General features: G+C 51.4%; 48 protein-coding genes (2 of these 48 only partly in view). 12 read left to right on the top strand and 36 right to left on the bottom strand.

Going from position 1 to position 57,671, the window contains the following annotated elements; genetic code table 11:
• The 5 genes from C8275_RS07635 to C8275_RS07655 all read left to right on the top strand — a co-directional run.
• A protein-coding gene (locus C8275_RS07635) for an NUDIX domain-containing protein (RefSeq protein WP_106625766.1) crosses the window boundary here: on the top strand, nucleotides 1-692 show its 3' portion. The gene continues 37 nt to the left of window position 1, outside the view; 692 of the gene's 729 nt are visible here — the last part of the coding sequence; the start codon falls outside the window, past its left edge; its stop codon occupies nucleotides 690-692.
• Between the two features lie 33 nt (nucleotides 693-725).
• Nucleotides 726-2,210: a xylulokinase gene (locus tag C8275_RS07640; RefSeq protein ID WP_106484694.1), complete on the top strand. Its 1,485-nt coding sequence runs from the start codon at nucleotides 726-728 to the stop codon at nucleotides 2,208-2,210.
• A gap of 52 nt (nucleotides 2,211-2,262) precedes the next feature.
• The gene (xylA, locus tag C8275_RS07645; RefSeq protein ID WP_022386029.1) at nucleotides 2,263-3,579 is read left to right on the top strand and encodes a xylose isomerase; all 1,317 of its coding nucleotides are present in this window, start codon (nucleotides 2,263-2,265) and stop codon (nucleotides 3,577-3,579) included.
• A gap of 239 nt (nucleotides 3,580-3,818) precedes the next feature.
• On the top strand, nucleotides 3,819-4,886 hold the full coding sequence (locus C8275_RS07650) for a mannose-1-phosphate guanylyltransferase (RefSeq protein WP_106484695.1): 1,068 nt from the start codon (nucleotides 3,819-3,821) through the stop codon (nucleotides 4,884-4,886).
• Nucleotides 4,876-7,746 carry a bifunctional fucokinase/fucose-1-phosphate guanylyltransferase gene (locus C8275_RS07655; RefSeq protein WP_255414002.1) on the top strand — a complete coding sequence of 957 codons (2,871 nt, stop codon included), beginning with the start codon at nucleotides 4,876-4,878 and terminating at the stop codon, nucleotides 7,744-7,746. The genes C8275_RS07650 and C8275_RS07655 overlap by 11 nt, the downstream gene beginning before the upstream one ends.
• 310 nt (nucleotides 7,747-8,056) lie before the next feature.
• Here C8275_RS07655 and C8275_RS07660 read toward each other — a convergent pair whose 3' ends face one another.
• The gene (locus C8275_RS07660; protein WP_106484697.1) at nucleotides 8,057-9,391 is read right to left on the bottom strand and encodes an alpha-L-fucosidase; all 1,335 of its coding nucleotides are present in this window, start codon (nucleotides 9,389-9,391) and stop codon (nucleotides 8,057-8,059) included.
• Between the two features lie 280 nt (nucleotides 9,392-9,671).
• Between C8275_RS07660 and C8275_RS07665 the strand changes: the two genes are divergently transcribed.
• The gene (locus C8275_RS07665) at nucleotides 9,672-10,457 is read left to right on the top strand and encodes an META domain-containing protein (protein WP_106484698.1); all 786 of its coding nucleotides are present in this window, start codon (nucleotides 9,672-9,674) and stop codon (nucleotides 10,455-10,457) included.
• An 84-nt stretch (nucleotides 10,458-10,541) separates the two neighbouring features.
• On the opposite strand, the gene bioD is transcribed toward C8275_RS07665, so the two are convergent.
• The 12 genes from bioD to C8275_RS07725 form a co-directional block, all read right to left on the bottom strand.
• On the bottom strand, nucleotides 10,542-11,183 hold the full coding sequence (bioD, locus tag C8275_RS07670) for a dethiobiotin synthase (protein WP_106484699.1): 642 nt from the start codon (nucleotides 11,181-11,183) through the stop codon (nucleotides 10,542-10,544).
• Between the two features lie 20 nt (nucleotides 11,184-11,203).
• Complete coding sequence (bioC, locus tag C8275_RS14825) at nucleotides 11,204-11,962, bottom strand: malonyl-ACP O-methyltransferase BioC (protein WP_234395726.1); 759 nt, start codon at nucleotides 11,960-11,962, stop codon at nucleotides 11,204-11,206.
• Nucleotides 11,947-12,618 (bottom strand): DUF452 family protein, encoded by a 672-nt coding sequence (locus C8275_RS14830; RefSeq protein ID WP_234395727.1) that lies wholly within the window; start codon nucleotides 12,616-12,618, stop codon nucleotides 11,947-11,949. The genes bioC and C8275_RS14830 overlap by 16 nt, the downstream gene beginning before the upstream one ends.
• Nucleotides 12,615-13,769 carry an 8-amino-7-oxononanoate synthase gene (locus C8275_RS07680; protein ID WP_369861128.1) on the bottom strand — a complete coding sequence of 385 codons (1,155 nt, stop codon included), beginning with the start codon at nucleotides 13,767-13,769 and terminating at the stop codon, nucleotides 12,615-12,617. Before C8275_RS07680 ends, C8275_RS14830 begins: the two co-directional genes overlap by 4 nt.
• Before the next feature lie 4 nt (nucleotides 13,770-13,773).
• Nucleotides 13,774-15,063 carry an adenosylmethionine--8-amino-7-oxononanoate transaminase gene (gene bioA, locus C8275_RS07685; protein ID WP_106484700.1) on the bottom strand — a complete coding sequence of 430 codons (1,290 nt, stop codon included), beginning with the start codon at nucleotides 15,061-15,063 and terminating at the stop codon, nucleotides 13,774-13,776.
• Nucleotides 15,053-16,009 (bottom strand): biotin synthase BioB, encoded by a 957-nt coding sequence (gene bioB / locus C8275_RS07690; RefSeq protein WP_106484701.1) that lies wholly within the window; start codon nucleotides 16,007-16,009, stop codon nucleotides 15,053-15,055. The genes bioA and bioB overlap by 11 nt, the downstream gene beginning before the upstream one ends.
• A 4-nt stretch (nucleotides 16,010-16,013) precedes the next feature.
• Entirely contained in the window at nucleotides 16,014-16,403 is a 390-nt protein-coding gene (locus C8275_RS07695) for a hypothetical protein (RefSeq protein ID WP_106484702.1), read from the bottom strand.
• Nucleotides 16,404-17,035: 632 nt separating this feature from the next.
• Nucleotides 17,036-18,283 (bottom strand): DUF1015 domain-containing protein, encoded by a 1,248-nt coding sequence (locus C8275_RS07705; RefSeq protein WP_106484704.1) that lies wholly within the window; start codon nucleotides 18,281-18,283, stop codon nucleotides 17,036-17,038.
• A 152-nt stretch (nucleotides 18,284-18,435) separates the two neighbouring features.
• Nucleotides 18,436-19,356, bottom strand: a complete 921-nt coding sequence (locus C8275_RS07710) for an NAD(P)-dependent oxidoreductase (RefSeq protein ID WP_106484705.1) — start codon at nucleotides 19,354-19,356, stop codon at nucleotides 18,436-18,438.
• 85 nt (nucleotides 19,357-19,441) lie between these two features.
• Entirely contained in the window at nucleotides 19,442-20,512 is a 1,071-nt protein-coding gene (gene serC, locus C8275_RS07715; RefSeq protein ID WP_106484706.1) for a 3-phosphoserine/phosphohydroxythreonine transaminase, read from the bottom strand.
• A 197-nt stretch (nucleotides 20,513-20,709) separates the two neighbouring features.
• Nucleotides 20,710-22,029, bottom strand: coding sequence for a DEAD/DEAH box helicase (locus C8275_RS07720; protein WP_106484707.1), 1,320 nt, complete (start codon nucleotides 22,027-22,029; stop codon nucleotides 20,710-20,712).
• 58 nt (nucleotides 22,030-22,087) lie between these two features.
• Entirely contained in the window at nucleotides 22,088-22,657 is a 570-nt protein-coding gene (locus tag C8275_RS07725; protein ID WP_369861133.1) for a nucleosidase, read from the bottom strand.
• A gap of 264 nt (nucleotides 22,658-22,921) precedes the next feature.
• On the opposite strand from C8275_RS07725, the gene tpx reads away from it, so the two are divergent.
• Nucleotides 22,922-23,425 (top strand): thiol peroxidase, encoded by a 504-nt coding sequence (gene tpx / locus C8275_RS07730; protein WP_022386047.1) that lies wholly within the window; start codon nucleotides 22,922-22,924, stop codon nucleotides 23,423-23,425.
• A gap of 170 nt (nucleotides 23,426-23,595) precedes the next feature.
• Here the strand turns inward: tpx and C8275_RS07735 are convergent, their stop codons facing one another.
• Genes C8275_RS07735 through C8275_RS07750 form a run of 4 tightly spaced genes read right to left on the bottom strand, consistent with a single transcriptional unit; the run spans nucleotide 23,596 to nucleotide 29,004 of the window.
• Nucleotides 23,596-24,021, bottom strand: a complete 426-nt coding sequence (locus C8275_RS07735; protein WP_106484708.1) for an HIT family protein — start codon at nucleotides 24,019-24,021, stop codon at nucleotides 23,596-23,598.
• 24 nt (nucleotides 24,022-24,045) lie between these two features.
• On the bottom strand, nucleotides 24,046-26,331 hold the full coding sequence (locus C8275_RS07740) for a cation:proton antiporter (RefSeq protein WP_106484709.1): 2,286 nt from the start codon (nucleotides 26,329-26,331) through the stop codon (nucleotides 24,046-24,048).
• A 5-nt stretch (nucleotides 26,332-26,336) separates the two neighbouring features.
• Nucleotides 26,337-27,560, bottom strand: a complete 1,224-nt coding sequence (gene pepT, locus C8275_RS07745; RefSeq protein ID WP_106484710.1) for a peptidase T — start codon at nucleotides 27,558-27,560, stop codon at nucleotides 26,337-26,339.
• Between the two features lie 37 nt (nucleotides 27,561-27,597).
• Nucleotides 27,598-29,004 (bottom strand): amidophosphoribosyltransferase, encoded by a 1,407-nt coding sequence (locus tag C8275_RS07750; RefSeq protein ID WP_022386051.1) that lies wholly within the window; start codon nucleotides 29,002-29,004, stop codon nucleotides 27,598-27,600.
• 260 nt (nucleotides 29,005-29,264) lie between these two features.
• Between C8275_RS07750 and araJ the strand changes: the two genes are divergently transcribed.
• From araJ to C8275_RS07765, 3 genes are read left to right on the top strand one after another with little or no spacing between them, the layout of a single operon-like run.
• Nucleotides 29,265-30,443, top strand: a complete 1,179-nt coding sequence (araJ, locus tag C8275_RS07755) for an MFS transporter AraJ (protein WP_106484711.1) — start codon at nucleotides 29,265-29,267, stop codon at nucleotides 30,441-30,443.
• Nucleotides 30,440-30,841 carry a CidA/LrgA family protein gene (locus C8275_RS07760; RefSeq protein WP_106484712.1) on the top strand — a complete coding sequence of 134 codons (402 nt, stop codon included), beginning with the start codon at nucleotides 30,440-30,442 and terminating at the stop codon, nucleotides 30,839-30,841. Before araJ ends, C8275_RS07760 begins: the two co-directional genes overlap by 4 nt.
• Nucleotides 30,825-31,520, top strand: coding sequence for an LrgB family protein (locus tag C8275_RS07765; RefSeq protein ID WP_106484713.1), 696 nt, complete (start codon nucleotides 30,825-30,827; stop codon nucleotides 31,518-31,520). The genes C8275_RS07760 and C8275_RS07765 overlap by 17 nt, the downstream gene beginning before the upstream one ends.
• 291 nt (nucleotides 31,521-31,811) lie before the next feature.
• On the opposite strand, the gene C8275_RS07770 is transcribed toward C8275_RS07765, so the two are convergent.
• From C8275_RS07770 to C8275_RS07785, 4 genes are all read right to left on the bottom strand, one after another.
• On the bottom strand, nucleotides 31,812-32,246 hold the full coding sequence (locus tag C8275_RS07770) for a hypothetical protein (RefSeq protein WP_022386055.1): 435 nt from the start codon (nucleotides 32,244-32,246) through the stop codon (nucleotides 31,812-31,814).
• Nucleotides 32,247-32,405: 159 nt separating this feature from the next.
• Complete coding sequence (locus C8275_RS07775; RefSeq protein ID WP_106484714.1) at nucleotides 32,406-35,657, bottom strand: S41 family peptidase; 3,252 nt, start codon at nucleotides 35,655-35,657, stop codon at nucleotides 32,406-32,408.
• A gap of 39 nt (nucleotides 35,658-35,696) precedes the next feature.
• Nucleotides 35,697-36,308: an L-threonylcarbamoyladenylate synthase gene (locus C8275_RS07780; RefSeq protein ID WP_106484715.1), complete on the bottom strand. Its 612-nt coding sequence runs from the start codon at nucleotides 36,306-36,308 to the stop codon at nucleotides 35,697-35,699.
• A 110-nt stretch (nucleotides 36,309-36,418) separates the two neighbouring features.
• Complete coding sequence (locus tag C8275_RS07785) at nucleotides 36,419-38,425, bottom strand: AAA family ATPase (RefSeq protein ID WP_106484716.1); 2,007 nt, start codon at nucleotides 38,423-38,425, stop codon at nucleotides 36,419-36,421.
• Nucleotides 38,426-38,521: 96 nt separating this feature from the next.
• On the opposite strand from C8275_RS07785, the gene C8275_RS07790 reads away from it, so the two are divergent.
• Both C8275_RS07790 and C8275_RS07795 read left to right on the top strand, forming a co-directional pair.
• The gene (locus tag C8275_RS07790; protein ID WP_106484717.1) at nucleotides 38,522-40,003 is read left to right on the top strand and encodes a DUF3843 family protein; all 1,482 of its coding nucleotides are present in this window, start codon (nucleotides 38,522-38,524) and stop codon (nucleotides 40,001-40,003) included.
• Between the two features lie 24 nt (nucleotides 40,004-40,027).
• Nucleotides 40,028-40,465 carry an outer membrane beta-barrel protein gene (locus C8275_RS07795; protein ID WP_022386060.1) on the top strand — a complete coding sequence of 146 codons (438 nt, stop codon included), beginning with the start codon at nucleotides 40,028-40,030 and terminating at the stop codon, nucleotides 40,463-40,465.
• A gap of 134 nt (nucleotides 40,466-40,599) precedes the next feature.
• Here the strand turns inward: C8275_RS07795 and C8275_RS07800 are convergent, their stop codons facing one another.
• The 15 genes from C8275_RS07800 to C8275_RS07870 form a co-directional block, all read right to left on the bottom strand.
• Nucleotides 40,600-42,300 (bottom strand): alpha-amylase family protein, encoded by a 1,701-nt coding sequence (locus C8275_RS07800; protein WP_106484718.1) that lies wholly within the window; start codon nucleotides 42,298-42,300, stop codon nucleotides 40,600-40,602.
• 108 nt (nucleotides 42,301-42,408) lie between these two features.
• Entirely contained in the window at nucleotides 42,409-43,299 is an 891-nt protein-coding gene (fabD, locus tag C8275_RS07805; RefSeq protein ID WP_106484719.1) for an ACP S-malonyltransferase, read from the bottom strand.
• Nucleotides 43,300-43,372: 73 nt separating this feature from the next.
• Nucleotides 43,373-44,197: a bifunctional hydroxymethylpyrimidine kinase/phosphomethylpyrimidine kinase gene (gene thiD / locus C8275_RS07810; protein ID WP_106484720.1), complete on the bottom strand. Its 825-nt coding sequence runs from the start codon at nucleotides 44,195-44,197 to the stop codon at nucleotides 43,373-43,375.
• 156 nt (nucleotides 44,198-44,353) lie between these two features.
• The gene (locus C8275_RS07815) at nucleotides 44,354-45,787 is read right to left on the bottom strand and encodes a glycoside hydrolase family 28 protein (protein ID WP_106484721.1); all 1,434 of its coding nucleotides are present in this window, start codon (nucleotides 45,785-45,787) and stop codon (nucleotides 44,354-44,356) included.
• Nucleotides 45,788-45,870: 83 nt separating this feature from the next.
• Nucleotides 45,871-46,167, bottom strand: a complete 297-nt coding sequence (locus C8275_RS07820; RefSeq protein WP_106484722.1) for a hypothetical protein — start codon at nucleotides 46,165-46,167, stop codon at nucleotides 45,871-45,873.
• Between the two features lie 44 nt (nucleotides 46,168-46,211).
• Nucleotides 46,212-46,484 (bottom strand): DUF1294 domain-containing protein, encoded by a 273-nt coding sequence (locus C8275_RS07825; protein WP_199881904.1) that lies wholly within the window; start codon nucleotides 46,482-46,484, stop codon nucleotides 46,212-46,214.
• Nucleotides 46,481-46,879, bottom strand: a complete 399-nt coding sequence (locus C8275_RS07830; protein WP_022386067.1) for an FKBP-type peptidyl-prolyl cis-trans isomerase — start codon at nucleotides 46,877-46,879, stop codon at nucleotides 46,481-46,483. Before C8275_RS07830 ends, C8275_RS07825 begins: the two co-directional genes overlap by 4 nt.
• A 239-nt stretch (nucleotides 46,880-47,118) precedes the next feature.
• The gene (locus C8275_RS07835) at nucleotides 47,119-48,483 is read right to left on the bottom strand and encodes a sigma-54 dependent transcriptional regulator (protein ID WP_106484723.1); all 1,365 of its coding nucleotides are present in this window, start codon (nucleotides 48,481-48,483) and stop codon (nucleotides 47,119-47,121) included.
• A gap of 37 nt (nucleotides 48,484-48,520) precedes the next feature.
• Complete coding sequence (locus C8275_RS07840; RefSeq protein WP_106484724.1) at nucleotides 48,521-51,043, bottom strand: ATP-binding protein; 2,523 nt, start codon at nucleotides 51,041-51,043, stop codon at nucleotides 48,521-48,523.
• Nucleotides 51,027-52,379: an MATE family efflux transporter gene (locus C8275_RS07845; RefSeq protein ID WP_106484725.1), complete on the bottom strand. Its 1,353-nt coding sequence runs from the start codon at nucleotides 52,377-52,379 to the stop codon at nucleotides 51,027-51,029. The genes C8275_RS07840 and C8275_RS07845 overlap by 17 nt, the downstream gene beginning before the upstream one ends.
• A complete protein-coding gene (locus tag C8275_RS07850; protein ID WP_106484726.1) occupies nucleotides 52,376-53,617 on the bottom strand; it encodes a pitrilysin family protein in 1,242 nt (413 codons plus the stop codon). The genes C8275_RS07845 and C8275_RS07850 overlap by 4 nt, the downstream gene beginning before the upstream one ends.
• Nucleotides 53,618-53,623: 6 nt before the next feature.
• On the bottom strand, nucleotides 53,624-54,454 hold the full coding sequence (locus C8275_RS07855; protein ID WP_106484727.1) for a peptidylprolyl isomerase: 831 nt from the start codon (nucleotides 54,452-54,454) through the stop codon (nucleotides 53,624-53,626).
• Between the two features lie 441 nt (nucleotides 54,455-54,895).
• Entirely contained in the window at nucleotides 54,896-56,020 is a 1,125-nt protein-coding gene (locus C8275_RS07860) for a TlpA disulfide reductase family protein (protein ID WP_106484728.1), read from the bottom strand.
• Nucleotides 56,021-56,186: 166 nt separating this feature from the next.
• A complete protein-coding gene (locus C8275_RS07865) occupies nucleotides 56,187-57,128 on the bottom strand; it encodes a ribose-phosphate pyrophosphokinase (RefSeq protein ID WP_199881906.1) in 942 nt (313 codons plus the stop codon).
• A 165-nt stretch (nucleotides 57,129-57,293) separates the two neighbouring features.
• On the bottom strand, nucleotides 57,294-57,671 hold the 3' portion of the coding sequence (locus C8275_RS07870; RefSeq protein WP_022386076.1) for a thiamine phosphate synthase. Its footprint extends 231 nt past the window's final position; the window shows 378 of its 609 coding nt (coding positions 232-609); its start codon lies beyond the right edge, outside the window — the gene reads right to left on this strand; the stop codon is at nucleotides 57,294-57,296.

The raw sequence follows: 57,671 nt of genomic DNA on the forward strand, positions 1-57,671 counted from the left end.
CGGTCGATTGTTCTTTGATCGGATTTGACGGAGAAGAGCTCCGCGTCCTGTTGGTAAGGCAGGTAGGTGCATCCGAATCGGAACAGGAAACGATGTATAAGCTCCCGGGAAGTTTGATTTATGTTGACGAAGATTTGGATGAAGCAGCCAAACGGGTGTTGTACGAATTGACAGGATTGAAGAGTGTCCCGATGGTTCAATTCCGTGCTTTTGGCTCGAAGAACCGTACTCGTAACCCGAAAGATGTTGGTTGGTTGGAGCGTTTCCACAGTTTGCCGAACCAGATTGATCGTATTGTGACGATTGCCTATCTGGCTCTGTTGAAAATCGACCGTAAATATACTCGTCTGTCTCATAAATATGAAGCTAGCTGGGTGCCTGTAAAAGATGTGGGTGAGTTGGCTTTTGACCATAACCAGATTTTGGAGGCCTCATTGGCTTATGTCCGTCAGTACGTAGAAAATTCTCCGGCTGCGTTGTTCGATTTGCTCCCCCGTAAATTCACCGCGGCACAGTTGCGACGGCTTTATGAGATTGTTTACGACCGTTCGTTCGACGTCCGTAATTTCCACAAACGAATTTCCATGATGAAATACGTGGTACCCCTGGAGGAAAAGGAGCAGGGAGTATCCCATCGTGCCGCCCGATATTATCGGTTTGACCGGGTTATTTACAACCAGATGCGTAACTAACAGTAACTAAAAATAGATTAAATAATAAGTAGTATGTATTTATTAGGGTATGATATAGGTAGCTCTTCGGTAAAGGCTAGCTTGGTGAATGCGGAAACAGGCGTATGTGTCGCTTCTGCATTCTATCCGAAAGTAGAGGCTGAAATTATTGCTGTCCAGCCGGGTTGGGCAGAGCAGAAGCCTGAGATGTGGTGGCAGAACCTGAAACTGGCAACTGCTGCTGTCATGGAACAGTCGGCTGTATCGGCAGAGCAGATTGCAGCCATCGGTATCTCGTATCAGATGCATGGTCTGGTTTGTGTTGACAAGGATTTGCAGGTGCTCCGTCCTGCCATTATCTGGTGTGATTCCCGTGCCGTGGGGTATGGACAGAAAGCATTGGAGACTCTTGGCGAATCGGTATGCCTGTCGCATCTGTTGAACTCTCCGGGCAACTTTACGGCCTCTAAACTGGCTTGGGTGAAAGAGAACGAACCGGATATCTATGCCCGCATCTACAAAATCATGTTGCCGGGTGACTATATAGCCATGCGGATGACTGGAGAAGTTTGCACGACTGTATCGGGTCTTTCCGAGGGAATGTTCTGGGACTTCAAGAACAACCGTGTCGCTGATTTCCTGATGGAGTATTACGGCTTTGATAAATCCTTGATCCCTGACATACGTCCGACTTTCTCCGAACAGGGACGCATGACGGCTGCCGTGGCTGAGGAACTGGGACTGCGTGCAGGTATCCCCGTGACTTATCGCGCCGGTGACCAACCCAATAATGCACTTTCCCTGAATGTGTTCAATCCCGGTGAAATAGCTTCGACGGCAGGAACATCCGGAGTCGTTTACGGTGTGAACGGGACTGTGAACTATGATCCCCAATCGCGGGTGAACACCTTTGCCCATGTCAACCATACTGACGAGCAAACCCGTTTGGGTGTATTGCTTTGCATTAACGGAACGGGTATCTTGAACTCTTGGATCAAGCGGACAATGGGTACGGACGTTTCTTATGCCGAAATGAATGATTTGGCGGCAGGAGTACCTATCGGCAGTCAGGGATTGAGTGTGATACCTTTTGGTAATGGTGCGGAGCGTGTCTTGGGCAACAAGGAGCCGGGATGTTCCTTGCAAGGGCTGAACTTCAACTCGCATACACGTGCACACATCATGCGTGCAGCACAGGAGGGTATTGTGTTCTCATTTAAATATGGTATGGAAGTGATGGAACAGATGGGCATGCACATCACGAATATCCATGCAGGTAATGCCAACATGTTCCTGAGCCCGATATTCCGCAACACACTTGCCGGAGTCACCGGAGCCACTATTGAGCTTTATGATACCGATGGTTCCGTGGGAGCTGCCAAGGGTGCCGGTATGGGAGCCGGAATCTATAAAGACAACACGGAAGCCTTCTCTACACTGAAGAAGCTGCAGGTCATCGAGCCGGACGTACAGGCGGCCGAACAATACCAGGCAGCATACGCTTTGTGGAAGGAGCGTCTGGCTAACGTAGTTCGCTAAACACGATTTATAAAACACAACATATTAATTGACCTTTAAAAACAAAAGACTTATGGCAACAAAAGAGTATTTTCCCGGAATAGGAAAAATCAAATTCGAAGGAAAAGATAGTAAGAACCCGATGGCTTACCACTATTATGATGCTGAAAAGGTAATCATGGGTAAGAAGATGAAAGACTGGTTGAAGTTTGCAATGGCATGGTGGCACACCTTGTGCGCTGAAGGTGGTGACCAGTTCGGTGGTGGTACGAAGAAGTTCCCCTGGAACGGTGACCCCGACAAGGTTCAGGCTGCCAAGAACAAGATGGATGCCGGTTTTGAATTCATGCAGAAGCTGGGTATCGAGTACTACTGCTTCCACGACATCGACTTGTGCGAAGAGGCCGATACCATCGAAGAATATGAGGCTAACTTGAAGGAAATCGTGGCTTATGCCAAGCAGAAACAAGCTGAAACCGGCATCAAGTTGCTGTGGGGTACAGCCAACGTATTCGGTCACGCACGCTACATGAACGGTGCTGCTACCAACCCGGAATTTGACGTTGTAGCTCGCGCTGGTGTTCAGATCAAGAATGCAATCGACGCTACCATTGAGTTGGGTGGTACCAACTATGTGTTCTGGGGTGGCCGTGAAGGTTACATGAGCATCCTTAACACAGACCAGAAACGTGAAAAAGAGCACCTCGCTCAGATGTTGACCATGGCTCGTGACTATGCCCGTGCCAAAGGCTTCACCGGTACGTTCCTGATCGAGCCGAAACCGATGGAACCGACCAAGCATCAATATGATGTGGACACTGAAACGGTTATCGGTTTCCTGAAGGCACACGGCTTGGAGAAAGACTTCAAGGTAAACATCGAGGTAAACCACGCAACCTTGGCAGGACACACCTTCGAACACGAGTTGGCTGTGGCTGTTGACAATGGCATGTTGGGTTCTATCGATGCCAACCGTGGTGACTATCAGAACGGTTGGGATACTGACCAGTTCCCCATTGACAACTATGAATTGGTACAGGCCATGATGCAGATCATCCGCAACGGTGGTTTGGGTAATGGCGGTTGCAACTTCGACGCCAAGACTCGTCGTAACTCTACCGATTTGGAGGACATTGCCATTGCACACATCTCCGGTATGGATGCCATGGCACGTGCATTGGAGTGCGCTGCCAAATTGCTCGAAGAGTCTCCTTACAAGAAGATGCTTGCTGACCGTTACGCTTCGTTCGACTCCGGTAAGGGTAAGGAATTCGAAGAAGGCAAGATGTCTTTGGAACAGTTGGTTGAATATGCCAAGACTGTAGGTGAGCCGAAGCAAGTAAGCGGCAAGCAGGAACTCTATGAAAGAATCGTAAGCTTGTATTGCTGATTTTCTCCCATAGTTTCTGTCTTCGGGCAGAAACATTGACAGGCAAGGGTGTGTCGGAACAGAACTGGCACACCCTTGTTTCGTTCGCCGTACGCTCTTTTTCACCTAAAAGGGCTTACACTCCTGGAATATTTCTTAATTTTGCTCCAATTAAAGCCGGGTTGGCTGGTACCCCGTTACCTTGTCAACGCGGCTTGAGTCTTTGGATGTGAAACCAATTAGAGCAAAATAACGAAATTATGGCAAAAAGTGACAACCATCTTGTGATTATGGCCGGAGGAGTCGGCAGCCGTTTCTGGCCGATGAGTACTCCTGAGAAACCCAAGCAGTTCATTGACGTCCTCGGATGTGGACGTACGTTGCTTCAGTTGACCGCCGACCGTTTTAAGGGAATTTGTGAACCTGCAAATATCTGGGTCGTAACTTCTGAGAAATATGCCGGGCTGGTCAAGGAGCAGTTACCTGACATCCCTGAAGACAATATCCTGAAAGAACCCTGCCGTCGCAACACGGCACCGTGCATCGCATACGTAAGCTGGAAAATCAAGGCTCGCAACCCGAAAGCCAATGTCGTTGTCACTCCAAGTGACCATGTCGTGATGAACGTTCCGGAGTTTCAGCGGGTGATTCATTCGGCTATGAACTTTACAAGAGACTCCGACGCCATCCTGACCCTGGGCATGAAACCGACACGCCCTGAGACCGGATATGGATACATCGAGACGGACCTGCGTGCTTCCTCGGCAACCAACAAGGAAGTGTTCCGGGTGGATTCCTTCAAGGAGAAGCCCGATGCAGAGACTGCCTTACGCTATATCGAACAGAACAACTACTTCTGGAATGCAGGCATCTTCGTGTGGAACATCTCTACCATCGTGAATGCCTTCCGAGTATATTGTCCGGCCATTGCCAAGATTTTTGAGAATGTACGTCCCTACTTTTATACGGAAAAGGAGCAGGAGGTCATCGACCGTGAGTTCCCCAATTGCGAAAACATATCGGTGGACTACGCCATTCTGGAAAAGGCGGAAGAGATTTTTGTCTTTCCCGCGGACTTCGGCTGGAGCGATCTGGGTACATGGGGTTCCCTGTATGAACAGATGTCCCAGGACTTGAACAAGAACGTATGCATCGGTGAAGATATCCGCCTCTATGACACCCGCAACTGTGTGATTCATACGACTCAGGAGAAGAAGGTCGTCGTTATGGGGCTGGATGGATACATCGTAGCCGAGAAAGACAACGCCTTGCTGATTTGTCGCTTGAGTGAAGAACAGAAAATCAAACTGCTTACAGATATCAAATAAGAGGAATACCCGAAGGATGATGAAGAAGTTACTTTCCCTGCCTCCCAATCTGGTGGAATGTTTTCATGAGTTGGAGGGGGTCGACCCCCAGGAGTGGTTCTGTACGTCCGATCCCATCGGGGAGAAACTGGGCTCCGGAGGAGGAACAACCTGGCTCCTGGAATCCTGCCGGGCACAATGGGCACCCGGGGAGACTTTCTCGCAATGGCTGGCGGAAGACAAGCGCATCCTGCTGCATGCCGGCGGGCAGAGCCGCAGGTTGCCCGGCTACGCACCGTCGGGTAAAATCCTGACCCCGATACCGGTGTTCCGTTGGGCGAAAGGGCAGCGGCTGAAGCAGAACCTGCTGTCATTGCAACTGCCTTTGTACCGTCGGATTATGGAGAAGGCTCCGGAGTCTCTGCATACGTTGATTGCCAGTGGGGATGTCTATATTCGCAGCGAGAAGCCTTTGCAGGAGATTCCCGATGCCGATGTGGTCTGCTACGGACTGTGGGTCGACCCGAATCTGGCAAAGAATCATGGTGTGTTCGTCTCTTCCCGTCAGACTCCCGACCGCCTGGACTTCATGTTGCAGAAGCCGTCGGTCGAGGAACTGGGACGGTTGATGCAGACCCATCTCTTCCTGATGGACATCGGCATCTGGCTCTTGAGCGACCGGGCAGTGGAGCTGCTGCGGAAGCGTTCCAGGCAGGGAAACAAGTGGAGGTATTACGATTTGTATTCCGACTTCGGGAGAGCCTTGGGCGAGCATCCCCAGCTGGATGATGAGGAGCTCCGTCAGTTGAGCGTGGCAATACTGCCGTTACCGGGAGGAGAGTTCTATCACTACGGGACCAGCCGTGAGTTGTTGTCCTCGACGGTTGCGGTGCAGAATCTGGTGGATGACCAGCGTGAAATCATGCACCTGAAGGTGAAACCTCATCCTGCCATGTTTGTTCAGAATGCGCAGGTATCCTTGACCTTGAAGGCTGAAAACTCGGAAGTCTGGATTGAGAACAGTTGCGTCGGTGCCGACTGGAAGCTGTCTCACCAACACATCATCACAGGCGTGCCTCGGAATGACTGGGCGCTGAATCTTCCGCCCGGCGTTTGTGTGGATGTAGTCCCGGTGGGAGAGACCGGTTACGTCGCACGTTGCTATGGTTTTACGGATGCCTTCAAGGGCGCATTGGACGACGAACGGACGCTGTTTATGGGAAAGCCCGTTTGTGAATGGCTGGCAGAGCGTGGCTTGCAGCCGCAGTCCATCGAGGGAGCCGGCGATTTGCAGTCTGCACGGATATTTCCTCTCTGCGCCGATACCGACGAACTCGACAAGGTGTTCCGTTGGATGATTGGCGAACCCTCTCTGGAGGAGGGCAGACGCATCTGGCTCGAAAAGCGTCGGTTGTCGGCTGACGAGATTTCAGCGGAAGCCAACTTGCGTCGGTTGGTCGCCCAGCGGCGCAGCTTCCGGGCAGAGGCATGGCCCCTGCTGGCAAAGAACTACGAGAAGAGCGTCTTTTACCAGCTGAATCTGAAGGATGCCGCCGAGGAGTTTGTGGATGCACGGTTGCCCTTGCCCGCGCCTTTGCCCGAACGGGCATCCCTGATGACCCGCATCCATGACCATATATTCCGTTCACACTACCTGAAGTTGCAGGGCAAAGACGGACGTGAGGAAGAGACGAAGGCCTTCTCCCTGCTGCGTGAGGGACTGACTTCCACCGTGCTTGCCGACAGACAAACGCCTCGTCTGGCTGTCTATGCCGACCAGATTGTGTGGGCGAGAAGTCCGGTGCGCATCGACCTGGCAGGTGGGTGGACAGACACGCCGCCCTATTGCCTGAATGATGGAGGCAATGTGGTCAACATGGCCATTGAGCTGAACGGACAGCCCCCGTTGCAGTCGTATGTGAAGCCATGCAAGGAGTTCAAGATTGTCCTGCGTTCCATCGACCTGGGTGCCATGGAGGAGGTGCATACCTACGAAGAGCTGCGCGACTTTGCCAAAGTGGGGTCTCCGTTTTCCATCCCCAAGGCTGCGCTGGTGCTGGCAGGTTTCCAACCGGGGTTTTCGAAAGAGACTTATGCCTCGTTGGAGGCACAGTTGCGGGCGTTCGGTTCCGGCATCGAGCTGACGTTGCTGTCGGCTGTACCGGCAGGCTCCGGGCTGGGAACCAGTTCCATCCTTGCTTCCACCGTCTTGGGTGCGGTTGCCGATTTCTGCGGACTGCCGTGGGACAAGAACGAGATTGGCCGGCGTACGTTGGTGCTGGAGCAGTTGCTGACTACGGGAGGAGGCTGGCAGGACCAATATGGAGGGGTGCTTCAGGGTGTCAAGCTGCTCCAGACACAGAGCGGCTTCGAGCAGTGTCCGGTCGTCCGTTGGCTGCCTGACTTCCTGTTCACCAGTCCGGAATATCAGAAGTGTCATTTGCTCTATTACACGGGCATTACCCGGACGGCGAAGAATATCCTGGCAGAGATTGTCCGGGGCATGTTCCTGAATTCGACGGAACATCTGGATATGCTCAACGAGATGAAGGCACACGCCCTCGATGTGTTTGAGGCCATCCAGTGTGGACAGTTTGAGGAGATGGGTCGGCTGATAGGCAAGACCTGGGCTCAGAACAAGCGGCTGGACCCCGGCACCAATCCGCCCTCGGTAGAGCAGATTATCAGCCTGGTGCAGGACTACTGCCTGGGATACAAGCTCCCGGGAGCCGGAGGCGGCGGCTACTTGTACATGGTGGCAAAGAGTCCCGAGGCAGCCGTACGCATTAAGACCATTCTGACGGAAACGCCGCCGAACGCCTGCGCGCGCTTTGTGGAGATGTCTTTGTCGGATAAAGGACTGAAGGTGAGCCGTAGCTGACCATACCGGCTGTTCACCTGGCTATTGTTAACCCCAATCGGTCATTAGGCTTTGAGCGGTCTAATGACTGATTGGGGTTTAATCTTGCCAAGGTAGGGGATAGATGCGGACTAAGCCGGGCTTATACAGACCAAAGTATTATACTTAGGTAGGCTAAGTATAATACTTAGGGGGTCTAAGTATGATACTTTGGTCCATTGAAGTCCGGCTTGGTTTGTGTTTATCCCGGGCTTGGATAAAGGAAAAGCCGGCATGAGTCTCATTCATCCCTCTGGGGAGAAGCGTCTCATGCCGGCTGTGTTTCGGGACTTCACTCTTTCAGCGTCAGCTCTACGACGAAGTCGATGTCATTCGGAGCCTGTTCGAACTCCATTAAAATACCGTTTTTATCCTGACGGAACTTTATCGGGGTCTTGTCCTTGAAGGAGATGGCACGGGTTACCTTCTGCGTCAGGGGCAGATAAAGTCCGTTGTCCGGCAGGTTGAGGATGTGCACGAAGAGCCGGTTGCCCTTTTGCGTGGTCACTCCCCAGTCACGTGGACCGACCAGTCCGGCACGTGTCCCGTAGAGGGTTTCCCCGTATGTCTGCATCCACTGACCGATTTCCTTCAGACGCTCCACTGCCACAGCCGGAAGTTCCCCGTTGGGTTGCGGCCCGATGTTCAGCAGCAGGTTGGCATTCTTTCCGGCGGCATTGACCAGGTAATGGATGAGCGTCTTGGTCGACTTGTAGTCCTGGTCGACAATCTTGTATCCCCACATGCCATTCATCGTCTGACACGTCTCCAGGGGGAGGCGGCTGATGGCTTGTCCCGACAGACCGGCTGTATTCTCACCGGGCAGGTCGCGCTCGAAAATCTGGATATCCTCTCCCTCGAAGGGCGTCTCGTGGTGGTTGTTGGCAATCAGGCATCCCGGTTGCAGGCGGTGTATCAGGGCATACTGTTCAGGCAACTGCCAGTCGAAGTCGGGCTTCTGGTCCCACCATCCGTCGAACCAGATGGTACGTATCGGACCATAGTTCGTCAGCAGCTCCTCCAACTGATGGTTCATGAATTCATAGTAGGTTTTCCATTCCCCATGTTTGGTACGTCCGGTTCCCCTTCCGGTGCGTCCCAGCGGATAGTAGTCGTCCCGGTACCAGTCCAGATGCGAATAATACAGATGGAGTGCGATGCCCTGCCGGTGGCATTCGTCCGCCAGTTCTTTCAGTACGTCGCGTCCGAAGGGAGTGGCATCCACGATGTTGTAGTCCGACCATTGCGTGTCGAACATGGAGAAGCCTTCATGGTGGCGGGTTGTGAAGCAGATGTATCGTGCCCCGGAAGCCTTGATGGCGGCGACCCATTCACGTGCATTGAAGCGTGAAGGATAGAAGCCGGACGCCAGCTTGGCATATTCGTCGCGGTTGAGGTCCTGGTTGGTCATGACCCATTCGCCCTGGGCGAGCATGCTGTACAGCCCCCAATGGAGGAAGATGCCGAATTTGTCGTTCTGGAAGGCTTCGCGCGACTGAAGGTTCTCTTGTGTAGGGACATAGGTCGTCTGCTTGTCATCAGCGGACGGGAATGCGGCCTTGGCAAAGGTCGGTAGAGCCAGAGCCGCACACAGGCATAAGGATTTTAAACAAACTGTTGCTTTCATATTCTATAAGGCTATCATTGTTAATGGAATCAAAGGTACATTTTTTAATCAAATCCTCATACGAAAAACGGATATACGGAGCAGAAAAAAACTCCTGAAGGCAGTTCCCGGCAGGTCCCTCAGTGCGAGAGTGCCCTCAGAAAGGTATACAAATGAGTACAGCTTTTATTGCTTATTAAGATTTCTCCGTGCAGTATTTGGCAGTCTTCGGCATTTACTCATCGAGAACAGGTGAAACAGTGACCTGTCCGATAGAACTGTAACTTTAACGAAAGAGATTATGAAAAAGAGATTTATGCCCCTTGCTGCGATGGTTGTTTTCGCATTGTCTTCCTGTCATTCTACCCGGAGTGTTGCCGTACTTCCGTCGGCAGACTTCAATGGAGAGTGGAACATCGTGGAGGTAAACGGAAGTGCCATCAACCTCAAGGACTATCCTTATATTGGTTTTGATACGGAGAACGGACGCATCTATGGTAATACCGGATGCAACAACGTGATGGGTTCCTTTGACTTGAACAGCAAACCGGGCACACTTGAACTGGGCAAGCTGGCAAGTACGATGATGGCAGGCCCGAACATGGATGTGGAGCGTAACGTGCTCAATGCCCTGGGACAGGTCAAGGGCTATCTGCCCGTCAGTGAAAATGAAATCGCACTGTGTAATGAGAAGAAGCGTCCGGTGGTCATCTTGAAGAAAAGAAACCAGACGATGGCGCTGAATGAGCTGTCCGGGAAGTGGAACATCCTGGCAGTGAACAGCAAGGAAGTGCCGGGGAACGTGGAGAAGCAACCCTTCCTGCACTTTGACGTGGCTGCCAGGAAGGTCAGTGGCTGTGCTGGTTGCAACAACATACATGGCGGTTTTACCGTGGATGCCGCGCAGAGTCAGTCCATTGCGTTCCCTGCCTTGGCGTCTACCCGGATGATGTGTGCAGACATGGAGCTGGAGAACAGCATCATGCAGGCGCTGAATGCTGTCCGGAGTTATGGCAGGCTGGGTAACGGGCATCTCGCCCTTTATGCCGATGGCAAGCTCGTGCTGGAACTGGCTGAAGTTAAATGATTGGTTAATAGTTAAGATGCGGACCTGAGGGAGGCACCGGCAAGTACTTGCCATCTCCCGTTCAGGTCCGCATTTGTCTGTCTGTCAGAGGCAGGGGACAGTCAGGAACCGGGCTTCCGGGAAATGACGGTTCAGGTATTCCCGGATGTAGTGCTGCGTATCCTCCTGGATAATCTTGTCTTCCTCCAACGGATAGAGGTTGTAGAGGACACTGTGCAGCCGGAGCTTTCTCGCCTTGACCGCCTCCAGGCTCAGCAACGTGTGGTTGATGCTGCCCAGCCGTCCCGAAGTGACGAATATCAGCGGATAATCCTGTTGTGCCACATAGTCGATGGTCAGCAGGTCGGGTGTCAGAGGGACCATGAGTCCTCCGGCACCTTCCAGCAACACGGCATCATAGCGTTCGGAGAGCTGCTCTGTCGCCTGCTTGATGTGTTCGAAATTGATGGGGCGTCCGTCAATCTTAGCTGCCAGATGGGGGGAACAGGGATAGGTGAATATCTCGGGCATGGTGAGTCCTTCCCGGTCCTCGGGCAATAGACCGGTGCCCATCAGCCGGCGATGAAGCTCAATGTCTTCAGACATCGTGGTGTTGCCGGTCTGAATCAGTTTCTGGGTGATGGTACGTTTGCCTGCCTCATTCCATTGGCGGGCAAGGAATCCGGTGGCATAACTCTTCCCGATGTTCGTGTCGATGCCACTTACAAAGAATACGTTGTCTTTCATTTTATCATTCTGTTTTGTTGTTATACAGGATTGGTCAGCAGGATGTAGACGGGGTGGTAGGTCAGGCTGACTTTCCCGTCCGTCGTGGAGAAGCGACGCTGATATTCCGTGGTGAAATCTTCCAGTTGCTTCCGCGTCCATGCCTCCTTCCGGATGCCCGTCACGCCGGTCTGACGTAAGTGACGCAGGACATCGCCGGGGCTATCGAAGCACAAGGTGACCTGCTCTTCATCCGCATGGAGGGGCTGATAGCCCAGGGCTGACAGCTTGCTGCACCAGTCATGGAGAGAAGGATAGTCCAAGGTTGCTCCGGACAGCGCACGTATCTCCTTCAGGTTCTCTTCCCCAAAGAGCGAGAAGGCGACATGCCCCCTGGCAGTCAGCATGGTCCGGCAGCGTTGCAGGAAGCACAAGGGATTTTCCAGCCATTGCAGCGAGGCGCAGGATACAATCAGGCTGAAGCAGCCTTGCGGAGATGCCTTCTCCACGTCTCCGGGGACGAAGCGGGTATGGGCATCCAGAATGTCTTCCAGGGCTGTTTGCATTTCCGGGCATAAGTCGTTGAGCAGGTATTCCTGCGGACGGTGATGTTGCAGGTAGGCATGTGTGAAGAGTCCGGTGCCACAACCGACCTCCCAGACCCGTTGGTGGGCATCGGGCGGCAGGTGCCGGTCCAGCAGTGTCACCATCCGTTGCGCCATGGTCCGTTGCACGGTCGCCTGACAGTCGTAGGTGGGGATGGCGCGGGCAAAGCGTTGTCGTATCAGTGATTTATCCATAAGGTTTCCTTTCCTTCAGCGAGTTGTCGTATGCAGTCTGCGTCGTAATGGGCTGCATGTACCGTTTGGGTTGTCAGGTTCTCCCAGGCACGCAGCTGGTTGGCGGAGGGGAAGATGTGGTCTTCCGTTCCGATAAAGGCTTTGTCCCAGTGCCAGTCTGTGGCTGGTCCGGTCCGGGTGATGGCCTCATACAGGACAGCCAGCTCGTCGCGGAGCGTCTCCCAACTCCTGTCAGGCGCATGTTGCAGGAAGTCCTTCAGGGCCGGTGCACTGCCGCACATGCGGCGGCGGAACTTGGACAAGGTCTGTTCGGACAGGTTGTCCAGTGTTCCTTTGAAGATGCTTTCGGGGATGCCGCGGAGGTCATCGACAGGCCAGGGTGTTCCGTTGAAAGCCAGGGCATGTTCCCAGGGTAGAGCCAGGGATGGCAGGACCCGACCGGCAACCCATACGCCCATCGACCAGGCGACGACACGGATGGAGGCATACGCCGCCAGGGGAGCGGAGTCAAACTGCAGGTCCCGGTAGTCAAAGCACAGCATGACATCGTCCGTACCTTCCGGTAGCGGAGCCAGCAGTCCTTCGCCCATGCCCCAGCCTGCAAAGAAGAGCGTCAGCCGGGAGCTTCCCTTCTGTTTTATAAATGACTGTTTCATAATACATCAATTAATTGTTCCAACTCTCCGGACGAGAGTGTTGCCGTCAGTGAAAAGCGCAGGCGCGAAGTACCCTCGGGCACTGTCGGCGGACGGACCGGCAGCACGTAGAAGCCTTTGCGTTGCAGTTCTTCGGCTTTCAGGACCGTCTCTTTGCTGGCTCCGACCAGCATGGGCACGATGTGACTTTCCGACGGACAGGCATATCCTTTCTCCTTCAGTGCCGTCCGCAGTTGCTCCGACAGGGTGGCGAGCCGTTTCCTGCGTTCGTTCATGTCCGGCAGCCGTTTCACGATGAACTCCGTCCAGGCCACGTTGAGCGGAGGCAGGGCGGTCGTGAAGATGAGTGTGCGCATCCGGTTGATCAGGTAGTTGCGGACGGGAAGGCTGCATGTCACATAGGCACCCACTGACGCGACCGCTTTCCCGAAGGTTCCACAGAGGAAGTCGATGCCCGGGATGCACGCCTGCTCTTCGGCTACTCCCAGTCCGTTCTGACCACGCACGCCGATGGCATGGGCTTCGTCGACATAGAGCATGGTTCCCGGGTAGCGTTGCTTCAGCTCGACCAGCTGTTGCAAGGGCGCCACATCGCCGTCCATGCTGAAGATGCTTTCCGTCACGATGAGGATGCGGTGAAAGTCTGCGTGATGTTTCTGCAACAAGGCTTCCAGCTGGGCATAGTCCTGATGCCTGAAGCGTATGCACTTGGCAGCAGAGAGACGGATGCCGTCAATCAGGCTGGCGTGCACCAGCTTGTCGGCAAGTATCAGCGTATGGGCATCCGCCACTGCCGGCAGGATACCGGTGTTCATGTGATAACCACTGCAGAACACCAGTGCCGCCTCTTTCCCGAAGCTTTCTGCCAGCAGACGTTCCAGCCTGTCGTGGACGGCGAAGTTCCCGGTCAGCAGACGGGACGAGGAGGAGGAGAGGAGGGAGTCTTCAGCTGACAGTTCCTCCATGAACGCTTTGCGCAGCGATTCGTCGGTAGCCAATCCCAGGTAGTCGTTTGACGACAGGTTCAGCATCGGCTGTTCTCCGGAACGGACCCACCGTCCGAGATGTTCCACGGAAGGCAGTTGGCGGAAGTTCCCTTTCTCCCGCAGGATTTCCAAATCCCGGGTTAGCATCTGATCATTGTTCATCATATCGTCAGTTTTTAATCTCGGAAACAATCTTTACCAGGGCTGTTGTCAGCTTGTGCAGTTCTGCCGGACGGATGACGAAGGGGGGCATCACATAGACCAGCCGTCCGAAGGGACGCACCCAGACACCTTCCTCCACAAAGCGCCGTTGTATCCATGCCATGTCTACCGGCTGACGGGTTTCGATGACCCCGATGGCTCCCAATACCCGTACATCAGCTACCTGGGGCAAGCTCCGTGCCGGAGCCAGTTCCTCCTCCAGTTGCTGCTCGATGGCTTTTACCTTCTGTTGCCATCCGGACGCCAGGAGCAGGTTGATGGAAGCACACGCGACAGAGCAGGCGAGCGGATTGCCCATGAAGGTCGGTCCGTGCATGAAAGCATGCGGTTCGTGGTCGGATATGGTCGTGGCGACTTCATCGGTTGCCAGTACGGCAGAGAAGGTCATGTATCCTCCGGTCAGGGCTTTCCCGATGCACATGATGTCCGGTTCAATGCCGGCATGTTCCCAGGCAAACAGCTTTCCGGTGCGTCCGAAGCCCGTCGCTATTTCGTCAAAGATGAGCAAAAGCCCGTAACGGCGGCAGAGTGCGGCAGCTTCGCGCAGATACTGCGGATGGTAGAAGCGCATGCCTCCGGCTCCTTGTACGATGGGCTCGAGGATGAGGCCAGCCAGTTCGGCATGATGCTGCTCGATGATGGCTTTTAAAGGCTCTATGTCCGTGCTGTCCCACGTTCCGTGAAAGCGGGATTGGGGAGCCGGAGCAAAGTGGCGCACCGGCAGGGCATTTCCGAAGAGGCTGTGCATGCCGGTGACCGGGTCGCATACGGACATGGCATTCCAGGTATCTCCATGATAGCCGGAGCGTATGGTGACGAAGTTGTTTTTCCGGGGGTTACCCTTTGCAAACTGGTACTGGACCGCCATTTTCAAGGCGACCTCTACGGCAACTGAGCCACTGTCTGCATAAAAGATTTTCTGCATCGAGGGAGGGACAATCTTCAGCAGCAACTTTCCCAGTTCAATGGCAGGGTCGTGCGTCAGTCCTCCGAACATGACGTGTGACATCCGGTGCAACTGTTCTTCGATGGCATGGTTCAGCACCGGATGGTTGTATCCGTGGACGGCACACCACCAGGAAGACATCCCTTCAATCAGTTCAGTCCCGTCGTCCAAGGTGATGGTGCAGCCTTTGGCACTTTTCACTTTGTAGGTAGGCAACGGGTTTGTGGTAGAAGTATAAGGATGCCACAGGTGGTCGCGGTCAAAGGTATCACATTGATAATTATAACTCATAACCGATTTCTTTGATTCGTTGTTTATCCGTTTCGACGTCGGAGCCCAAGGTGGTGAGCATATCCCCGACGATTGCTGCGTTCATGCCGATCGTCAATGCTCGGCGCAATGTTTGTTCGTCGAGCTTTGCCCGTCCGCCGGCAAACCGTAGGTGAGCGGTGGGATGGATGAAGCGGAAGAAGGAAATGGTGCGCAGCAGTTCTTCCGACGATAACGGCTGCATGTCCTGTAGGGGAGTTCCCTTGATGGGCTGCAATATGTTAATCGGTATCGACTGTACCCCCAATCCGCGCAGGGAGAATGCCAGCTCGATGCGTTGCAGTTCCGTCTCTCCCATGCCGATGATACCTCCTGAGCAGATCTCCATGCCTGCCTGTTGGGCTGCCAGCAACGTTTCCCGTTTCTGCTGTTGGGTGTGCGTGGTGCACAGATGCGGAAAGTAGGAGGGGGCTGCCTCCAGGTTGCAATGATAGCGTGACACGCCGGCTTCGTGCAGCCGTTTCATTTGTTGCTCTGACAGGAGTCCCAAGGATACGCAGACGGAAATGGAACAGCTCTGGCGGATGGCGCGTACCCGGTCGCAAATGGCATCCACTTCCTTATCGGTCATCCGTTTGCCGCTTGTCACCAGTGAAAAACGTCCGACGCCATGCCGGGCATTCTCCTTGGCGTGTGTCACGCATTCTTCGACCGGCAGCAGTCCGTAGGTCTCCACACCGGTCCGGTGATGGGCCGACTGAGCGCACCATTTGCAATCTTCCGAGCATAACCCCGATTTTGCATTCACGATGGAACACATGTCAAATACCTTGGAGGCACACTTGGCTGTGATCTCCCGTGCCGCTTCAAACAGGCTCTCATTGTCTGTACAGGAAGCAAGTTCTTTCATTTCATCGAAGGTCACCTGGTGCCCTTGCAATACCTTTTCTTTCAGTTCGTGTATCATAGTTCTAAAAACAAAAGAAGAGCAATACCGGAATCACTGTTGTTCCGATATTGCTCTTCTTATCCGACAAGTTATTAAAAAGACGTACCTTTCCCTCCTCTGAGACGGTCAGAGACGGGGATACAATTGTACATAAATCCATTTCATACAGCCAAAGTCTGCATTCATCGGCCTCTTCCGGCGGTAACGTATCCGTTTCATCCGTCTTGTTCTTCCGGTTTAGACAAGGCTTGTCCAGCCATCCGGTTTTGGTGAGCGAAGCTTCGGCGATGCTCTTGCACACATGTCCGATGGTCACGTGTTTGCCCAAGCTTGCAAAGATGGCATAGCCCTTCCGGCTCCATTGACGGAATCGAATCATGCGATTTTTATGGGATGGATTTTGGCTGTGCATGGTTGCAAAGATAGGGAATAATGCTATATGCGCAACTAATTTGCTCCTGATTTTGAAACGTAAATGTAAACGAACCTTTTAAATATAGACTCTATGGAAGGATGTTTTGTTAAATGATGTTGTATAATTGCATTTCGTTTGAACCTTTCTTGCAGGAATGGTTGAAATGAGCTTATCTTTGCAGTGTGTTTTTCATAGTATTAGATTTAAGGTTAACAAAGGTTGGGCTCAGCGGAGCCCTTTTTTATTGCCCCTATCCTGCGTCGTTTCATTGTTTTTCTGCTTGCTTTATTCATTCTTTCTGGCTTTCCGTCCAGGAGTCTGTCTCTCCGTTATGCGCCCTTGGAATTTCCTTCTTGAGCAAGTGCCGGCCATCCTCTTGCGCATCTCCCGACTGCCATTCTCTGTAAACCTCTGTCACACCGTGCTTAAGTCCGGTTTTGGAGATGCGCATCTCCTTGCCACTCTTTTGCGCAAAGCGATACCGGGGAGATGGGCATCTCGCCACGAGGAGACGAGCATCTCGTTATCAGGAGAAGCGCAAGGTGTCGATTGTTGTATGTTGCTCCTTGATTGATAAGAATATTCCGAGAATATCTCAAGCCGAGGAGTAATTCTAGCGTAAGATGTGTTTAGCTCAATTTATGGATGATGAGTCCGGAGCGAAGTTTGGGTTCAAACCAAGTGGTCTTCGGCGGCATGATGTTGCCCGTGTCTGCGATGTCCATGATTTGTTTCATGGTGACAGGATAGAGAGCCAATGCCATCTTCATTTCTCCGCTGTCCACACGACGTTTCAGCTCACCCAATCCGCGGATACCGCCCACGAAGTCGATGCGCTTGTCGGAACGAAGGTCCTTGATTCCTAAAATCTTGTCGAGAATCAGGTTGGACGAGATAGTGACATCCAATACCCCAATCGGGTCGTTGTCATCGTATGTACCTTCTTTAGCCGTCAGGCTGTACCACTTGCCTTCCAGATAGAGTGAGAAGTTGTGCAACTTGTTCGGCCGATATTCAGCTTCACCTTTTTCTTCTACCACGAAGTTCTCGCGCAGGGCATCAAGGAACTGGGCAGCCGTCAATCCGTTCAGGTCTTTCACGACGCGGTTGTAGTCGATGATGGTCAGCTGATTGGCGGGGAAACATACCGCCATGAAGTAGTTGTACTCTTCGTCTCCTTTGTGATTGGGATTTTGTTTTGCCTTCTCGGCACCCACCAAGGCAGCTGCAGCCGAACGGTGGTGTCCGTCAGCAATGTAAAGTGCCGGCATAGCAGCGAAAGCTTTGGTGATAGCCTGGATGTCATCCTCCTTGTCGATAATCCAGAATTTGTGTCCGAATCCGTCAATCGGGGCGATGAAGTCATATACCGGTTCCTGAGCGGTGTAACGTGCCACGATGGCATCCAATTCGGAATTGTCGGGATAGGCAAAGAACACCGGTTCGATGTTGGCATTGTTCACACGGACGTGTTTCATGCGGTCTTCTTCCTTGTCACGGCGGGTCAGCTCATGCTTCTTGATGACTCCGTTCAGATAATCGTCCACGTATGCGCAAACCACCAGACCATACTGTGTCTTGCCGTTCATGGTCTGTGCGTAGATGTAGTAGTTTTCTTTCTTGTCTTGTACCAGCCAACCTTTGTCCTGGAACTTCTGGAAGTTTTCGGCAGCCTTGGCATAGACACGGGGATCATGCTCGTCCGTGCCAACGGGGAAATCTATTTCAGGTTTGATGATGTGGTAGAGCGACTTTTCATTGCCTTCAGCCTCTTTGCGTGCTTCTTCTGAATTGAGCACGTCATACGGGCGTGATTCTACTTGCTCCACATATTCTTTCGGGGGACGAATACCTTTGAAAGGTTTTACAATAGCCATAGTAAAATAGAGTTTTGAGAGTTAGGGATTATGTTAAAGGAAGGGTACCTGTAGGCAAAAATAAACACAGAGACTCATTGACTTCGGATGATATTCCAGTCTTTGTGTCTCTGTGTTCATCAGTTCCATTATAGTACCCTTTCACTAAATGTTTACTTGTTCACGCGGAACTTCTCGCAACCGTCCTTGATGAAGCCTACGATTTGCTTGGCAGCAGCGATACCTGCGTTAATATTGGCTTCCGCAGTCTGGGCACCCATCTTCTTCGGGGTCGAGAAGTAACGTCCGGCAAATTTGGTTGCAAATTCTTCATTAGCTACCGGCATGATATCGGTGATGTATTTGATATCCGCACGTTCTTCCATCAGTTTGATAAGCTCTGCTTCATTGATGACTTCCTTGCGTGCAGTGTTCACCAGGATAGCTCCCTTGGGCATCTGATTTACCAAAGCGTAGTTGATGGAGTTCTTGGTCTCAGCGGTTGCCGGGATGTGCAAGGATACGATGTTGCAGGTCTTGTAAAGTTCTTCCACAGAATCAACAGCTTTTACACCAGCTTCCTCAATGGCAGCCTTCGGGCAATAAGCATCGTAGGCATAAACCTCCATGCCAAAGCCTTTAGCGATGCGTGCCACGTTGCGGCCGACATTTCCAAATGCATGGATACCAAGTTTCTTGCCTTTCAACTCTGTTCCGGAAGTACCGTTGTAGAAGTTGCGTACGGCATAAACCAACAAACCGAACACAAGTTCGGCCACAGCGTTGGAGTTTTGTCCCGGCGTGTTCATCACGCATACACCATGTGCAGTAGCGGCAGCGAGGTCAACATTGTCATAACCGGCACCGGCACGTACCACGATTTTCAGTTCCTTGGCAGCATCGAATACCTCAGCATCAATCACATCGCTACGGATAATCAGTGCATTGGCATCTTTCACAGCTTCCAACAATTTGGCTTTCTCTCCGTATTTTTCCAACAATACGAGTTCATAACCTGCGGCTTCAATCTCTTTACGGATGCCGTCTACAGCCACTTTGGCAAACGGCTTATCAGTTGCTACTAATACTTTCATAAGAAGACTTTTTTAATGAAGAATTTAAGAATAAGGAGTGAAGAATGACAGTTTGTTCTCGGTCACTCTTCACTCCTCACAATGATTAATGTGCCTTTTCAAACTCTTGCATGCACTCTACCAGCGCTTTCACGCTCTCCAACGGCATGGCGTTGTAGCAGGAAGCACGGAATCCACCTACGGAACGGTGTCCCTTGATACCTACCATACCACGTTCGGTAGCAAATTTCAAGAAGTCAGCTTCGAGTTCTTTGTATTCGTCTTTCATCACGAAGCAAATGTTCATGTATGAGCGGTCTTCTTCACAGGTTACTGTGCCACGGAAGAGACGGTTGCGGTCGATTTCACCATAAAGCATTTCAGCACGTGCTTTGGCACGACGTTGCATTTCTTCTACGCCACCTTGGGCTTTCAGCCAGCGCAAAGTCAACATGGCAGAATAGATAGGCAGTACAGGAGGTGTATTGAACATGGAGCCACCGTCGATATGGGTCTGGTAGTTCAGCATTGTCGGGATGGTACGGCTGACTTTGCCTACGGCATCGTTTTTCACAATCACGAAGGTCACACCGGCAGGAGCCAGGTTCTTCTGTGCACCACCGTATATGCAGATATACTTGCTGATATCAACCGGGCGGGAGAAGATGTCGGACGACATGTCGGCAATCATGGGAATCGGACTGTCGAGGTCCTTATGAAGTTCAGTACCAAAGATGGTATTGTTCGTTGTTACATGGAAATAGTCAGCATCGGTCGGGATGACAAAGTCTTTGGGGATATACGTAAAGTTGTCGGCTGCTGAAGAGGCCACTTCTACCACTTCACCGAAGTTCTTAGCTTCTTTGATAGCCTTCTTTGACCATGTACCTGTGTTCAGGTAAGCTGCTTTCTTTTCGAGGAAGTTGTAAGGAACCATACAGAATTCCAAGCTGGCACCACCACCCAAGAATAATACTGAATAGCCTTCGGGAATCTGAAGAATTTCTTTAAACAATGCAACGGCTTCATCAACGACTGGCTGGAAGTCTTTTGCACGGTGACTAATCTCCAGAATAGAGAGTCCTCCTCCATGGAAGTCCAACACTGCTTGAGCTGTTTGCTCGATTACTTCACGAGGTAAAATAGACGGTCCCGCATTGAAATTATGCTTTTTCATTTGATATAAGTTTTGGTTAATACTGTTTGTTATAATGTCGTGATGCAAATTTACACATTATTATTCAGCTTACAACTTTTTTAGTAGAAAAGTGACATTTGGAGCTATATTTAATCTAAATGATATAATATTGAGCTAAATGGATGACACTTTGACACTTTGATAACGGGAAAGCAGGCTTATTTATACAAATACTATCATTTTGTTTCCTCTATGACAGTCTTTAACCCTTTAATTTTCTCTCCTTTTATCAAATTCAGGGTTTGTTTTAACTTCTTCTGACAGATTGCTACATAGGCGTAGTGGTCTTTTACGTCAATCCGGCCGATTTCATCGCGCTGCAAGTGTCCCTTTTTATATAGGAATCCGGCAATATCGACCTTGTTGATTTTGTCCTTTTTTCCTTTACCTATATATAATGTTACCCATAAGGGGCGCACGGGCTTGAGTGGACCTTCATCAAGGATGAACTCATCGGGTGATTCATTGATATAGGCGGGCAATACTTCTTCCGGATGAAGAATCAGGAACGAATTTCCTTCGGCATCCCAGCGTGCAGTCCGTCCGTTCCGATGGATATATCCTTCTTCGTTGAGGGGAAGATGATAATGTATCACATTGTCTATCTCCGGAATGTCAAGTCCACGTGCCGCGAGGTCCGTCGATACAAACACATTGCAACTTCCATTGCGGAACTTGTATAGTGCACGTTCGCGGTCTGCCTGTTCCATGCCGCCATGAAACATGCCGTTCTGTATTTTCCGGGAGGTCAGGTAGGTACTGACACGTTCTACTGATTCCCGATGATTGCAAAATACGATGGATGACTGGGTCCCAAGCATACAGAGCAAGCGGGCTAATGTCTCCAGTTTGTCTTTCTCCGGAGAATGTACTACATGCAACCGGATTCGGTCTGACAGGGTAGCATCTTCTGTCAGGAAGTTCAGCTTGATGATTCGATGCAGACCGGTGAACTCAGGTATCTCCTCAGCATCAGTCGCAGAAAGCAAGATTCGTTTTTTCAAGGCTGGTAGTTGGGCGATGACTGTTGACATTTCATCATGAAAGCCAAATTCCAGGCACTTGTCAAACTCATCGATGATTAAGGTGTGTACCGTAGAGGCATCGAAGTTCTGTTTGGATAGATGGTCGTTCATGCGCCCCGGGGTACCGATGATGACCGACGGATGGATGCCGTTCATCGTCCGGTGTTCATCCATAGTCGGACGTCCGCCATAGCAGCTCATCACTCGGAAGGAGGTTCCCATCGACTTGAATACCTGTTCTGTCTGTAGGGCCAGTTCACGGGAAGGCACCAGTACAACAGCTTGCACTCCCTGGATTCCCTCTTTTAAGTGTTCCAGGAGCGGAAGCAGGTAGGCCAGTGTCTTGCCGGAACCCGTAGGCGACAACAAAATGAGGTCTTTTTGCTCACGGCCGGCATCCAAGGCAGCTTCCTGCATCGGATTTAATTGTTCGATGTGTAGGTTTTGAAGTATTTGTTCAATCGTTAACATAGTCGTTCTTTATACCTTATTATATATAGACTGAAAAGTGGAAGGTTGCCTTACGGTGTTACCCGATTTGGGTTACAAAGAAGGTCTCCAGGTCGCGGCGGGCATCAGCCAGCTTGTCTTCCCAATGCTTTACCGAATTTTGTCCAATCAGGTCTGTCACATATTTTATAGCCATGAAAGGGATGTTCAGCTCCATACAGACTTGTGCTTGTGCAAAGGCTTCCATGTCGACCACGTCGCCTTCCACACCGGAAGCATCGGTCACGAAACTGTCTCCTGTGTTGCAGCATCCGTCCGTTGGCAGATTCCATTTCCAGGGAAATGCTTTGAGTGACTCCCCGGTATTCAGTTGCCAGGTTACTCCAAAATCTGCCAGAACACGCATGTCTCGGTCAATGAATTGTGTGCAGAGTACAATATCACCCAGCCGATGCTTTGTTGTGCCAGCTGTTCCGACATTCAGTACCACGTCGGGATGTACCCGGTAGATGGCCTCCGTGAGTCGAAATGTTGCATTGACTTTTCCTACACCGGTATAGACATGTTCTACTGTAGCTCCCGGCAGTGGGGTGGGGGTATATTCGTCGGGCAAAGCTTGCACGACGAGTAGTTTGATGGGTTCTTTCATTTGTCTGTTGGGTTAAATGGATGTACAAAAGTACGCATAAACCGATAATGCGCCTATTGACAAGGTGAAATTTGTCATACGGGATTATAAGTCCGGGAGATAGGAGCTCGGGGATAAAGGGCAGATGATACCTAAAGAACATTAAAAAAGCATCCGGCCTGTTGGGAATACCAATTCATTTCGTACCTTTGTTTATACAAAATTGTAACGGTTGCAAAAGAAGATTATCTGTCAAACTAAAATAACTGAAAGGAGAATACAAGTATGTCAAAAACTGCATTCAAAGGAAATCCTGTGGCTTTAACAGGTGAATTTATCGCTGTTGGTGCAAAAGCACCGGAGTTTGCATTCGTGAAGGGTGATTTGTCTACCTTTACGCTTGATGAGGTAAAAGGCAAATATGCTGTGTTGAATATCTTCCCGAGCATGGATACAGCCGTTTGTGCAACCTCTGTACGCAAATTCAATCAGTTGGCGGCTTCTCAGCCCAATGCTGTCGTGCTGGCCATCTCCAAGGACTTGCCCTTCGCACAGGGCCGTTTCTGTACTACTGAAGGCATTAAGAACGTGGTTGCCTTGTCAGACTTCAGAAATTTGTCTGATTTCGCACAGAAATATGGTGTGGGTATGGTAGACGGGCCTTTGGCTGGTCTGTTGGCCCGTGCGGTTGTTGTGGTGAATCCGGAAGGTAAGGTTGTGTATGCCGAATTGGTTCCGGAAATTACTACAGAGCCGAACTACGATGCTGCCATTGCCGCATTGAAATAAGCAGGCCTGCTAGGGTCTTCTTATAGCATAAACGTGCATGTTTACTATCTTTCGGATAGCGGGCATGCACGCTTCTTTTTTAGCTGTTCCCGTATGTTTCTGGCGGAAGCCAGTCTTGTCATCATTACATGCTTCCGGGAGGCTGGACCAATCCGGCAGGTACTCGGTCTTTACAACGCTGCCTTCAGCTCATCAATCATCTTCTGATATTCGGCATCGGTCAGGTATACCTTGCCGGGATTCATTTGGAATACACCTCCGTAGTCCGGACCGTCTACATATTTCGGTGTCAAGTGGAAATGGAGGTGAGAGAGCTTGTCGCTGTAAGCACCATAGTTGATCTTTTCCGGATGGAACACCTTGTGCATGGCACGGGTAACACGGGCTACATCTGCCATGAAGGCATTGCGCTCCTCGTCACTCAGTTCACACAAATCGTCGACATGTCCGTTGTAAGCCACCAGGCAACGTCCGTGATAGGTCTGCTCTTTGAACAGGAATACGCGCGATACGCTCAGCGGGGCAATCTCAATCATCAGATTGTGTAAGGTCTCATTGTTCTGGCAATAGAGACATTCTTCAGGGTTACTTCTCATAGTATTTATCGTTTAAAATGGTTGTTATGGTTCGTTTGCCTTCTCTTTGGTCTTGTCCAGCAGGTGGGCTACATCTTTTTCTTCGCCGACTACCCAGATGACTTCCCCTTGATGGAGAACCTCGTCTGCATCGGGACTCATCAAGGTGCCGTCAGCTTTCTCGATACCGACAATCAGGCAGTTGTATTGGTTGCGAATGCCACTGTGCCGGATGCTCTTGTCGAGAAAGGGGGAATCGGCATCGATAATGAATTGCTTCAGACGCATTTCCTGATGTTCCCAGTTCTGCTGTTCCTTGTCTTTCGTCTCTTCTTCCAACCGGCTCATGGCTTTGCCCAACGTCGCGAGCTGCTCATCCGTGCCGATGACCTGCAAGCGGTCATTCGGATAGATGCGTTCGTCACCTCCGGGGATGTTGATGCGTCGGCTACCACGTAGAATCGACGCTACATGTACGCCATAGACTCGTCCCATGTTCAGCTCTTTCAGAGTTTGCCCTGCCCATGCACAATCTGCCGGAATGTCAAAATCGGAGAGGTGCAGGTCGTGTGAGAGCAGATGACCGACGTATTCCGGTTGCTTTTCTCCCCGATACTCTTCGTAACGGTCGCGCAGATTCAGGTTTTGCATGAAAGTACGCTCCATGACGATGGAGTGCTTCTTCAGCCAACGTGAATAAATCATCAGCAGCACGAGAACGATGGCTGCCCCTCCGGCTAAAGCGGCCGAAGCATGATAATAGGCTGAGATGACATACATCACAAAGCATACTGCCAATACAATACGCAGCAGGATAATCGAAACGAGTGGTGCCCGGTTAAAACGGTTGTCCCGCCACAAGGCCTGGAACTCGACCGAGTGGTTTTTCTTTACCATGATGGCACGCAGGAAAGGAGAGATGGCAAGAATGGTGATGACCATACCGACCAGGTCACCCCATTGCCTGGGAAGCCATGCCAGCAGGAAGGGGGTGATAAATTGGGTACAGATGGCAATGGTTGCTACAGTCACAATGCAGTAGACCAGCATCATGCGGAACACGGCCTTCAGGAATTTACGCCAATTGTTCTCCTGATTGACAGTGGTGTGCGAATGGATGGAGTAATGTTCCAGCAAGCCCATCCATTTGCTTGGAATCCGTTTGCTTGCCCAGTTGTAGGCAGGAACAGACAGACGGATCATGTAGGGAGTCGTGAAGGTCGTGATGACTGATACGGCTACTACGATGGGATAGAGGAAATCGCTGGTGACGTTCAGGCTGACACCCAACGAAGCAATGATGAAGGCGAATTCACCGATTTGTGTCAAGCTGAATCCACACTGCATGGCAACCTTCAGAGGTTGTCCGGCAAGCACGAAGCTTCCGGAACCGAGGATGCTTTGTCCCAGTAGGATGGTAAGCGTGATGACGATGATGGGAATCTTGTACTCTACAATCATGGCTGGGTCAACCATCATACCTACCGATACGAAAAAGATGGCACCAAACAGGTCCTTTACCGGTGCAACAAGTTTCTCGATGGATTCGGCTTCTACGGTTTCAGCCAGGATGGAACCCATCATGAAGGCTCCGAATGCGGCAGAAAAACCGGCTTCAGCTGCCAGTACGACCATCAGGAAACACATGCCGACAGCAACTACCAACAAGGTTTCGGCAGACATCCATTTGCGCACCCGCTTCAGGAAAGTCGGTATGATATAGATGCCGACGACAAACCAAAGGACCAGAAAAAAGACCAGCTTTACTACGCTCTGTACCATCTCCATGCCTTCGAAGTTCTGGCTGACTGCCAGGGTGGACAGCATCACCATGAGTACGATGGCCAGGATATCCTCCAGGATAAGAACACTTAGCACCAGTCCGGCAAAGCGTTGTTGCCGCAGTCCCATGTCGTCAAATGCTTTGTAGATGATGGTTGTGGACGACATGGCAAGCATTCCTCCCAGATAGATGCAGTCCATGCGGTCCCAACCGAACGACATGCCTACCAGGACGCCCAGCACAATCATGACAAGTATGACCGAACAGGCAGCGATGATGGCTGTCCCGCCGACTTTCATCAGTTTCTTGAAGCTGAATTCCAGTCCCAGGGCAAACAGGAGGAATATGACTCCGATGTCTGCCCACAGCTTGATGTCGTTTGTGTCTTGTACGGAGGGGGTATAGGGCATGTGCGGGCTCGCAATGAAGCCCGCAACAATGTATCCTAATACCAATGGTTGTTTAAGTCGCTTAAAGATGAGGGTTGTGAGCCCGGCGCACATCAGGATGAGCGCCAGGTCAATAATCAACGGAGATAATTCGGACATCTTTTTCAGCGTTTAGCTGTCAGCTCAGCAATCTTGATGACCACATTCATGGCTTTTTCGATGGACTGAACCGGCACAAATTCATAGCGCCCGTGGAAGTTTAATCCTCCGGCGAAGATGTTCGGGCAAGGCAACCCCTTGAAGGAAAGCTGTGCACCGTCCGTTCCTCCACGGATGGCCTTCACCTTCGGGGTAACACCGGCTTCTTCCATGGCATGGAATGCAATGTCGATGATGTGCATCACCGGTTCGATCTTCTCACGCATGTTGTAATATTGGTCTTTGATTTCAACCGAGACGGTACCTTCGCCATACTCGGCGTTCAGGAAGTTTGCCACGCGTTGCATCTGTTGCTTGCGGGCCTCAAACTTATTGCGGTCGTGGTCGCGGATGATGTATGAGACGGTTGTCTGCTCCACTTCGCCCTTCATGCCTACCAGGTGGAAGAAACCTTCGTAGTCCTGCGTATGTCCCGGGGTTTCTACTTGGGGAAGGAGGGAGACGAAGGTGTTTGCTACCAGAAGGGAGTTGATCATTTTGTTCTTGGCATAGCCCGGGTGTACGTTGCGGCCTTTCACCGTTATTTTAGCCGACGCAGCATTGAAGTTCTCAAATTCCAGTTCTCCGACTTCACCGCCGTCCATGGTATAAGCAAAGTCGCATCCGAACTTCTCCACGTCAAACTTGTGGGCTCCCAAGCCGATTTCTTCGTCGGGGTTAAAGCCGATACGGATTTTCCCGTGCTTGATTTCAGGATGTTCCTTCAGATAAGCGATGGCTGAAACAATTTCTGCAATACCTGCCTTGTCGTCAGCTCCCAGCAGGGTCTTGCCGTCGGTTACGATCAGGTCTTCTCCCTTGTGGTCGAGCAGTTCGGGGAACTGTTTGGGGGAAAGGACGATGTTTTCTTCAGCACAGAGAATGATGTCTCCGCCGTCATAGTTCTTCACGATGCGCGGATTGACATTGGCTCCGGTCATGTCGGGGCTGGTGTCCATGTGGGAAATGAAGCCGACGACAGGGACTTCCTTGTCGGTGTTTGAGGGAAGAGTGGCAAACAGGTAGCCGTTCTCATCCAAAGAGATTTCTTCCAAGCCGATTTCTTCCAGTTCGCTTTTCAGGTACTCGGCAAATACCATTTGCTTGGCTGTACTTGGAGTTGTCTGTGAGTCTTCGCTCGACTGTGTGTCGAAGCTCACATATTTCAAAAAACGTTCAATGAATGTCATGGCGATTGTATTTTTGGTTTATAGTTAGGTTAATTGTCTAAAAGTGGCTGCTGCCATCGAAGCAGTGTGTACACACCTTGCATTTGGGAAGGCCGATAGCCTCAATCAATGTTTCAAGTGTGTTGAACTTCAGGGAGCTCAACCCGAAGCGCTTGGCAATGGTGTCGACCATGCGCTTGTATTCGGGGGAGTCGGTGGTGGCATATTTATCCAGATTCTTGTTATGATCTCCTTCAAACTCCTGGATGATGCGGCGGGTGATGAGCTCGAGGTCGCCCTTGGAGGACGTAAAATTGATGAAGGGGCATCCGTAAATCAACGGCGGACATGCGATGCGCATGTGTACTTCCTTTGCTCCGTAGTCATAGAGGATTTTTACGTTATCCCGCAGTTGGGTGCCGCGTACGATGGAGTCATCGCAGAACAGGATACGTTTCCCTTGCAGCATGGCACGGTTGGGAATCAGTTTCATTTTTGCAACCAGCGAACGCATCTCCTGGTTGCTGGGGGTAAAGCTGCGGGGCCAGGTCGGGGTGTATTTGGCAATGGCACGATGATAGGGGACCCCTTTGCCTTCAGCGTACCCCAGCGCCATGCCGACACCTGAATCGGGAATGCCGCAGGCGCAGTCTACGACCGATTCATCTTTTTGTCCCATCTTGTATCCGCATGCAAAACGTACCTCTTCGACGTTCTTGTTTTCATAGCAAGATACCGGGAATCCATAGTAGACCCACAGGAAGGAGCAGACTTGCATCTCTTCATTGGGCTTGCGCATCTGTTCGATTCCCTCGGGGCGTATGCGCAAGATTTCGCCCGGTCCGACATAGCGTTCAATTTCAAAGTCCAGATTAGGCAGACTGCTGGATTCGCTGGTCATGGCATAAGCGCCTTCTTTCTTACCTATTATTATAGGTGTACGTCCCCATTGGTCACGAGCTGCAATAATGCCGTCTTCGGTGAGCAGCAGCATGGAGCATGAACCCTTGATGGAGCGATAGACGTTTTCAATGCCGTCGACAAAATTTTTTCCTTGTATAATGAGCAGTGAGACCAGCTCGGTGGGGTTTGTCTTGCCGGAACTCAACTCCGCAAAGTGCATGTTACGTTCCAGAAGTTCTTTTTCCAGCTCTTCAATGTTGTTGATTTTAGCAACAGTGACAATGGCGAACTTTCCCAAATGAGAATTGATGACCAGTGGTTGTGAATCGGTGTCGCTGATAATTCCTATACCCGCATGCCCGCTGAACTTTGGCAATTCATCTTCAAACTTGCTCCTGAAGTAAGCGCTTTCCAGGCTGTGGATGGAACGGATGAATCCTTTGTCCTTGTCATACGTCGCCATACCGCCGCGTTTAGTACCGAGATGCGAGTTGTAATCTGTTCCATAAAACAGGTCTGTCACGCAATCTTTCATTGAAACTGTTCCAAAAAAACCTCCCATATATGCAATACAAGTTTTAGGTTATATACTTATTTCTTGTTTTTGGCTTCAAAAGTACTCAAATCTTTTGAATCGTTTTCTATCCATTTGCCGTTTTTTGACCTGCATCAAGAAAAGAATATTTTATCGAAAAAAGCAGACCGTTTATTTGGATAAAACAGGTATGCCCTATTACCTTTGCAACAGTTTTCAAGGTATTAAAGGTAAAAAGATTTTGTTTCTGAAGATCTAGCTTTAGTCTTTAAGGTATTAGTTTTTTTATGAAAAAAAGTTTGTTGGCACTGTCGTTCGGCACTCTTGGGTTAGGAATTGCTGAATTTGTGATGATGAGTATCCTGCCCGATGTTGCCATCGACTTGTGCGTGTCTATTCCTACGGCGGGACATCTGATTTCTGCGTATGCGTTAGGTGTTTGTGTGGGCGCTCCTCTTACTGTTTTTATAGCGCGTACCCGTCCGTTGAAACAAATTCTTCTTGGACTGATCACTCTTTTTATTATAGGCCATCTGTTGACAGCAGCATCTCCCACTTTCGGAACGATGCTGTTGATGCGTTTTATAGCCGGTCTGCCTCATGGAGCCTATTTCGGAGTCGGGTCTATCATAGCCGATCGTGTGGCGGACAAGGGCAAGAGCGCCCAGGCAATAGCTGTGATGGTGGCAGGCATGACGGTGGCCAACCTGATTGGCATTCCTTTAGGGACTTTCCTGAGTCATGCTTTTTCGTGGCGTATCATCTTTCTGCTCACGGGACTGTGGGGTATATTTACATGTTATGCCATTTACAAGTGGGTCCCCTTCATGGAGCCGCTGCCTAACACCGGACTGAAGGGACAATTCCGCTTCCTGAAGAATCCTGCGCCCTGGCTGGTCATTTGTGCCACCATGTTCGGCAATGGAGGCGTGTTCAGCTGGTACAGCTACATCACTCCCCTGATGACGGAGGTTGCGGGCTTCATGCCGTCGGCAATGTCTCTGCTGATGGTGCTGGCAGGAGCCGGGATGTGTGTGGGCAATCTGCTGGGAGGTCACTTCTCGGACAAATACCAACCCGGCATTGTCGCGGCAACGACTCAGTGTCTCATCTGTCTGACCTTGCTTTCCATATTTTTCCTTGCTCCGCTGACCTATCTGACAGCAGTCTTGATGTGTGTCTGCACCCTGTGTCTGTTTGCCCTTTCATCGCCCCAGCAACTGTTGTTGCTCAAGAACGCTGAAGGTGGCGAAATGATGGGAGCTGCATGCGTACAGATTGCTTTTAACTTAGGCAATGCGTTTGGGGCCTATTGTGGCGGACTGCCGCTGGAGGCAGGATTGGGTTATGAATATCCTGCGCTCATCGGAGCCGGATTAAGCTTCCTGGGCTTTTTGTCATTAGCCCTGTACAGCTATCGTTATGAACGTCAACTCTTGAAAACCAACAAACTGAACCAAGCATGATACGTCAGTGTTTTATTTTGTTTGGTTGCCTGGCATTGGGGGAACTCATTGTTTACCTGACAGGCATCAAACTTCCTTCGAGCATCATCGGCATGTTGCTCCTCACACTCTTCCTCAAATTGAAATGGGTCAAGCTCCATTGGGTACAGGGACTGAGCGATTTTCTGGTAGCCAACCTCGGATTTTTCTTCGTTCCGCCCGGTGTTGCGTTAATGCTTTATTTCGATGTCATCAAGGCGGAGTTTATTCCGATTGTGGTGTCTACGGTAATCAGTACGATACTGGTACTGGTATCTACGGGATGGGTGCATCAGTACATCCGCAGACATGCCCGTTTCTCTAAACACGAAAATTCTTCAAACCGCTCTAAAGCACAAGACGATGGATTATCTAAGTAATGATTTCTTTTTGTTGGCACTGACATTCGGACTGTTCTTTATCTCCAAATTGATTCAGCAGCGTACGGGATGGGTTATCTTGAACCCGATTCTGCTCACCATAGCCATGCTTATCGTGTTCTTGAAGTTGACAGGCATCAGCTATGAGACCTATAACGAGGGTGGACATCTCATCGAGTTCTGGCTGAAGCCGGCCGTGGTAGCACTTGGGGTGCCTCTGTATCTCCAGCTGGAGGCCATCAAGAAGCAATTGTTGCCCATCCTTCTGTCACAGCTGGTGGGCTGTCTGGTTGGCATTGTTTCAGTGGTCTTTACAGCCAAGTGGCTGGGTGCATCTCCTGCCATTATCACTTCCCTGGCTGCCAAGTCCGTGACGACCCCCATTGCCATGGAGGTGACCAAGAGTGTGGGAGGAATCCCTTCGCTGACGGCGGCTGTGGTGGTGTGCGTCGGTTTGTTCGGTGCCGTGTTCGGATTCAAGGTGCTGAGCTGGGGGCATGTGGGAAGTCCCATCGCCCAAGGCTTGTCAATGGGTACAGCCAGTCATGCCGTCGGTACGTCGACCGCTATGGAACGCGGACGCAAATATGGAGCCTTTGCCAGCCTGGGACTGACGCTGAACGGTTTGTTCACGGCCTTGCTGACGCCTACCGTACTTCATTTGTTGGGTATTATCTGATAAGAGGAGTTTGCTGACTCCAACACCTGAGTTTGACAGGACAAACACAGGCGTTTGATGTGGTAAACATATACGTTTGATGAGGCAAAGTATAATACTTTGGTAGCCTAAGTATAATACTTAGGGGGTCTAAGTATAATACTTTGGTCGGTCAAACTACTATGTTTGATGGATGGAAGGCTTGTGTTTCCTGTGTCAAACGCTTGTATTGGACGGTCGGAAATAAAAAGAAGCCGCAGACTTCAGCGTGAGGAGGTCTGCGGCTTCTTTATGAAGTATGATTTCAGTCTATCAGTTCAGCGGTTGCTCTTTGCGTTTCTTCAGGAAGGCAAAAGCTTGTTTCAGGCGTTCGTGTGCCATGAAGAAATGCTCCATGAGTGATTTTACGAGGTCTTCCAACTGGGGAAGTTCGTCGGTGAATACGGTATCGCAGCGGGTGTGTACGCCCAACTTGCCGTTCTCTTCATCGATGGAGTAGATGACATGAGCCAAGGGAAGGTCCGTGTTCACGAGGTTGACAGCTTCTTTTACTGTTTCAGCATCCGCGTCGGTCAGGTCCATGGCAATCCACCAGGGATCCCAGATGGTGATGAATTTGAAGTTGTTGTCAGCAGATACATATAATGATTCGCCTTGATACTTAAAGCAGATGTTGTCCTTATCATCCACTTCGGGTTGGCAACCCACTTTCTTCAGCGTTTCAATGACTAAATCTCTTGTTTTCATGTTTGTTCTGTTTTTGTTTTATAGTTTCTAAATTATAAGATTAACAACCTTTCTGTTGTTAAGGCAAACAAAATTATCTGTTTTTAGATACTTCACCATCATCTCGCCAATATATTAAGGCTGTTTAACATATTGACGAGAGAGGGGAAGTTGCACGGTTTAGCGTGCGTCTATTTCCTTGAGCAGTTCTTCTACGGCTGTACGGAGCTGGGTGTCTTCTCCTTTGACAATGTCCTCCGGACGGTTCAGTACGGGGATGTCAGGCTCCAGCTCTTTGTTTTCCAGATAGCTGCCATCGGGCAGGCGGTATCCGATAATGGGTATTCCGAAGACGAGCGACGGGTCCTGCAAGGTTTCCCAGGATACGCTGGTCATGGTTCCCGGTACAGGTGCACCCACCAGTTTGCCGAGCTTCTGGTGTTTGTAGACCCATGGTGTGCCGTGGGCGTTGGAGTAGTTGGCTTCACATTGCAGCATGATGGAGGGCTTGTTCCAGCGGCGGCTTGGCATGTCGCAGGCTTCGCGTCCGCGGATGACCTGAGTCAGGTATTTCTTGCCACTGAACAGCACCTCGATGTCTTCATGCAGACGACCTCCTCCGTTGAAGCGGGTATCGATGACGATGCCGTCGCAGTTGTTGTACTTGCCCAGGATGTCCGAATAGATGGTACGGAAGCTATTGTCGTCCATGGATTCGATGTGTACGTATCCCAAGCGTCCGTTGGACCATTTCTTCACATCCTCGGCACGCTGTTTTACCCACCGGTCGTAGAGCAGTCCGTTGAATTGTCCGTTGCTGATGGGCTTGATGACCTCATCCCAGCGCTCTCCGTTGTTCGGGTTGTGGAAGGAGAGGAGGGTCTTCTTGCCGGTCAGTCCGTTGAGCAACGCGGAGAGGTCCGTGTCACCGTCGATTTCCGTTCCGTTGATTTTTTCCAGGATGTCGCCGGCCTGGACTTTGGAGCTGGCACGGTCAAAGGGTCCTCTCTCGACTACTTCTGCCACGCGGATGCCTTTGCCCGTATAGTCCCAGTCGTAGAGCAATCCCAGATTTGCTGTCGCTTCACCACCGAGACGGGCGCTGTAACGACCTCCCGTGTGTGAGACATTCAGTTCGCCAAGCAACTCACTCAGCAGCTCGGCATAATCGTAGTTGTTGTTGATGTGGGGGAGGAACTTGCGATAGGCGGCCGACATCTTCTCCCAGTCGACACCGTGCATGTTGGTCTCATAGAACCGTTTGGCTTCCTGCTTGCAGACGTGGTCGAACATGTAGGCACGCTCGGCAGCCAGGTCCATTTTGACAGAAGCGCGGTAATTGACCGGTTTGAGTGCTTCACCGGCAGCAGCCATTTTCTGGATGGAGCTTCCGCTCAGGATGAAGATGTTGCCTTTCTCGTCCATCTCCATGTCTGCCCATCCCGTGTTCATCTTGTGGAGCAGGCGGGTGTTGCGTGTGCGCAGCTCCATCTTCCATAGGTCATACTGTCCTTCGAAAGCGGAAAGGTAGTAGAGCTTCTCCCCGTCTTTTGACAGGATGGCTGAAGCCAGGTTGGAGGAGTTGGGTGTCAGACGTACGATGCGGTCTTCGATGCCGTCGAGTTCCACTTCAATGTCTTTCTTAGTCTCCTTCTTGTCTTCCTTCTTGGCATCCTTATCCTTTTTCTTTTCATCAGCTTTCGCTTTGGCTTCCTCTTTCTTTTGTTCGGCTTCCAGCTCCTTGAGCAGTTCATAGTCTTCCTTGTTCAGACGGAACTTATCGTAAGCGTCCTTGTTGAGGAACACCAGCATGGCATCGTTGAGTGAGCCCCAAGAGGCATGGTTGCGCATACCGTACCGTTCGCTCTCGAAGAGGATGGCGTTGCCGTCCAGTACCCAACGGGGAGAGCTGCTGAAGTATCCGCTTTGGGTCAGGTTGATGATGCTGCCCGTACCGTCCGCCTTCACGATGCCTATGTCGGTATAGGGGTCATGATGGTTGCCGATGAACTCCAGGGTAAACCACTTGCCGTCGGGTGACCATGCGTAGTTGAATCCTCCACCCGTGTCATACCAGGTCGAGCCATCCGTTACCTGACGTACCTTCTTTGTCTTGAGATTGACGACCATCAGCCGGTTACGCCCTTCGATGAAGGCGAGTTCCTTGCCGTCCGGAGAGAATTGCGGATAGGTGCGTTCGACCGTCTTGGAGGGGAGCAATGCCTCTTCTTCGATTAAGGTAGCGTTGGGGAAGTTGGCGTCTTCCTTACGCCCTATTTTGGCAAGGTAAAGCCCCCAATTGCCTCCGCGTTCGCTGGCGTATGCCAATGTGCGGTTGTCAGGAGCAAACGACAGTCCCCGTTCAGCTTCTACCGTATGGGTAATCTGTTTGGTTGTCCCGTATTCAGCGGACGTGACGAACACCTCGCCGCGTACGATGAATGCCACCTGCTTTCCATCCGGGGACGGAGTTGCCGAAGTCGCACCGCGGCTGTAGTTCAGGGTTGCCGGAAGGTTTTCATCGTCGCGAACCAGGTCAATGGCCACTTTCTGCGGACGGCTGCCCGGTTTCTGCGTATAGATTTCTCCGTCATAGGTATAGCAGAGTGTGCCGTCCGTGCCTATGGACAGGAACCGCACGGGATGTGTCTTGAATGAGGTTACGGCTTTGACATCCTGCGGGCTGCTGAGGGGGAATGAATAGACATTGAACGAGCCGCCGTTCCGTTCGCTCAGGAAGTATACCTGTTCGCCGTCGGGAGCGAATACGGCGTTGCGGTCTTCTCCGGCACGTGCCGTCAGGTTGGTATGTTTCCGGGTCGTCGTATCATAAATCCAGATGTCCCGGGTGATGGATGATGTGTGATGCTTACGCCACTCGTCCTCAAATCCCTTGCGGTCCTGATAGAGGAAGCGGTCTCCCTTCGCGTTGAAGCACACCATTTCTGCCGGTGTTCCCAGGACTTGGCGGGTCTTTCCGCCTTTCACAGGCACGCTGTACAGTTCGGTCATGGCACCGGTCGGATAGAGGGCACTCGTTGCAGGGTCCTGGATGGAGGCGGTGAAGAGCACCTGTTTGCCGTCCGGAGTAAATGCGGTGGGAAGTTCGGAAGCCGAATGGGTGGTCAGGCGTCGGGCGGCACCCCCATCGGCAGGCATGATATACACGTCGAAGTTCCCGTTCCGGTCACTGGCAAATGCCAGGTATTTCCCGTCGGGCGACCAGACCGGGGTAGATTCATACGAGTCTTGAGTGGTGAGACGCACGGCTTCACCTCCGTTGGCTGCTACCTTGTAAATGTCTCCTTTGTAGCAGAAGGCAATCTGCTTGCCGTCGGGCGAGATGCGGACGTCACGCATCCACAGGGGAGTGGCTGCATGGACACCGGCTGCTGCCAGTCCGATGGCAAGGCTAGTGATGAGTCTTTTCATGATGTGTTTATTGTGTGTTAGGTTGTTAAAGCTTTTGTCTTACAGGATAAGTTCCCCTTTGCCCTGGCGTACGATTTCCGGTTCGTCTCCGGTGCAGTCGACGACGGTACTTCCTTCATAACCGCCGATGCCTCCGTCGATGATGAGGTCCACCTGACGCCCGAACTTCTCGTCAATCAGTTCCGGGTCCGTGACGTATTCAATGTCCTCTTCTTCGTCGTGGGGTAAGGTTGTAGTCAGGATGGGAGCATCCAGCATCCGGCATATTTCACGGATGATGGGGTTGTCCGGTACACGGATGCCCACCTCCTTGCGGTTGCGGAATATCTTTGGCAGGCGGCTGCCTGTGGGAAGGATAAAGGTAAAAGCCCCGGGGAGGTTGCGCTTCATCAGTTTGAATGTGTTGTTATCCACTTTGGCATACTCGCTGATGTTGCTCAGGTCGTAGCAGATGATGGCGAGCCGGTTCTTTCCCGGGTCGATGCCTTTGATGCGGCAGATACGTTCCACGGCACGTTCTTTCAGCGCATGGCAGCCGATGGCGTAGGTCGTATCGGTCGGGTAGATGAGCAATCCCCCCTCTTGCAGCAAGTCGACGATGCGTTGCAGGTCGTGAGGATTGTTGTTTTTGTCGTATAGTTTCAGTAACATAATGTTGTCAAATTGATAAGCGGTCACAAAGATACGACATTTGAATCGTATTTATTTCATTTCATTATGTCGTAATTGGGGGTACGGTGTGACAATCTTCCCTCGAATGGCTATTTCCGCTTTTTTTCTCTCAATTCTTCGGCTATGGCCCATTGGAGGGCAGCTTCGTCGGTCTTTCCGGCGCGTGAAAGAGCATCTCCATACAGTTCATGCGCCCGGATATGTTCGGGTTTCAGTGTGGTGGCGCGGTCCAGGTCGGATGCGGCACCTTCTATGTCTCCCAGTATCAGACGGTTCTTACCACGGTTGAACACGGCTTTGAAGAGTCGCGGGCTGAGTCTTACGGCTTCATTGAAGCAATGAGCCGCGTCATGATAGTTCTTTTCGTCATGCAAGGTGACTCCCTTCCGTATCCATGCCTCCACCAGTGTCGGGCATAAGTCCAGTGCCTTGTCATAATTGGCCAGGGCTGCTTTGCTGTCGTGTGCCAGCGTGATGCATTCATTGCCCATGCGGCAGTATTCTTCGGCATAGGTCTTCAGCCGTTCCTGCTGTTGCCGTCTTTCCTCTTTCAATAGCCGGTTCTCTTCCTTGAGGCGGTTGATGATGCCCAGCTTGCGTCTGATAAGTCTTTTGATGACGGGCTTCTCAATGTCGTAGCGGGAATGTATGGCACGGAAGAAGGTCTCAAGGAATTCGTCAAATTGTCCCTTGTCAAATTGTTGGACGGACTGGACATAGAGCACATCGGCCTGTGCCTTCTTCAGGGCGCGGTCAATAGCCTGCCGGTTATTGAAATGTTCCGCAAAGCGTACAATCTCCGGACGGACAAAGATGTCGCTGCGCGCAATGGGCTTACGCAGCGTGATGCCCCGGAGTGAAGTGCATCGGCTGAGCGCCACGTAAGTCTGTCCCCCGGCAAATACTCCGCCGGTAAAGTCTATGGCGACACGGCTGAAGGTCAGTCCCTGGCTCTTGTGGATGGTGATGGCCCATGCCAGTCGGATGGGGAACTGGGTGAATGTGCCCAGTTCTTCTTCTTCAATCTTCTTCTCTTCCTCATTATAGGTATAGCGGATGTTCCGCCAGACTTCCCTTTTGACATCGCATTCCCGTCCGTCATCGGTAATGATGTAAATGGTGCCCTCGTCTTCATCGATGCCTGCGACCACGCCAATAGTGCCGTTGACCCACCGTTTGTCCATGTCATTCTTGATAAAGATGATTTGGGCGCCGGGCTTCAATTGCAGTTCCATGGATGTCGGAAGGCTGTTGGCGGGAAATTCGCCATGGATTTCTCCGGTGAAGGTCACAGGTTCTCCGGCTAGTTCCGCCAGATGTTTGTCATTGATATAGTCCACCTGGTCACGTCGGGTGGCAAGTGTGATGCGCATGTCGTCGGACTTGGTTTCAGTATCCGTGTCGACACGTGTATTGAGTAGTTGCAGGTCGGGGATGCCGGCCGTATTGTTGCGGATACGGTCCAGTACATTCACAAAGACCGGGTCACTCTGCCTGTAGACTTTATGCAGCTCGATGCTGACCAGTTCAATCTCATTGAAGACGCGGGCTGAGAAGAAATAGGGTGTCGGGTAGAAACGGCTCAGAATCTCACGTTCGTCGCTTTTGAGTACAGGCTCCAGCTGATAGACATCACCCACCAGCAACAGCTGTTTGCCTCCGAACGGTTCGCGGAAGTTGCGCGTGTAGACTCTTAGAATCTTGTCGATGAAGTCTATGATATCCGCCCTCACCATGGATATTTCGTCAATGATAATCAGCTCAACCTGCTGGATGAGTTTCCGGTGGCTTGACGGATATTTCAGGAAGTCTTTCAGCTTGGGCGCAGTGGAAAAGCGCGGGTCATCGGGAAGAAGCGGATGGAAAGGCAGTTTGAAGAAGCTGTGCATGGTGCTGCCGCCGGCGTTGATAGCTGCAATGCCGGTCGGTGCGAGCACTATGTGTTTCTTTTTCGTGTGTTCGCAGATGTAGCGCAGGAAGGTGGACTTGCCTGTTCCGGCTTTGCCCGTGAGAAACACAGACTGACGGGTATATTGGATGAGTTTCAAGGCGTCCTGAAACTCCGGATTGTCTTTGTCGATGGTTTCTGATTTCATAAACGATAGCAAAGATACGGACTTCTTTTGAGCTAATCTGTTTCCTGTTTCAAGAATTTGCTATACTTTTACCGCTTGAAAAGAAAACCTATCGCTATGAAAGATTATATAACACTTACATATTGGAGGCTGGGACATCCGTTGCCTGTGGAGAGTGCTTCCGATTTCTACTATGTCAATTTTACCCGTCGCTTATACCATACAATCCGTAATACCGATGTTGGTCGGCAGAGTACGGAAGACTGGGTGGCTGAAACAGCCATGACCCTGGCATACTATCTGGAGGATGTGGTCAGCGGGCTGGGATTCTGGCGTACGTTTGTGACGAAGCACAAGGCGCTTTATGGTAAATACCTGCCTTTCTTTGAAGTGGATGAGAAGGATTACTATCTGGATGAAATCAACCTGCCGGATGTCTGTTTCCTGTTGTGGATGTCTGTGCAGGACAATAAGCGCGAAGCCTTGGTCAACCCAGAGAATCCCTATCTGACGGAACTGTCGGAGATGCTGTACCGTCAGTTGGACAAGGAATTTGAGCGGGCACCTATCAATGACGACTTGTTGGCGCAATTGAAGAATCCGGACACATACAGTGATTTCAGCCGTCTTTCGTTAGTGGGAATGAAGATGCTGGGTGGGACTTATCTGTTCCGTCCGTTTGTGAAGATGACGGAAGGGGTAGTGGTCCGTGAGGTCAACAGCCTGTTGACTCCCGGCACGCAGTTGTCGTTGCGCGAGTATACGGTGCGCTTCATGCAGGTCTTTGGCAAGAATACCGGCATACTGGCCTTGCGAGGTGCAGAATGGATGTCTGCCTGGCTGGAGTTGTGGGGATTGCCTGACGAGAGCCGCCGAGTAGCTGAGATGGAGGTCGTCCCTCTGGCATACTATCGTCTGCAGACGTATGATGCGGAGAACCTTACCTTGGAGGGTTTTGACGGAACAACCTATACCTTGCCCCGTGATGCCTTCCAACCTTTGGTGGAGCAGTTGATGAATATCAATAAGGTTTGTCTGACGACGCTCGTACATTATGGGGACACTTGGACGATAGCCGGAGCCGTGTCCTGGTATCCGACGACCGACCTGTTTGAGCAATACAGGACCATGATGACGGAACGCAGGAAAATCAATGAGGAGGCTTACCGGAAAGTAATGGAAGGTAACGCCGGACGTCCGATTGTCTATTTCCAGGATTGGACGGCTTTCATGGATTGGGCCAAGCAACATCTGGAATTGGAGGAACAGTTCAAGCCGACGCGTGAGATGGAGAGAGGCAAGTGTCTGGTACTCTTTGCTTCTCCCGAAGAAGGGATGACACTTGTACCCAACGAGGCACGTTTCATCTGCGACGGAGAACATAATCCATGTTACAATGCCGGTCAGGCACGGAGAGGAAGTCTATCCCTCTTGATTACGCCGGGAAATCTCTCGACACGCATGCTGCATTACCTGCTGGACAACCGTTTGTTGCCGGATGCCGCACTGTCGTCGGCTAAAGATGCCGAGCATGGGAAACAGCTGGTGCAGGAGAATATGGATTTTATAGCCCGCTTCATGCGTACGGCTGATTATTGAGTATAACCATTTATAGAGATTGTTATGAAAAGATTCTTATTGCTACTGGTGATTTGCATGATGGGAGCTGGCGCTGCTTCGGCACAGATATTCCGTTCGTTTGATGTAAAGGCTAATTTTCGTTCTGACTTCGGTTTCGGGGTGGGGACGACTATCAATATGATGGTTCCTAATCTGGACCTGGCTCCTTCGTTCAATTACTATTTTCGCAGCGGGGCCAACGCCTGGCATGTGGATGCCGACTTGCATTACAATTTCGAGGTGGCTCCGTTGGTGGAACTTTATCCGTTGGGAGGTGTCAGCTATTTCTATTGCAGCAAGGGATACCTCGGTTTGAATCTGGGTGGAGGTGTGACCTATAACTTCTCACCCGAATGGGCCTTGAAAGGTGAATTGAAATACCAGTTCGTGAAACACTGGGATGATTTGTATTTCAGTGTCGGTGTGTCTTACCGGTTCTGATTCACGTTCGGAAGAAGAGATAAAACAGATGCCAGCACAGAGGAAGCTTTCTGTCGCCCTTTGGGGCAAGATGGCTTCTGTGTGCTGGCTTCTCTTTTGCAGGTGTCTGATGTGTTGAAGAGGACTTTGTCGGGTCAGAACGTGAACTTCAGTATTTTGCCGTTAAATCCCTCGACATCGGTCTGGACTGCATGGTCGGGGAGGAAGTCGATGCGTTCTGCCTTGCCTGTCAGCAGGTCAATGACCTGTTGGTGTTCTCTCGGGGGAATACCCAGGAACTCAAGTGCATGGGCAGGGATATTGATGCCGATATGCGTCGGAATTTCATCGAAGTTGACCACGATGAGCAGCACTTCATTGTCCTTCTTACGCAGGAAAGCATATTGCTTGTGCTGGTTGAAGTTCCAGTTCTCATAGTTGACGTACATGAGGTCGAAGAACTGTCCGTCATAGATGCTTTTCTCCTGTTTGCACAGATTCAGCAGGCGGGTATAGAAGTGGTACAGTTCCTTTTCGTCCTTCTCCAGCAACTTTCCGTCAAACTTGTCTTTGTTGCGCCAGCGGGCTATGGTGTCGACGTTCCAATAGTCAAAAATGGTTGTACGTCCGTCGCGGCCGCTGAAACCTTCGCTCTGCATTCCTCTTTCACCGAACTCTTGCCCGAAGTAAATCATTACCGGGTTTGTATTCATGCAGGTGGAGACAATCATACCGGGGCGTCCCTTGCGTCCTGAGCCGGCAAAGAAGTCGGAGGCGAGACGCTGTTCGTCATGGTTCTCCATGAAATTGAGCATGTGGCCGGTAATGCCTTCCAGGCTCTTCCAGCAGTTTGTGATGTCGGAAGCGGATGCATATCCACACGTCACATTGCGTACGGTATCATACAGCCCCACTTTGTCATAAAGGTAATCGAACTGCCCCTTGAAGATGTAGTTGCGGTATTCGTTCGGGTTGTATACTTCGGCAATAAAGACGAGGTCCGGATAAGCAGTCTTGATTTGGGGAATGACCCATCCCCAGAACTCCACGGGGACCATCTCTGCCATGTCGCAACGGAATCCGTCAATGCCTTTCGATGCCCAAAAGAGAAGGATGTCACGCATCTTGTTCCACGTATCCGGAATGGGGTCAAAGTGACAGACGTGTCCGTTACAATAGTCTACCCCGTAGTTTAGTTTGACGGTCTCATACCAGTCGTTCCTGTTGGGGCAAGCATCAAAACGATCGTTGCCCGTAGCTTTGGCCGGATTCTCCACATAGGGTTCTTCTGCATCTCCCTTCATGTCAAAGGAGGCGGTCAGGGGAGTGTCCGGAATGTAGTAGAAGTTGTTTTGGGGATCAAATGCCTTTTGGACATCATCGTCCTCTCCGAGGTCCTTTACTCCTTTGGGCTTGCTGTCCGAGTAGTATTGACGTGCCACGTGGTTGGGTACGAAATCGATGAGTGCTTTCAGTCCGGCACGGTGTGTTCGTTCAATCAGGTGGGTAAACTCCTTCATGCGGTCAGGCACACTGGTTGCCAGGTCAGGATCTACATCATAATAATCCTTGATGGCGTAGGGTGAACCGGCTTTCCCCTTGACTACGGCAGGATGGTCCGGACGGATGCGGTGGCGTGCATAGCTGGTCTGGGTGGCATGTTCGATGATGCCTGTATACCAGATGTGGGTGATTCCCAACTTCTTAATCTCGTTGAGCGCTTTGAGGGTGAAGTCTGCCATCTTGCCACAACCGTTCTCTCTGAGAGTCCCGTTGGGGCAGGTGGGAATCTGCGAATTCCCGAAAAGGCGGGTAAAGACCTGGTAAATGACAATTTTAGATGTGTGAGTGTCCATTGTATTTTGTTGTTTATGTGTCAGTCTATAAATAAACGCAGATTACGGCTTTCCCTTATTGGTTGGCGTAATCTGCGTTCATTGCAACGTTCCTGGAGTTCAGGAGTATCAGGCAATGCCGTGTGCGTTGGCGTCTTTGTCAATCTTCTTTATTAAGCCCTGGAGCACTGCGCCCGGTCCGCATTCGGTGAATTCATCCGCGCCGTCGGCAATCATGTTTTTGACAGTTTGTGTCCAGCGGACGGAAGCGGTCAATTGTGCGACCAGATTTGCCTTGATTTCTTCGGGAGAGGTGTGGGGCAGAGCGTCCACATTCTGGTAAACCGGGCATTTGGGCTGATGGAATTCAGTAGCACGGATAGCAGCTTCCAACTCGATTTTGGCAGGATTCATCAGCGGAGAGTGGAAGGCACCGCCCACTTTCAGCGGAAGGGCACGTTTGGCACCGGCAGCCTTCATCAGTTCGCATGCCTTGTTGATGCCTTCGATGGAACCGGAGATGACCACTTGTCCCGGGCAGTTATAGTTGGCGGCAACGACAACTTCGCCGGTCTCTTTGGTAACTTGCGTACAGATTTCCTCTACTTTCTCATCCGGAAGGGCAATGATGGCAGCCATGGTGGAAGGAGCGGCTTCACAAGCTTTCTGCATGGCCATTGCACGTGCATAGACGAGTTTCAGACCGTCTTCGAAAGACAAGGCGCCGGCAGCAACCAGCGCAGAGAACTCACCCAGTGAGTGACCGGCTGTCATTTCAGGCTTGAATGCGTCTCCCATACAGAGTGCAGAGATGACGGAATGCAGGAATACCGCAGGCTGGGTTACCTTGGTCTGACGGAGGTCTTCGTCCGTTCCTTCGAACATGATGTCCGTGATGCGGTAACCGAGAATATCATTGGCTTTTTCAAACAATTCCTTGGCGAGCGGGTTGTTTTCATAAAGATCTTTACCCATACCTACGAATTGTGCTCCCTGTCCGGGAAATACAAATGCTTTCATATTGATATAATGTTTAAATGATTTTCTTAATTTGACGGCGCAAAGGTAGGCATTTTGCCTGTTTCTGCAAGGTCTATTCTTTTATTTTCATGGGAATAGGGGCAAAGAAATGATTCAACGGTCCGTGTCCGCTGCCTATTTCGATGTCTTTTCCCTTTCTGATTCCTTCCCGGACGTAGGTTTTGGCTCCGTCTACGGCTTCCGGCAATGAACGGCCCTGTGCCAGTAATGTGGCAATGGCGGAGGAAAGGCTGCAACCGGTGCCATGGGTATTCCGGCTTTCAACTTTCGTGGCGGAATAGAGCCGGGGGGCTGTCCTTCCTGCCATGAGCAGTACATCGACCATTTGATTCCCTCCCAGATGTCCTCCTTTGAGCAAGACTGCCTTGCAGCCGAACTTGAGCAGTTCCTTGGCTGCCTGTTGCATGTCACTGACTGTTGAGAGCTGTTTGCCACAGAGCACTTCGGCTTCTTGCAGGTTGGGAGTGATGACGTCTGCCAGGGGCATCAACTCCTCGGTAATGAGCCGGATGGCATCATCTTCTATGAGTTTGTGTCCGCTGGTTGAGACCATGACCGGGTCAAACACCACATGGCGGGGATGATAGAACTTCAGGGATTCTACAATGGCACGAATGACGGCTGTGTCGTTGACCATGCCGATTTTGATTGCTTCGGGATGGATATCCTCCATGACGGCGGCAATTTGTCCTTTGACAATCTCTGCCGGGACCGGGTGGATGGCACGTACGCCACATGTGTTCTGCACGGTGATGGCCGTGATGGCTGTAGCGGCATAACTTCCCAGTGCCGAGATGGTCTTCAGGTCAGCCTGGATACCGGCACCTCCACTACAATCGCTGCCGGCAATACTGAGTACGGGAATGTAATGTTTCATAATTAAGGTGGTATTTTAACGGTTAATGAAAGCACAGCCACAGATTGTTCCGTGTCGCAGGGGCTGCGTCCGGGGATAAGTCACGGCTCTTGTCTGTGAATCTCCTTTCTTCTGTGGCTGTGCCTGTATGGTTGGTTGACGGATGAAGGAGCTTTATCAGAATACTTCAAAATCTCCTTTGGCATCCGATTTTACTTTCTTCACGGTCTTACCATTGATTTTCAAGTTGTCGAACCGGATATCATGGTATTTCCCGGTCATCTTGTTCCCTTTTGAGGAGACGTTGTTGAACTCGCAGTCCTTGACATTGATGTTGTAGATGTTGTCATCTTCGTCCAGTCCGTTGATCAGGATTCCGAATTTGCTCTTGTTGCACGTGATGTTCTCCAGGTTGACATTCCGTACGACGGGCGGGAAGCTGCGGTCGCACTTCTCCTTGTTCTCATATTGCAGGTTGATGCGCATGACTGCTTCGTTGCATACGCCTACTTGAATATTGCGTACGAAGATGTTCTCAATGATGCCTCCGCGGCAGTTGCTGGTCTTGATGCGTACCACGCGGTCGAGTAACGGACTGTCCATTTCACAGTCTTCCACATACAGGTTGCGGTAACCGCCCGAGATTTCGCTGCCGATGACTACACCGCCGTGACCGTTGCGCATCTTGCAGTTGCGGACCACGATGTTCTCACTGGGAGCGGCCCAACGACGTCCGTCGGCATTGCGACCGGACTTGATGGCGATGCAGTCGTCGCCCGTGTTGAACGAACAACCCTCAATCAAGACGTTCTGACAGGATTCGGGGTCACAACCGTCGTTGTTGGGGCCCAATCCGTCAATGGTCACGTTGCGTACAATCAGGTTGTTGCAGAACAGCGGATGAATCACCCAGAACGGAGAGTTCTTCAAGGTGACGCCTTCGATGAGAACGGCATTGCAGCGGTAGAAGTTCACCAGTTGGGGGCGAAGGGCGTCTTCCGGTGTCATGACGCGCCGGTCAATGGGGGCAAACGTTTCCGCCAGTCCGAACAGACGGTCGCGTCCGCCCATCAGCTGGGTGCGCTTGCCCTCTTTGGCAAAACGGCCGCCTTTCATGTACCACCAGGCATCGGCGGAGCCTTGTCCGTCGACTGTTCCCTTGCCGGTCAGGGCGATATTGGTCTCGCCGTATGCATAAATCAACGGATGTGCATTGTAACAGTCAACTCCTTCCCAACGGGTAATCACGGCGGGGAAGTAATAAGACTGGTCGGTCGTAAACTTTAAGGTTGCCCCTTCTTCCAGATGAAGATTGACATTGCTCTTCAGCGTGATGGGACCTGTGTAGAAGTCACCCTTGGGGACAATGACGGTACCGCCACCTGCCTGGTTGCATGCGAGGATAGCCAGGTTGATGGCTTCATGATTCAGTTTGTCAGGATTATTGGCAATGGCTCCAAAGTCGGTGACAAGGAACGTGCGATCCGGGAACTGTGTACGTTTGATGTTCTGCACGATTTGCTCTGCCTGTTGGAATGCTTCCTCCATTGTCTGAGAGAAGGCACTGCATACGGCCAGGAGCATGGAAAGTAATAGGGTTGTCTTTTTCATAATATGATTTGTGATGAATTCTTCGCAAATATAAACGTTTCGAAGAAGGTGGCAAAATGTGTTTTGGTAAAACCATTTCTCAATTAGGATTTTGCGTACACCGGAATCAGCAAGTCTTCGTCGGGCCAATGGGGCAGATAGAAGAGGGGACGAGGCGTGCCACCGATGCCGGCCCATTCGATGCGGCGGACCTGGTCCACGTCAGGAGCACCGAAGTCGAACGAACGTCCATAGAGCAAGATGGCACCCCGGCTGTCGTCTGCCTTCCAGAATCCTCCGCCATAAGGGCAAGTCTCATCGAAATCCAGCAGGTCGCGGTGCATATAGACGTGCCCGAATCTCAGCACGCCGTCTTGGTTGATAATGAATTTCTGATACATAATCGTTTGGATGAATGGATAACCGTGTGTGAAACGTCGGACCGTCATACAAGGCAGTATGTCAGGACCAGCTGCAAGAGGAGGATGAGCGGAATGCCATACTTGAACTTCTTGTGAAGGGTCTTGTGGTGCCATACCCGCATGCCGCACCATGCACCGATGCTTCCTCCGCAGGCTGCAAGCAGGAGCAGCGAGGACTCAGGAATGCGCCATCGTCCTTTGCGTGCTTTCCACTTGTCGATGCCATAGATGATGAAGGTGAGGATGTTGAGGCTGAGCAGGCAAATCAGCAGGATGGAGACGAAACTCATGCTCATGCGATACCCAGCAGTTCAATCTCGAATATGAGTGTCGACCCTCCGGGGATGCCGGGCTGTGAGAATCTGCCATACCCCATTTCCGCCGGGATATACACTTCCCATTTGTCCCCTACACACATTTGCTGCAGGGCGATAATCCATCCGTCTATCAAGTCGCAGAGACGGATGGCTAGCGGCGCACCTCCGCGGCTGCTGTCAAACTGTTTGCCGTCAATGGTCTTTCCGGTGTAATGTGCGGTAATGATACTGCGGGGAGAAGGGTGGCGTCCGTCCTGCTTGCCTTCAGCCAGTACTTTATAATAGATGCCTTTGGGCAGTGCTTTGACGCCCTCTTCTTGTGCTTTGGTTGCCAACCATGCTTGGTTGGACTGTGCGTATGCTCCTTTACTCATGATGGGTCAATGTTTGTCTTTCTGTTTAGGAGTCTGTCGGAAGACTCCGGTTCGTGATATCGCAGGCAAAGGTACATGTATGGGACGTATGTTGCAAGAGACCTCTTCAAAGACAGGGATAGATATGGACGGAGGCAGGCTTATGCAGACCAAAGTATGATACTTAGGCACCCTAAGTATTATACTTTGCCTGCCTAAGTATAATACTTTGGTCCCATTAAGTGGCGGTTTAATCTTTCTTATGCCTGCAGGTTGTATAGCTTCAGCTTGTTATAGAGTGTTTTCCGGTCAATGCCCAGCAGGATGGCGGCTTTGCTCTTGTTGTTGTTTGTCTGACGCAGTGCATCCAGTATTTGCCGTTTTTCCATTTCCTCGTTATGCAGTGCCAGTGAAGGAGTGGCTTGTGAGCTGACCGGTTCTATCAGGTCCTGTCCGATTTCGCGAAGTGTGATGAAGTCGCCCTGCGCCAGCAAGGTGGCACGTTTCACCAGGTTGCGCAGCTGACGCAGGTTGCCCGGCCACGAGTAACGTTGCAAGGCAGCCATGGTGGGAGCATCAAAGCCGACGAGATGGCGGTCCAGCTCCCGGTTGGCTTGGTCCAGGAAGAAGTTGGCAAAGAGTAGGATGTCTTCTTGGCGGTCCTTGAGTGCCGGCATGCGTAGGGTAAACTCATTGATACGGTGGTAAAGGTCTTCCCGGAAAGTACCCTTTTCGATGGCTTGTTCCAGGTTCTCGTTGGTGGCACTGACCACCCGTACATCGACTTCAATCTCTTTGGTCGACCCGACAGGGCGGATGCGACGCTCCTGTAACGCACGCAGCAGCTGCACCTGCACGTCGTAGCCCAGGTTACCGATTTCGTCGAGGAACAAGGTGCCGCCGTTGGCTTCGACAAAAGCTCCGGTCTTGTCGGTCACGGCACCGGTGAACGAGCCTTTCACGTGTCCGAAGAACTCAGAGGCTGCCAGTTCCTTGGGGATGGAACCGCAGTCGATGGCGATGAAGGGCTTGTCCGCCCGTTTGCTCAGTTGGTGGATGTGATGGGCTACGTACTCTTTGCCCGTTCCGCTGGCTCCGTTGATGAGCACGGACATCTGTGTCGGAGCGACCAAGCGGACATAATTGTAGAGCTGGTGTGCGGCTTCACTTTCTCCTTCCAGGTAGTTCTGGGGGTCTGTATAGATGGAGTTTGAAGTGGGCTTGGCTGTCGGTGCGGGGGTAGGGCTGCTGACGGCGGACGTGCCGTTGCGCAGGGCTTCCTCGATTTTCTTCAGCAGTTCATCCGGTTGCACCGGTTTGGAGATGTAGTCGAATGCGCCACATTTCATGGCTTGTACGGCGGTCTGTATGTCCGCATAGCCGGTCATGATGATGAGCGGACACCCGATGCCCTGCTTATGCATCCAGTTCAGTAAGGCAATGCCATCTTCATCCGGAAGTCTCAGGTCGGACAGGATGACGTCATAGTGGTTGTCGGTCAGTTCGCGGCGGGCACGTGTGATGTTGCTTACCGTGTCTACTTGAAACCCCTTTTTGCCGAGCCAGGTCTTCAGCATCAATGAGAATGTAAGGTCATCTTCTACTATAAGGATGGATGTTGACATTGTTCTTTGTTCTTTTTGTAAGCAAAGGTAGGTGTTTCTAGTGTCTGTGCTGTGCTTCTTTAATTATTTTTTCCATTTGAAGTAATACAATGTTGATTTTTTGTGCGACGGATGCGGTGACTTCTTCATACGGTTCCCTCTCCAGTTCTTTCAGGATGGGCACGCACTCCTTGGCCTCAATCATGGTAAACAGAGGCAACAGCTTGTGGGCGATGGACCGGATGGCCCGGCAGTCGCCTGCTTTGACTGCTTCTTCCAGTCGTGCCTTGTTCTGTCGGGTTTCCTCGATGAACGACCGGATAATCTCGTCAGAGGCTTCGGCGTCGTCTTCCGAGAAGGCTGTCAGCGCAGCAAAGTTGAACGAACCGTCGTCAGTCCGGAGCAGGGTGGTAGCCGATGGAGTGGGCAGGGAGATGGCTGCCAGTGTCCATCCGGTCTGCTGCTCGATGAGCCGGATGACTTCTTTCTTACTGTAAGGCTTGTGCAGGCATCCCGAGAAGCCTTCGGCTATGAATTGCTGTTCATCAATCTCGCTGCGGGCAGTCAGGGCAATGACCGGGATGCGCCGGGCTTGTTCACAGGGCAGCCGGCGCAGCTCTTTCAGCAGTTCGAACCCGTTGAGTCCCGGCATCTGGATGTCGGTGAACAGCAGGTCGTACGTGTTCTTTTCCAACTGTTGGAACAGGACGTCGGGGCTTTCACAGCAGTGGACTTCCAGTTGGGGATGGTGCAGCATGGCTCTGGTCAGGTCCAGCTGTATGCGGTCGTCATCGATGAAGAGCAGGCGTATCTGTTGCCCGTCGGGCAGGGGAACCTTGGGTCGTACGGTGGCAGCCGGAACCTTTTCTTCGGCAGCTTTCGGGGATGTATCGCCCGCAGCCAGGTGAAGGGGCAGGCTGACGGTGAACCGGCTGCCTTGTCCCGGATGGCTGTCTACCCGGATGTCTCCGTTCATCAGGACAATCAGCCGTTGGGTGATGGCAAGTCCGAGTCCGAAGCCCTCCTGCCCTTGTGCGTTCTGGAGTCGGGTGAACTCCTCGAACATGTGCTTCTGCTCTTCCATGGAGATGCCGCTGCCTGTGTCTGTCACCGAAAAGTGGAAGCGGGCATCCCGCAACTCAATGTGGAGGGTGATGCTGCCTTGCCGGGTAAACTTGAGGGCGTTTGACAACAGGTTGTCTGCCACCTGCCGGATGCGGAAGGGGTCTCCCATGTAAAAACGGTTCAGCCGCTCGTCTCCTTCAAACCGCAGTTGCAGGTTCTTCTTGTTCGCCAGCGGTTCGAAGCTGGTATAGATGGTCTGGAACAATTCATAGGGGTTGAACGGAATCTGGTTCACTTCCATCTTGTGTGATTCCAGCTTGTGGTAGTCGAGCAGGGAGCTGACAAGGTCAAGCAGGTGACGGGCGGAACTTTTCATGTTCTGCAAGTAGAAGCGTTGGCGTTCCTCTTTCAGCAGACGGGTCAACAGGTCGATATAGCCCAGGATAGAGCCGACGGGAGCCTTGATGTCATGTGTGATGGTCAGCATCAGCTTCTCGCGAGCCATCAGCAGGCCTTCTGCACGGCGTTTGGATTTTTCCAGTTCCTGACGGTAATGGTTGCTGCGCAGGATATCCCGTTCGATGAAGAACAGGAAGACAACCACCAGGATGATGGCCATGATGGCGACAATGGCAATGGTGTGTACGGACTTGGAACGTACGTTCTGTTCCAGTTGCAGCCGTTGGTTGATGAGTGCCTGTTCTTCCTGTTCGAAGGCCTGCAGAATCTGGTTCATGCGTAGGCTCAAGTCCCATCCGGTCCGTTTGAAGCTGTTTATCTTTTCCTGGACGTTGCCTTGTACGTGCAGGATGCTGTCGCTCACCTGGGTCTGGATGGTCCGCAGGATGGTGGCTACGGTGTCGGCAGGATTATAGGCATTGACCAGTGTGTCGGTCACCAGTTCGCGTTGTGTGTTGGTGACCAGTGTGGAGTCTTCCTTGGGAGGCACGAAGACTTCCGCCAGCCGCTTGAAGAAGCCCGGACGTTTCTGCTTGACCACGTAGGACTTCTCGCGGACGACGACCTTCTGCTGTATTTTCTTGGGGCGGGGGACAGTCAGGGTGTCCTGTCGCTGGATGATACGCTCGATCTTCTGCTGGTAGATTTGACCGGTGTTGGCTTCGTTCATTGCCTGCAGCAGGTTGTACATGTTCCATTCCTTGCGCTTCAGCAGGAATACAATCGTGTCCAGTCGGTTTGCCTGTATCTCGTCGTTCTGGATAGCCTGAAGGTCCTCGATGGCTTGGCGTGAACTGTCCAGTGCACACTGGTAGCGGCGGAACTCGCTTTGCTGTCCGGCACTGACCGACTGACCGATGACTTCCGCCTGGTAGAGCTGGCTCAGTACCCGATAGGTGATGCGGCGCTGTTCGTTCAGCTTGTCTTCATAGGTCTCGCTTTCAGTCAGTATGTTCATCTTCTGATAAATGTAGTTGACCGAGTAGACCAGCAGCAGGATGAGCAGGACATAGCCGATGATGACCTTCAGTTGCGTCGCTTTATAGTTGGTGGACATGGTTGGTTCGTGTTTGCTGACGGAAGCGGAGGTAGAAGGCAATGCCGGCACTGGTCAGACCGACCGGGAAGCCCATCCATATTCCGACTGTGCCCCAGTCCAGGAGGAATCCGAAGATGTAGCTTGTCGGCAACGAGAGGATGATGTAGGCGACAAAGGCGATGTACATCATGGGTTTGACGTCCGCCAGTCCACGAAGGGCGTTGGCAAAGGCAATTTGCAGACCGTCGCCAAACTGATAGGCGAGCATGGGGATGACCAGGACGGCAACCAGCTGTCTGACTTCCTCGCTGTCCGTATACCAGCTGCCCAGCTGATGGCGGATGCAGAAAACAATGGTGCACAGGAACAGTCCCCACACCAGAATGAGGTGGAAGCCGGCGTATGCCGAACGTCGCAGGTTGGGCATGTCTTCCTGTCCGCGGAAGTAGCTCACACGGACGGCGATGGCTGCCCCCATGCCGTAATAAATCATAAAGCACAGGGTGGTGATGGTATTCATGATCTGGTGGGCTGCCAGAGGAGTCTCGCCCAGCCATCCCAGCATGATGGCGCACAGGCTGAACGAGGCGGTCTCCATGCCCATCTGTAGGGCAATGGGCCAGCCCAGTTTGTTGAGCTGCCTGAAGTCTGCCCGGTTGGCATACGAGCGTCGGAATCCTCTCAGGAAGGTCTTGTATCTGGGTGATAAAAAGAAGATTCCGATAAATACGACCAGCATCATCAGACGTGCAAAGAGCGTGGAGAGTCCGCCACCGAGCAATCCCAGTTCCGGGAATCCGAACGTACCATAGATGAGCAGGTAGTTCCCGACGATGTTGAGCACATTGCCTCCCAAGAGAATCCACATGGGAGTCTGTGTGTCGGTGATTCCGTCGGCAAATTGCTTGAAGGCATTGAAAAGCATGATGAGGGGAAGCGAAGCCCAGAGAATCAGGTAATAGGGCTTGATGAAAGGCAACAGTTCTTCCGGCTGTCCCAACTTGTCGAGGTTGAGATAAAGGATTCCCATGACGATGCACAGGAATACGGCTATCAGCAGATTGGCGAGCAGGCTGTTTTTCAGTTTGCCTCCCGCCTCTTCCTCTTCGCCACGACCGTAGAGCGCTCCGACGATGGGCGTGAGTCCGTAGGAGAAACCCAATCCGAAAATGATGGCGAGGTTGAACAGCGTATTCACAAAGCCGGCTGCCGAAAGTTCCGCAGCACTGTGGTGCCCGATCATCATGGTGTCGGCGAATCCCAGGATGATGGTGCCCAACTGTCCGACCATGATGGGGACCCCGAGATAGATAAGTTCTTTGTAGTGTCGTTTGTAGCTGATGGGTTGGTTCATTTGGCTTCTGCGTTATAATAGAGCGTGCAACTGTTTTCGGGAATGAATGTTTCCTGTGCGACCCGTTGCAGTTGCTGGGCTGTCACATTGCGATACTTGCGCACCTCATCGTTGAGGTCTTCCGCGCGGCTGAGCATCTCGAAATAGGCAAGATTCGTTGCCACGTTCAGGTAGTTGATGTTGCCGAAGATTTGTTCCGCTTCATAGCGGTTCTTCACTTTGTCCAGTTCATGCTGGTCAGTCGGCGTACGCTTGATTTCTTCCAGTTCCTCCCAGACGGCCCTTTCCACATCCTGAAGGGTGTAGCCCGGGGCAGGCTTCCCGATGATGTGGAAGAGTCCGGCATCCAGGCTGCCCGAGATGTATGCATCGATGCTGGAGCAGATGCGCCGTTCGACGACCAGCCGACGGATGAGGCGGCTCGATTTGCCGTTCGACAGGATGTCGGACAACATGTCAAAGGCGTAATAGTCCGGATGCAGGCGGTCGCACATGTGGAAACACAGATAGAGGGCGTCGACAGGGACGGGACGTGTCATTTCCAGTCTTCGCGCTTCCGTCTGACGGGGTTCCTGCGGCAGGTTGCGTGCGGGGACCTGCCGTGCCGGAATCGGTCCGAACCACTTTTCAGCCAACTGTAACGTCTCGTCAAACGAAACATTGCCGGTGACAGCGAGTATCGCATTGTTGGGTGCGTAGTAGTGGAAGAAAAAGTCTTTCACCTCTTCCAGCGTAGCCCCGGCGATGTGGCTGATGTCTTTTCCGATGGTCGGCCATTGATACGGGTGGACCTTGTAGGCAAGGCTGCGTACGAGGTGGGAGGTGTCTCCGTAGGGCTGGTTCAGGTTCCGCTGTTTGAACTCTTCGATGACGACTTGCCGCTGTACCTCCAGACTTCTCGGGTTGAAGTCCAGGCTGAGCATGCGGTCGGACTCCAGCCAGAAGGCAACCTCGATGTTGTGTGCCGGGAGGGTCAGGTAATAGTTCGTGATGTCGTTGTTCGTCCACGCATTGTTCTCTCCGCCTGCATTTTGCAGGGGAGTGTCATAGTTGGGAATGTGGACGGACCCGCCGAACATCAGGTGTTCAAACAGATGGGCAAAGCCCGTGTGGTCCGGAGCTTCATCACGGGCACCCACCTTGTAGAGGAGATTGAGTGCAGCCATTTGCGTGCTTTTATCCTCGCTATGCACGACAGTCAATCCATTGGGTAAAGTGTATTTATTGATAGCAATCACTTCCGGTTACTCTCCTACGGTTACTTTTTTGATAATGACATTTTCTACCGGACGGTCAGCTCGTCCTGTTTTCACGTTCTGGATGGCATCGACTACGTCCATACCTTCGATGACTTCGCCGAACACCGTGTATTGTCCGTCCAGATGAGGCGCTCCTCCTACGGTCGTATAGGCTTTCTTCTGTTCATCCGTGAAGCGGAACATGTGTGCCAGGACTTCTGCTTTAGCCTGTTCAAACACTTCATCTTCCAGTTTCTTCAGTCCGATGGTATCATTCGCCTTGCGCATCATGAAAATCTCTTTCATGTGTTGGCGTGCCAGGCGGTCGAAGGTCGCTTGCAGTTTCTGCTGGTTCAGTTGGGTTTCCAGTCCGTCCAGTTCCGCTTCTGAAAATTTCTTTCCGGTGACGATATAGAACTGGCAACCTGAAGATTCTTGTTTCGGATTGACGTCGTCTCCCATGCGTGCAGCAGCGAGTACTCCGCGGCGGTGGAAGTATTTCGGATAGACGAACTCGGCAGGGATGGTGTATCCCGTATCACCGGACCCCAGAGTGGCAGTATCTGACGCATTCTTTGATTTGGGGTCTCCGGCTTGTACCATAAAGTCTTTGATGACGCGATGAAAGAGGGTGCCGTCATAGAATCCTTCTTTGGCAAGTTTCACGATGTTATCACGATGTTTGGGGGTATCGTCGAACAGACGCAGGCGGATGTCCCCCATACTGGTCTCTAATAAAAGTACAGTTCCTTCCATATTCTTTTTGTTTTTATTTCCGCAGGCAATAAAGCTGCAGAGTGTCAAGATGCAAAAGATGCTTATAAATGTTTTTTTCATACTGATTCCTTCTTTTAGGCTTCGCAAAGATACATGATTAATCTCGTATTTATGCTCTGTGAGTTGCAAGGGCTGTAAAAAATGTGGAGAATACTTTTGTTGGACCGGGCGACCAGACCGGTCGCCCCTACATTTCACATTGCCCCCAATCAGGTGAAGGTCTGGGCGGCCGCGATACTGGAGGGCGTGGAGGCGGATACAGGAATAAAAAAAGAATTCTAGCTCATCCCGATTTTCCTCTTCGGGCAAGGTAATCCGATGACCACGGCATGGGACTCCCGGTTCCACGGCATGGGACTCTCAGTTCCAAAGCCTGGGACTCTCAGTTCCAAAGCGTGGAACTTTAAACCCAAATGTCTTTATAACTTGATGCAAAGAAAAAAAGAGGATGCCGGACGGACCGACACCCTCTTTACTTATAGGAAATTTGTTGGGTAAAGCTTATTTCAGCAGTTCACTCAACTTATTGGTCAAATCTTCACCACGAAGGTTCTTTGCCAGAATCGTGCCGTCTTGACCAATCAGGACGGTAGCGGGGATAGCGCGAACGTTGTACAGTTTGGCGCCTTCACATTGCCAGCCTTTCAAGTCAGACATTTGTTCCCAAGTGATGCCCAGTTCTTTGATAGCCTTTTTCCAAGCCTCTGCATCATTGTCCAAGGAAACACCTACGATGCCAAAACCTTTGCTCTTGAAGTTCTTGTAGTCATTTACCACGTTCGGCATTTCGGCGCGGCAGGGACCACACCAGCTTGCCCAGAAGTCAACCAAAGTCACTTTGTTCTTGGCTACGACATCAGACAGCTTGAGGTCTTTTCCGTCAGGGGTCTTCATGGAGAAGTCGATGAACTTCTGTCCGACAGCAGTCTTCTTCTCGGCTTCAATTATGCTCTTGATATTCTGGATAGCTTCTGTGTTGGCATAGTTGGCAGGAAGCTGACCGATGAGAGCTTCTTGCTCTTCCGTTGTGAATTCAGAATATGCCTGAGTGAAGAAGGTATAACCCAGGATGTTTGTGATGTTCGTCTGGATGAATGACTTGTAGAGGTTGGAAGTCTCTTCGCCAATCTTTCTGCGGAGTTCCATGAACTCAGCCATCTTGGCGTTGCGGTCTTCTTCGCTCAATGTGGTGTCCTGGAGAGCCATGTAGGCAGCTTTGGCAGGAGCGCTGATGCTGTCGTTCTTGTGCATGAAGTCGCCTAGCAGGTCGTTGTGGGTTGTACCGCTGATGAGGTCACCGTCTGCTGTACATTTGATATTGATGTTACCGTTCTCAAGAACGAAAGTTACACCATTGTAAGGTCTCTCTTCGCCTTTATTGAAGAAACCGATGTTGAGGATTTCAGTAGAGTCAGCTTTCCCTTCAAAGACGAACTGTTTGTTTTGTACCTCCACGGTATCCATGTAAACCATGTTTCTGCCTTCTTGTTTGAAGAGGATGGCCAGAGTACTGTCTTTGATGGAAGCTCCTTCGTCAATCGTACCTGTAATTTTATAACCGCTCGGCTGAGATTGACAGGCAGCGAGGATAGCTGCGCTAGCTAATAAATAAGTAAGTTTTTTCATATTAAATGATTTGTTTTTTAAGAGATGCGATAAAGGTAGATATTCTTTTCTATCTGCAAAAGAATCTTATGTAATATTTTGGTAATATTAAATCAAAAACGTTGCCCATTCATACTTTTGAAGAAAGGGCAACGCTTGTATTAATTGGAATTTTCCGTACAAAGTGTTACGGCATAATGTATTGCGAGCTGATGGATTCGTTGGCCATCACGCGACGTATCGTTTCGGCAAACATGTCGGCAATGGACAACTGACGCACCTTGGCACAGCGGTTGGAGTAGGGGATACTGTCAGTAAATACCAACTCCTCCAGCATGGAGTTTTGCACGCGTTCGGATGCCGGACCTGACATGACGCAGTGGGTGGCGATGGCACGTACGGAACGGGCTCCGGCTTCACGCATGATGTCGGCAGCCTTGGTAATGGTTCCGGCGGTATCGACCATGTCGTCAATCAGGATGACGTTCTTGTCCTGTACGTCGCCGATGATTTGCATGGTGGCAACTTCATTGGCCTTTTCGCGGGTCTTGTGACAAAGCACCAAGGGTACAGCCAGGTATTTGGAGTAAGTGCTGGCACGCTTCGAACCACCGACGTCGGGAGTAGCAATCACGAGGTCATCAAGCTTCAATGACTGGATGTAGGGGACAAAGACCGTTGAAGCATAGAGGTGGTCTACGGGTACATCGAAGAAGCCTTGAATCTGGTCTGCATGCAAGTCCATCGTAATCAGACGGTCAATGCCCGCAACGCTCAACAGATCGGCAACCAGTTTTGCACCGATGGATACACGGGGCTTGTCTTTTCTGTCCTGACGGGCCCAACCGAAGTAGGGGATGACAGCGATGATGCTTTTGGCAGAAGCTCGTTTGGCAGCATCAATCATCAGGAGAAGTTCCATCAGATTGTCCGAGTTGGGGAACGTTGACTGCACTAGGAATACGTGGCGGCCACGTATGGATTCCTCATAGGAAACGGCAAACTCACCATCCGCAAAGTGGGTGATGTTCATGTTTCCCAGTTCACATCCTAAACTGTTGCAAATCTTTTCTGCAAGGTATCTCGAATTTGTACCGGAGAATACCATAAAAGGTGCTTTTTCGCTCATGATTTTTACAATAGAGTTTATCTATTCGTTTTTAATTTTTTGCAAAGGTATGAAATTCTTCCTTACTTGCCGGGCAATACCTTTAGTTTTTTTGGTTCTTGTCTTGGGGCATGTTATCCTGTGTCCGGGCTGATTGACCGTTGAATGGCTGTCCTTTGGCTGTTGTTATTCCGCCAGTTTTTTCAGTTTCTTGAAGTGGTCGATGATGCTTTTATAGCTGACGGTGTTGAATGAGTCGAAGCGGTTCCAGATGTCTCCCAATACGGCTGCACCTCCGAATCCCAGCTCCTTGACGTGGCGTATGTTGTTGGACTGGATGCCGCCCAAGGCAATCACCTTGCGGTCTATGATTCCGGTTTTGGATGCTTGCATGAGTTGTGAGCCGGAATAGGCCGAGCTGTAGTTGTTCTTGGAAATGCTGTCGAAAATCGGACTGAGAAAGACATAGTCACAGAGGACCTTGCGGCGTTTTACGTCGTCGATGGAATGGCATGAACAGCTGATGTGTCCTTTATAGGAAGCCGGTATTTCCGGATTACGGTG

The sequence above is a fragment of the Bacteroides sp. Marseille-P3684 genome, from assembly GCF_900291465.1.
In the GTDB taxonomy this organism is placed as follows: Bacteria; Bacteroidota; Bacteroidia; order Bacteroidales; family Bacteroidaceae; genus Phocaeicola_A.

Coding starts and splice junctions, on each gene's coding strand:
- C8275_RS07640 (WP_106484694.1), top strand. CDS start 726: ATGTATTTATTAGGGTATGATATAGGTAGCTCTTCGGTAAAGGCTAGC.
- xylA (WP_022386029.1), top strand. CDS start 2,263: ATGGCAACAAAAGAGTATTTTCCCGGAATAGGAAAAATCAAATTCGAA.
- C8275_RS07650 (WP_106484695.1), top strand. CDS start 3,819: ATGGCAAAAAGTGACAACCATCTTGTGATTATGGCCGGAGGAGTCGGC.
- C8275_RS07660 (WP_106484697.1), bottom strand. CDS start 9,391: ATGAAAGCAACAGTTTGTTTAAAATCCTTATGCCTGTGTGCGGCTCTG.
- C8275_RS07665 (WP_106484698.1), top strand. CDS start 9,672: ATGAAAAAGAGATTTATGCCCCTTGCTGCGATGGTTGTTTTCGCATTG.
- bioD (WP_106484699.1), bottom strand. CDS start 11,183: ATGAAAGACAACGTATTCTTTGTAAGTGGCATCGACACGAACATCGGG.
- bioC (WP_234395726.1), bottom strand. CDS start 11,962: ATGGATAAATCACTGATACGACAACGCTTTGCCCGCGCCATCCCCACC.
- C8275_RS14830 (WP_234395727.1), bottom strand. CDS start 12,618: ATGAAACAGTCATTTATAAAACAGAAGGGAAGCTCCCGGCTGACGCTC.
- C8275_RS07680 (WP_369861128.1), bottom strand. CDS start 13,769: ATGATGAACAATGATCAGATGCTAACCCGGGATTTGGAAATCCTGCGG.
- bioA (WP_106484700.1), bottom strand. CDS start 15,063: ATGAGTTATAATTATCAATGTGATACCTTTGACCGCGACCACCTGTGG.
- bioB (WP_106484701.1), bottom strand. CDS start 16,009: ATGATACACGAACTGAAAGAAAAGGTATTGCAAGGGCACCAGGTGACC.
- C8275_RS07695 (WP_106484702.1), bottom strand. CDS start 16,403: ATGCACAGCCAAAATCCATCCCATAAAAATCGCATGATTCGATTCCGT.
- C8275_RS07705 (WP_106484704.1), bottom strand. CDS start 18,283: ATGGCTATTGTAAAACCTTTCAAAGGTATTCGTCCCCCGAAAGAATAT.
- C8275_RS07710 (WP_106484705.1), bottom strand. CDS start 19,356: ATGAAAGTATTAGTAGCAACTGATAAGCCGTTTGCCAAAGTGGCTGTA.
- serC (WP_106484706.1), bottom strand. CDS start 20,512: ATGAAAAAGCATAATTTCAATGCGGGACCGTCTATTTTACCTCGTGAA.
- C8275_RS07720 (WP_106484707.1), bottom strand. CDS start 22,029: ATGTTAACGATTGAACAAATACTTCAAAACCTACACATCGAACAATTA.
- C8275_RS07725 (WP_369861133.1), bottom strand. CDS start 22,657: ATGAAAGAACCCATCAAACTACTCGTCGTGCAAGCTTTGCCCGACGAA.
- tpx (WP_022386047.1), top strand. CDS start 22,922: ATGTCAAAAACTGCATTCAAAGGAAATCCTGTGGCTTTAACAGGTGAA.
- C8275_RS07735 (WP_106484708.1), bottom strand. CDS start 24,021: ATGAGAAGTAACCCTGAAGAATGTCTCTATTGCCAGAACAATGAGACC.
- C8275_RS07740 (WP_106484709.1), bottom strand. CDS start 26,331: ATGTCCGAATTATCTCCGTTGATTATTGACCTGGCGCTCATCCTGATG.
- pepT (WP_106484710.1), bottom strand. CDS start 27,560: ATGACATTCATTGAACGTTTTTTGAAATATGTGAGCTTCGACACACAG.
- C8275_RS07750 (WP_022386051.1), bottom strand. CDS start 29,004: ATGGGAGGTTTTTTTGGAACAGTTTCAATGAAAGATTGCGTGACAGAC.
- araJ (WP_106484711.1), top strand. CDS start 29,265: ATGAAAAAAAGTTTGTTGGCACTGTCGTTCGGCACTCTTGGGTTAGGA.
- C8275_RS07760 (WP_106484712.1), top strand. CDS start 30,440: ATGATACGTCAGTGTTTTATTTTGTTTGGTTGCCTGGCATTGGGGGAA.
- C8275_RS07765 (WP_106484713.1), top strand. CDS start 30,825: ATGGATTATCTAAGTAATGATTTCTTTTTGTTGGCACTGACATTCGGA.
- C8275_RS07770 (WP_022386055.1), bottom strand. CDS start 32,246: ATGAAAACAAGAGATTTAGTCATTGAAACGCTGAAGAAAGTGGGTTGC.
- C8275_RS07775 (WP_106484714.1), bottom strand. CDS start 35,657: ATGAAAAGACTCATCACTAGCCTTGCCATCGGACTGGCAGCAGCCGGT.
- C8275_RS07780 (WP_106484715.1), bottom strand. CDS start 36,308: ATGTTACTGAAACTATACGACAAAAACAACAATCCTCACGACCTGCAA.
- C8275_RS07785 (WP_106484716.1), bottom strand. CDS start 38,425: ATGAAATCAGAAACCATCGACAAAGACAATCCGGAGTTTCAGGACGCC.
- C8275_RS07790 (WP_106484717.1), top strand. CDS start 38,522: ATGAAAGATTATATAACACTTACATATTGGAGGCTGGGACATCCGTTG.
- C8275_RS07795 (WP_022386060.1), top strand. CDS start 40,028: ATGAAAAGATTCTTATTGCTACTGGTGATTTGCATGATGGGAGCTGGC.
- C8275_RS07800 (WP_106484718.1), bottom strand. CDS start 42,300: ATGGACACTCACACATCTAAAATTGTCATTTACCAGGTCTTTACCCGC.
- fabD (WP_106484719.1), bottom strand. CDS start 43,299: ATGAAAGCATTTGTATTTCCCGGACAGGGAGCACAATTCGTAGGTATG.
- thiD (WP_106484720.1), bottom strand. CDS start 44,197: ATGAAACATTACATTCCCGTACTCAGTATTGCCGGCAGCGATTGTAGT.
- C8275_RS07815 (WP_106484721.1), bottom strand. CDS start 45,787: ATGAAAAAGACAACCCTATTACTTTCCATGCTCCTGGCCGTATGCAGT.
- C8275_RS07820 (WP_106484722.1), bottom strand. CDS start 46,167: ATGTATCAGAAATTCATTATCAACCAAGACGGCGTGCTGAGATTCGGG.
- C8275_RS07825 (WP_199881904.1), bottom strand. CDS start 46,484: ATGAGCATGAGTTTCGTCTCCATCCTGCTGATTTGCCTGCTCAGCCTC.
- C8275_RS07830 (WP_022386067.1), bottom strand. CDS start 46,879: ATGAGTAAAGGAGCATACGCACAGTCCAACCAAGCATGGTTGGCAACC.
- C8275_RS07835 (WP_106484723.1), bottom strand. CDS start 48,483: ATGTCAACATCCATCCTTATAGTAGAAGATGACCTTACATTCTCATTG.
- C8275_RS07840 (WP_106484724.1), bottom strand. CDS start 51,043: ATGTCCACCAACTATAAAGCGACGCAACTGAAGGTCATCATCGGCTAT.
- C8275_RS07845 (WP_106484725.1), bottom strand. CDS start 52,379: ATGAACCAACCCATCAGCTACAAACGACACTACAAAGAACTTATCTAT.
- C8275_RS07855 (WP_106484727.1), bottom strand. CDS start 54,454: ATGAAAAAAACATTTATAAGCATCTTTTGCATCTTGACACTCTGCAGC.
- C8275_RS07860 (WP_106484728.1), bottom strand. CDS start 56,020: ATGAAAAAACTTACTTATTTATTAGCTAGCGCAGCTATCCTCGCTGCC.
- C8275_RS07865 (WP_199881906.1), bottom strand. CDS start 57,128: ATGAGCGAAAAAGCACCTTTTATGGTATTCTCCGGTACAAATTCGAGA.